The sequence below is a fragment of the Coleofasciculus sp. C1-SOL-03 genome (assembly GCF_040220555.1).
Taxonomy (GTDB): Bacteria; Cyanobacteriota; Cyanobacteriia; order Cyanobacteriales; family Coleofasciculaceae; genus Coleofasciculus.
In genome coordinates, this window is the sequence record NZ_JAVJUO010000059.1 from 1 (window position 1) to 40620 (window position 40620).

At 45.7% G+C, this 40620-nt stretch carries 31 protein-coding genes; 11 read left to right on the top strand and 20 right to left on the bottom strand.

What is annotated here, in order from left to right; all coding sequences use genetic code 11:
- Window positions 1–149 precede the first annotated feature (149 nt).
- Together RIE73_RS08730 and RIE73_RS08735 are read right to left on the bottom strand one after the other, a co-directional pair.
- Window positions 150–1397, bottom strand: coding sequence for an NACHT domain-containing protein (locus RIE73_RS08730; RefSeq protein ID WP_446400822.1), 1248 nt, complete (start codon window positions 1395–1397; stop codon window positions 150–152).
- 1109 nt (window positions 1398–2506) lie between these two features.
- Complete coding sequence (locus RIE73_RS08735; protein ID WP_446400823.1) at window positions 2507–4123, bottom strand: helix-turn-helix domain-containing protein; 1617 nt, start codon at window positions 4121–4123, stop codon at window positions 2507–2509.
- 355 nt (window positions 4124–4478) lie between these two features.
- Here RIE73_RS08735 and RIE73_RS08740 point away from each other — a divergent pair, with 355 nt between their 5' ends.
- From RIE73_RS08740 to RIE73_RS08750, 3 genes are all read left to right on the top strand, one after another.
- On the top strand, window positions 4479–4601 hold the full coding sequence (locus RIE73_RS08740; protein ID WP_446378589.1) for a hypothetical protein: 123 nt from the start codon (window positions 4479–4481) through the stop codon (window positions 4599–4601).
- Window positions 4602–5820: 1219 nt separating this feature from the next.
- The gene (locus tag RIE73_RS08745) at window positions 5821–8835 is read left to right on the top strand and encodes a PAS domain S-box protein (RefSeq protein ID WP_446400824.1); all 3015 of its coding nucleotides are present in this window, start codon (window positions 5821–5823) and stop codon (window positions 8833–8835) included.
- 375 nt (window positions 8836–9210) lie between these two features.
- Window positions 9211–11226 (top strand): hypothetical protein, encoded by a 2016-nt coding sequence (locus tag RIE73_RS08750; protein WP_446400825.1) that lies wholly within the window; start codon window positions 9211–9213, stop codon window positions 11224–11226.
- Between the two features lie 64 nt (window positions 11227–11290).
- Here RIE73_RS08750 and lpxD read toward each other — a convergent pair whose 3' ends face one another.
- The 4 genes from lpxD to rd all read right to left on the bottom strand — a co-directional run bounded on the left by lpxD (window position 11291) and on the right by rd (window position 14601).
- Entirely contained in the window at window positions 11291–12331 is a 1041-nt protein-coding gene (gene lpxD / locus RIE73_RS08755) for a UDP-3-O-(3-hydroxymyristoyl)glucosamine N-acyltransferase (RefSeq protein ID WP_446400826.1), read from the bottom strand.
- Between the two features lie 72 nt (window positions 12332–12403).
- On the bottom strand, window positions 12404–12790 hold the full coding sequence (locus RIE73_RS08760) for a hypothetical protein (protein ID WP_446400827.1): 387 nt from the start codon (window positions 12788–12790) through the stop codon (window positions 12404–12406).
- A gap of 399 nt (window positions 12791–13189) precedes the next feature.
- Complete coding sequence (locus RIE73_RS08765; RefSeq protein ID WP_446400828.1) at window positions 13190–14413, bottom strand: NAD(P)/FAD-dependent oxidoreductase; 1224 nt, start codon at window positions 14411–14413, stop codon at window positions 13190–13192.
- A 26-nt stretch (window positions 14414–14439) separates the two neighbouring features.
- Window positions 14440–14601, bottom strand: a complete 162-nt coding sequence (gene rd / locus RIE73_RS08770; RefSeq protein WP_446400829.1) for a rubredoxin — start codon at window positions 14599–14601, stop codon at window positions 14440–14442.
- A gap of 401 nt (window positions 14602–15002) precedes the next feature.
- On the opposite strand from rd, the gene RIE73_RS08775 reads away from it, so the two are divergent.
- On the top strand, window positions 15003–15434 hold the full coding sequence (locus tag RIE73_RS08775) for a KGK domain-containing protein (protein WP_446400830.1): 432 nt from the start codon (window positions 15003–15005) through the stop codon (window positions 15432–15434).
- Between the two features lie 318 nt (window positions 15435–15752).
- On the opposite strand, the gene RIE73_RS08780 is transcribed toward RIE73_RS08775, so the two are convergent.
- The 6 genes from RIE73_RS08780 to RIE73_RS08805 all read right to left on the bottom strand — a co-directional run bounded on the left by RIE73_RS08780 (window position 15753) and on the right by RIE73_RS08805 (window position 19844).
- Complete coding sequence (locus tag RIE73_RS08780) at window positions 15753–15929, bottom strand: hypothetical protein (protein WP_446400831.1); 177 nt, start codon at window positions 15927–15929, stop codon at window positions 15753–15755.
- Window positions 15926–16180 carry an AbrB/MazE/SpoVT family DNA-binding domain-containing protein gene (locus tag RIE73_RS08785; RefSeq protein ID WP_446400832.1) on the bottom strand — a complete coding sequence of 85 codons (255 nt, stop codon included), beginning with the start codon at window positions 16178–16180 and terminating at the stop codon, window positions 15926–15928. Before RIE73_RS08785 ends, RIE73_RS08780 begins: the two co-directional genes overlap by 4 nt.
- 628 nt (window positions 16181–16808) lie before the next feature.
- The gene (locus RIE73_RS08790; protein ID WP_446400833.1) at window positions 16809–16994 is read right to left on the bottom strand and encodes a hypothetical protein; all 186 of its coding nucleotides are present in this window, start codon (window positions 16992–16994) and stop codon (window positions 16809–16811) included.
- A 175-nt stretch (window positions 16995–17169) separates the two neighbouring features.
- Window positions 17170–19011 (bottom strand): ABC transporter ATP-binding protein, encoded by a 1842-nt coding sequence (locus RIE73_RS08795; protein WP_446400834.1) that lies wholly within the window; start codon window positions 19009–19011, stop codon window positions 17170–17172.
- A gap of 141 nt (window positions 19012–19152) precedes the next feature.
- Entirely contained in the window at window positions 19153–19533 is a 381-nt protein-coding gene (locus RIE73_RS08800) for a response regulator (RefSeq protein ID WP_446400835.1), read from the bottom strand.
- A 35-nt stretch (window positions 19534–19568) separates the two neighbouring features.
- Window positions 19569–19844, bottom strand: a complete 276-nt coding sequence (locus RIE73_RS08805; protein WP_446400836.1) for a DUF7219 family protein — start codon at window positions 19842–19844, stop codon at window positions 19569–19571.
- A gap of 325 nt (window positions 19845–20169) precedes the next feature.
- Here RIE73_RS08805 and RIE73_RS08810 point away from each other — a divergent pair, with 325 nt between their 5' ends.
- The gene (locus tag RIE73_RS08810) at window positions 20170–20955 is read left to right on the top strand and encodes an endonuclease/exonuclease/phosphatase family protein (protein ID WP_446400837.1); all 786 of its coding nucleotides are present in this window, start codon (window positions 20170–20172) and stop codon (window positions 20953–20955) included.
- Between the two features lie 80 nt (window positions 20956–21035).
- Here the strand turns inward: RIE73_RS08810 and msrP are convergent, their stop codons facing one another.
- The 3 genes from msrP to RIE73_RS08825 all read right to left on the bottom strand — a co-directional run bounded on the left by msrP (window position 21036) and on the right by RIE73_RS08825 (window position 24632).
- A complete protein-coding gene (msrP, locus tag RIE73_RS08815) occupies window positions 21036–22019 on the bottom strand; it encodes a protein-methionine-sulfoxide reductase catalytic subunit MsrP (RefSeq protein WP_446400838.1) in 984 nt (327 codons plus the stop codon).
- Window positions 22020–22867: 848 nt separating this feature from the next.
- Window positions 22868–23584, bottom strand: a complete 717-nt coding sequence (locus RIE73_RS08820; protein WP_446400839.1) for a DUF2259 domain-containing protein — start codon at window positions 23582–23584, stop codon at window positions 22868–22870.
- A gap of 118 nt (window positions 23585–23702) precedes the next feature.
- The gene (locus tag RIE73_RS08825; protein WP_446400840.1) at window positions 23703–24632 is read right to left on the bottom strand and encodes an alpha/beta hydrolase; all 930 of its coding nucleotides are present in this window, start codon (window positions 24630–24632) and stop codon (window positions 23703–23705) included.
- A gap of 266 nt (window positions 24633–24898) precedes the next feature.
- Between RIE73_RS08825 and RIE73_RS08830 the strand changes: the two genes are divergently transcribed.
- The gene (locus tag RIE73_RS08830) at window positions 24899–25276 is read left to right on the top strand and encodes an ADP-ribosylglycohydrolase family protein (RefSeq protein WP_446400841.1); all 378 of its coding nucleotides are present in this window, start codon (window positions 24899–24901) and stop codon (window positions 25274–25276) included.
- Window positions 25277–25311: 35 nt separating this feature from the next.
- Entirely contained in the window at window positions 25312–26430 is a 1119-nt protein-coding gene (gene wecB / locus RIE73_RS08835; protein ID WP_446400842.1) for a non-hydrolyzing UDP-N-acetylglucosamine 2-epimerase, read from the top strand.
- Between the two features lie 234 nt (window positions 26431–26664).
- Here wecB and RIE73_RS08840 read toward each other — a convergent pair whose 3' ends face one another.
- The 3 genes from RIE73_RS08840 to mfd all read right to left on the bottom strand — a co-directional run bounded on the left by RIE73_RS08840 (window position 26665) and on the right by mfd (window position 31633).
- On the bottom strand, window positions 26665–27306 hold the full coding sequence (locus RIE73_RS08840) for a hypothetical protein (protein WP_446400843.1): 642 nt from the start codon (window positions 27304–27306) through the stop codon (window positions 26665–26667).
- Complete coding sequence (locus RIE73_RS08845) at window positions 27306–27938, bottom strand: AAA family ATPase (RefSeq protein WP_446400844.1); 633 nt, start codon at window positions 27936–27938, stop codon at window positions 27306–27308. Before RIE73_RS08845 ends, RIE73_RS08840 begins: the two co-directional genes overlap by 1 nt.
- Window positions 27939–28054: 116 nt before the next feature.
- Complete coding sequence (mfd, locus tag RIE73_RS08850) at window positions 28055–31633, bottom strand: transcription-repair coupling factor (RefSeq protein WP_446400845.1); 3579 nt, start codon at window positions 31631–31633, stop codon at window positions 28055–28057.
- Window positions 31634–31828: 195 nt separating this feature from the next.
- On the opposite strand from mfd, the gene RIE73_RS08855 reads away from it, so the two are divergent.
- From RIE73_RS08855 to RIE73_RS08870, 4 genes are all read left to right on the top strand, one after another.
- Entirely contained in the window at window positions 31829–33160 is a 1332-nt protein-coding gene (locus RIE73_RS08855) for a hemolysin family protein (protein WP_446400846.1), read from the top strand.
- 143 nt (window positions 33161–33303) lie between these two features.
- The gene (locus RIE73_RS08860; protein WP_446400847.1) at window positions 33304–36504 is read left to right on the top strand and encodes a HEAT repeat domain-containing protein; all 3201 of its coding nucleotides are present in this window, start codon (window positions 33304–33306) and stop codon (window positions 36502–36504) included.
- Window positions 36505–36593: 89 nt separating this feature from the next.
- On the top strand, window positions 36594–37946 hold the full coding sequence (locus RIE73_RS08865) for an MFS transporter (protein WP_446400851.1): 1353 nt from the start codon (window positions 36594–36596) through the stop codon (window positions 37944–37946).
- A 332-nt stretch (window positions 37947–38278) separates the two neighbouring features.
- A complete protein-coding gene (locus RIE73_RS08870) occupies window positions 38279–38476 on the top strand; it encodes a hypothetical protein (protein ID WP_446400848.1) in 198 nt (65 codons plus the stop codon).
- 75 nt (window positions 38477–38551) lie between these two features.
- Here the strand turns inward: RIE73_RS08870 and RIE73_RS08875 are convergent, their stop codons facing one another.
- Both RIE73_RS08875 and RIE73_RS08880 read right to left on the bottom strand, forming a co-directional pair.
- Complete coding sequence (locus RIE73_RS08875; RefSeq protein ID WP_446400849.1) at window positions 38552–38707, bottom strand: hypothetical protein; 156 nt, start codon at window positions 38705–38707, stop codon at window positions 38552–38554.
- 452 nt (window positions 38708–39159) lie between these two features.
- Window positions 39160–40248, bottom strand: a complete 1089-nt coding sequence (locus RIE73_RS08880) for a hemolysin family protein (RefSeq protein WP_446400850.1) — start codon at window positions 40246–40248, stop codon at window positions 39160–39162.
- Window positions 40249–40620: the final 372 nt, after the last annotated feature.

The following is a 40620-nucleotide window of genomic DNA, read 5'->3' on the forward strand; positions in this document are numbered from 1 at the left end:
AACTTTAAAAAGGGAGTAACAAAAAACTCTATTGTTTATGCGTTGGCTCGCTAGAAAGAGCGCTCACTCCTTACCCTATCTCCTCTTATGGGCTTTTGTGTTTCTTACCGATTTTCCCCACACCCCACACCCGGTTCCCCAAACCCTGCCTACCTTTGACGTGAGCTTGTCACCCCTTCAGGGCAATAGGGAATAGGCTTTCTTGCAATGGTTTCAACGCTGATGTAACAATCACTGTTGAGGCAATTGACTAGCAGTTTATTGGCTTCGTAATACTGCTGAAATAATTGCTCCTGTTTCTTGCTAAACTGCCAATTATGACCAAAATTGCAATACTGCATCATTACATTCCTCAAGCCTTTAATCCAGATATATCTTTCAGAATTTAAAAATAAATTACATTTATTAAAAGCATCTTGATCACCAGAAAAAGGAAGTGCTTTACTGAGCTTCCCAAGTGCCTTCTGTAATTCTAGACTTAAGTTACATCTCGATGCATCTGAGAGACACCATACTGCCTCATCAAAGTAGGCTTCAGTATCATTCCACACAGCTACTATTACACACTCAAGAGCACTCGTCAACCAATAATCCAGAGACATCATATCATTACTTGAGTAGATGTCTTTCTCTACTAACTGACTTGATTCACCATTAAACATGGGAAAATCAATTATTGTTGGGTGAAAAACAGAATTGATTCTCTGATCAAGCTCTAGAGAATAGAAAAGGTTTAAATAGAATGTTCTAACAATGACTAATTTTTTTGGACTTTTAACCGATCGCGCCTTTTCATCCAACCATATCAGAAATTGCTGTAATTTTTCATATCCAGCTAGCAAGTCATCAATTTTTTGCTTCATCTGCTGCACCAGTTCATCAGCATTTCGCATCATGCCAGCCGTCAGCAAAAACACCTCACGCCAATGCTTTTCCGTCATCTTACTGACTAATAAATCAATATCGGATTTAGCTACAATTTCTCTAGCCGTAAAATACTCTTGAAACGTCAAATGAGAAAAGGAATAAATGCCTCTCGCCCGTTCTACTAGCAACCCATGTTGGGCTTCAATCGATTTTAGAACTTCATCACTGTCTAATAACAACGCATCCGGATCAGTTTTAGCATCGGGTAAATTGCGAATGTAATCAGCGATATACCGCTCAATCTCTCTTTGCTTAAATAAATACCTTCCCCGCTCAAAGGTAGTGAAACCAATTTTACTCAATAAATCCTCTTTACGCTGGACTGACAATTTCTTGTAAACCTGCTCTCGTACAATCCGCCGCTTCGCATCCCATTTCCGTAAAAGCGTATGAATAGCTCGACTGTACAATTCAGCCCGGTTAGCTGGAAATTCCCCAGAATCTTCAAATTCTATACACAGTAATGTCAACAGTAAGGGGTTGCTTGCCAGTTCTTTGATGGGTTTGTTATTTTCTAACTGTTCTATAAAATAATCAGCTAAATCTAATTGTTTAGCCTGAAACCATTTGGTAGCAAATGTGCGAATCTGCTTATCGTCAAAATCATCGACCTCAACATCTGTAAACTCTTCAAAGGTATACTCTCGTGCAGCAATTCGGCAAGTAATGACAAAGGTGTTAGTATCATAGTCTTCGGTAAAGGCTTGAATCTGAGTTAAGACGCGATCGGCATCTTCTTCCCTAACTTCATCTAAGCCATCCAGCAGAATTAACCCGCTTCCGTGTTGAAAAATTTTAGAGAGTTGGTTTTCTGTAACATTGCAGTTCTCGAAAATTTGATTAATAGCTGACTCCTGTGGTGCTGGGAACGGTTAGTTACTGGGTGATTAATTCTGAGTTTCAGGGGGTGATTCAATTGAAGTTAAATCGCGATGGGGGTGAAGTGCTGATTGATAGGCGTTCTGAGTAGAAGAACCTGGCGCGTGTGTAGGGGCGGGTTTCACTATTATCTTTTCGGTTGCATCCAGATGTGACTAAACCCGCCCTGACTTGACCTTTGATTTCGCTAGCTGGTCAGTTATAGTAATGGTGCGTTACGCTTCGCTAACGCACGATGGCGGCGTGACTCAGCTAAAATGGTGCAATAGATTGGGTACGTAGTGAGGGCTTGAGCCAACTACAGCTAGGCGGAGAGAGAACTAAAGTTCTCACTACAAACAAAGTCCTATTTTAGCTGGGTCAGTCCACTACGATTTGGTTAGCGCGTATGTAGGGGCGGGTTTCACGACTATCTTTTCGGTTGTACCCAGATGTGACTAAACCCGCCCAGAGTTGACCCTTCGTTTCGCGAGTTAGATAGGGTTTTGAGTCATAACGTTACCGTAAGGTGGGCAAGAAAAACGAATGATAATATCAGCGTTTTACGGTTGATAAAGCTTGCCCACCCTACATCAATTCTGTAGTGGTCGGTTGTGTCCTACTATCATAGTTATCCCAAAACCTTTACATAAACGAATGACGAATGACAAATGACAAATGACGATCCCCGTCGTTAACTTTAATTGTCACCCCCTACTTATTATCCAGAATTCAATTCAGCTAAACCCAGCACTTCCTGCAACAACCGTTGGTCTTCTAATTTTATCCGAAACCGTTCCTTCTCAATATCTCGAATCCAGCTTTGGCTTTTACCTGTCAATTGCGCTAAGTCGCGTTGACTCAGTTTGTTGCGTTGTCTCGCCGCGATAACATCTGCGCCAGACAGTACAGAGGATGACTGGGATTTAGTATTTCGCTTTGTTAATCGTACCTTGTTTGGCTCCACGCTAGTCAGCGCATGTTCCCATTCTGCCTTCAGTTCAAACCATAAAATCCGGGCTTTCATTAATAGATTCCACTTACCACGAGGCGCTGCATCGGTTAACCGCCTGTTGCTATTTCCGTCTTGAATCCAAAACTCTAGCGCCGCATCCGCATCGTCGGGAAGTTCCCCCAATTTCGCCCACATGGGTTGAATCTCTGGTAAATAGGTTACCGGATCAAACACGGGTTTGAGTCCATGATGACTGAGAACTTCTAAATCACTTTCAAATGTTCGCACCAGACGTTTCCGTTCATCTCGCTGGGAAGACGCCCGCAGGAGTTTGTCCTCTCCATACGCCACCCGCATTAATGTGGGTACGGTAATCCGTTGTCGTTTGCCGATTCGGGTTTTAAACAGCAGCCACAACATCATCCGTGTCGCCCCTTCATGATGTTGCCAGTTACTCATCACGGCGCTGAGTAAGGTTTGAGGCAGATTACCATACTGATAAAAGGCAGTTCGGTTTTGACAGCCTTGCCTATTTAAGAAGTATTTTGCCCAAATGCCTGCCCTAATCCGAAAGGTTAACCCAACCAAATGTTTGTATCCCTGTTCGTCTTCTTGAAAATGATGTTCAATTGGCTGAAGATGCCATAAGCGACTTTGGGGAATGCTAAATGCGGGGACTTTGCCTTGTTTTGACCAATGAACGCCGAGGGTAATTTGGCAGGGCTGCTGGGCAAGCTGTTTGATTAGACTTAATTTAGCGGCTTTACTCAAGTCTGTGCGTTTCTCTAATCCCAAATAGTTCTCAATTTGCACATCGTTGAGAGTAAACTCGTCCTGCCACGGTTTGTCTAACCCTGTGGCGTATGCAGCATATATTAAATGGAGACAGGTGGCTTTGATATCCATCGCCTCAAGTGTCGCTTGTGCTTCATCAGTCGATAACGTATCCGTTGAGTCGGCATTGACGGTAGGGGTTAGCCAAAAGTCCACTGTCCCTTTACCTTGACGCACCTGGCGCTGATAACAGAGTTTTCCAGATGCATCAGTGTGCCAAGGGAGAGAAAGGCGCTGTGCCAATAGGTTGGACGCTTCCCAGATAACGATGGAGGAGGCAAAGGGATTAGTTTTGTCATTGGCAAATAAGTCCGGACTGGTAGCAGGTCTTTGATTCAGCTTGTATCGTCCCTTTTTCCCATGGGCGGGAACGGGGGAACTGATGGGACAGTGAATCACACATTGAGGTTCAGGATAATACCCTTCACAGTTGTTACACAGATTCGGATCAATCCAGGTCTGGTTATCCTTGACTTTGATTGCACCCGTTGGACATTGGACACGACAGGTATCACACCCAGTACAACTTTGGGAAAGTTTATAAGCCATAACACACGGAAAACACTGCAAACTTTAATCGTTAATAAGTAAAATCCTGGACTCAAGCGGAAACCTTTAGATTGCCGATGAATTGCCTAGGGATTGAATGTCGGCAAATTCTAAAATAGACAACTGTCACCGATGAGTCGCTATAGATCGTTGCCTCAAATCGCTGATCGATTCATGGCATTTTCTTTATGCTTATCAAAAATCTTTATAATCAAATTCTTACTTTTCCCCTTCAGGATATTTGTTCAACCTGAGCAATTATCGATTTCTTAAGATTTCTTTTATTAGGTAACACTTTTTAATACTTTTTTATACTAAAGTATTAGTGTAGAGAATCTGAGGTGACTAGACGTAAATGAAACGCACCACGATTACAATCAAAGTGACTGTCGAGCAAAAGCAGCAGCTTAAACAGGAAGCCGAGAAAGACAAGCGAACGCTGTCAAACTATATCAAAGTGAAACTTGGCTTACTCTAAGCCAGGTGAGTCTCAATCTTGGCTCAAAATTGCTGATTTTGCTAAAAAATGGTTAATTTTCATGTCTAAGAGGAGGATTTGACCAACGTCTGTCTCGACTGATTGGTTTGGGCGATGGAGCGTCACATTAAGCGATTTAAAACTTGCATCAGTTTTATGCAAAGCTTACTTGTACGTGACTAAACAGTGACAAAATAGTGATCTCATTACATCGGCAGCTTGCCACTCCTGAACTGTATAAATACAGAGGATTCGGAGTTTGTAGAGTACTATTGGTTTTGTTAAATCGTTGGCTGATCCACTAATCAAACAGTTCGAGCGTGGCAAGTTGTCTATCTCTATAATAGAGGAATTTTTTTCGGTAAAAACAGGGCTGTTTTGTAGTCTAATTAACTGAAATATATAACCAAATAAGCTACGCCACTCAGGTTTGGTTTTTATTCAATAACATTTGGTATCAATTTTAACAAAATTTAGGCAAAATCCAGTCTATTAGTGAATTGAAATTAAGTAAGATTAGGTCGAAAAATCCTAGTAGACCTTCTAGTTTTCAGACGAACGCAAAAATAACGTAACAAAAGCTACCTGATCATCCTTGTTTGATCGTTAACTGTAAGGAGTCGGACACAATTAAAGTTGACGGTTGAGATTGGGGAACAGGGAACAGGGAACAAAAAACAGGGAACAAAAAACAGGGAACAGGGAACAGGGAACAGGGAACAGGGAACAGGGAACAGGGAACAGGGAACAGGGAACAGGACAGAGTTGACGGTTAAGATTTCTTCGTACAGCGGACAGAATTGAGGTCTAGGTACTTAGTTACACCAAGTAATACCCGTTCAATACGGTGGGCTTTCCGACAGTGAAATCGCTTTAATCAGAGAAAAAGAGGAAAATCAGCACATCTAGCTCGATTTGATAACTTGCCTTATCATGAGTGAGTTGGTTCAACTGCCAATGGTCAACCTCGCCTCGAATCAAAATCTCGCTTATTGACCATTACTACCATTGAGAGACTTGGGTGCAGCTAGGTGACAGGCGATTTGAGCTAAGGGCTTTACAATTAGTTACATGAATGTGGATAATGTAAATCAGTAATATCTATTAACATTCTTTATGTCAAAGGCGATAAAATTTAATAAAATCTTAAGCATTCAACTGTCTACTCCCGCAAAACCCTCGCAATAGTTGAGCCACGCCTCTGAGTGTGGAGAAAATCATGGCTATTTTACCCAATTCCCTTGAATCTACCCCCAACTCCACCAAAGACCAACAGGCACAGGAATCGCAGCAACATAGCGAAGCCCAATTTCAGGCATTAGTTGCCAATATTCCGGGCGCTGTCTATCGTTGTACCTGGGACTCGGCTGGGACGATGACGTTTCTGAGTTCAGCGATTCAGGATATTTCTGGCTATGAGGCGTCAGAGTTTATTGGCGATCGCATCCGTTCCTTTGACAGTATTATCCACCCTCACGATCGCCGTCGCGTGAAAGAAAGCGTGGGTCAAAGTATTGACAACCAACACCCCTACGTGTTGGAGTACCGGATTGTCCGCGCCGATGGCAAAATCGCTTGGGTCTATGATAAAGGTCAAGGGACGCGGGATGAGAATGGTGTCGTCCAATGGCTGGATGGCGTGATCCTGGATATTAGCGATCGCAAACAAACAGAACTTCAACTGCGGGAAACCCAAGCCTTCCTCAACTCCGTGATCGAGAATCTCCCGGTGGGTGTCTTTATTAAAGATGCCAACGAGTTGCAGGTGATGTACTGGAACAAAACCAGCGAAGAACTGTTGGGTTACTCGAAAGCCCAAGTTCTGGGTAAGAGTGACTATGATTTTTTACCTTACCAACAAGCCCGACTCTTACGGGCGAAAGACCGACAAATTCTCATGGGGGGTACATTAGTCGATATTCCCGAAGCCCCCTTAAACACGCCCCATCGCGGCGAACGCATCGTCAATACCAAGAAAGTCCCCTTGCTGGATGAAACGGGTACACCCCAGTATCTATTGGGGATTTTTGAAGATATCACAGAACGCAAGCAAGCCGAAGCCGCCCTGCGAGAATCGGAACGTCATTATCGCTGTATCGTGGAAACCGCATCCGAGGGGGTTTGGGTGTTTGATGAGAATAACCAAATCACCTTCGCCAATAGTCGCATGGCGCAAATGCTGGGGTATACGATCGCACAAATGCAGGGGCGATCGCTGTTTGATTTTATTGACAGCGAATCCCAACCACTGATCCAAACCTACTTAGACCGTCGCCGTCAAGGAATCCAGGAACGCTACGATTTCAAGTTTCGCCGCCAAGATGGATCAAATCTGTGGGCGATTATTTCGGCGACGCCACTGTTTAATGATCAAGGCGGTTTTGTCGGCGTACTCAGAATGATTACCGACATTAGCGATCGCAAACAAGCCGAGGAAGCCTTACAAGAGAGAGAACAATTTTTAAGCAGCATCCTCAATGGTGTGGAAAACTCCATTAGTGTTGTCGATGTCCACCAACGCCAGAGTGACCCTGATCCATCTTGGGAATTTTGTTATGTGGATGTGAATCCCGCTTACGAACAGTTAATCGGTATCCCCGCCGAACAGTTACGGAATCAACCCCTCGGTGCGATCTTACCGCCGGATCGGGCAATCACGATAACCGACCATTACACCACCTGTGTCCAGACGGGAACATCCCTATCCTATGAAGAATGTTTTAGTGTACAGGGACAAGAACGGTGGTGGATTACCACATTAACCCCCCTGCGTGATCAACACGGACAGATTTATCGGGTGGTGAGTACCAGTACCAACATCACCCAGCGCAAGCAAGCGGAACAAAAAACGGCGCGATTGACGGCAATTTTGGAAAGTACCACCGATTTTGTCAGTATGTGTGAACCGGATGGGACACTCCTCTATATTAATAAGGCGGGGCGGCAATTGGTGGGACTTGATCCAGATCAGGAGATCAGCCATCTGCGGATGTGGGATTTCCATCCCCAGTCGGTGAACCAACGGTTGTTCGCCGAAGCCTTACCCACCGTGATCCAGGACAAAGTATGGCAAGGTGAAACCTCACTCCTGCACCAAAATGGTTGGGAAATTCCCGTGTCTCAGGTGGTGATGGCGCATCCCGGCGCCACTGGAGAGGTAGAGGTGTTTTCCACAATTATCCGGGATATTAGCGATCGCAAACAGGCGGAGGAAGCCTTGCGGAAATCGGAACAGGAGTTGAGAGTCAAAAACCAGGATCTCCAGCACACCTTAGATCAACTCAAAAAGACGCAAACCCAACTGATTCAACAGGAAAAAATGGTTAGCTTGGGTCAGATGGTGGCGGGTATTGCCCACGAAATCAACAACCCGATTAGTTTCATTGCCGGGAATATTACCTATACTCGTCAATATGGGATGGAATTGTTGCAGTTGTTGCAACTCTATGCCAAACACTATCCCCAACCCGTTGCCGAAATTCAAGCCGAGATTGAGGCGATTGATTTAGACTTTGTTAGGGCAGATTTTCCCAAACTCTTGAACTCCATGGAAGAGGGTGCGAATCGCATCCGTCAAATTGTCTTATCCCTGCGGAATTTCTCCCGTTTAGATGAGGCGGAGATTAAGCCAGTGGATATCCATGAGGGGATTGAAAGCACCTTACTCGTCTTACAGCATCGACTCAAATCAACACTGAATCGTCCCGAAATTCAGGTTGATAAACACTATGGTCATTTGCCATCGGTGGAATGCTACGCCAGTCAGCTTAATCAGGTGTTTTTGAATATCCTGGGAAATGCCATTGATGCCTTAGACACCCACCCAGAACCCCGCAGAATTACGATATGTACGGCAGTGAGTTCTCAATTACCCGTTGTCCCATTGGAGAAATCACCAGACAACGAACCCCAGAACTCGCAACCGATTGAACGGGTAATTATTCGGATCAAGGATAATGGTCCGGGTATCCCCGAAGCGATTCAAACGCAAATCTTTGATCCGTTCTTTACCACCAAACCGATTGGCACAGGGACGGGTTTAGGGTTATCGATTTCCCACTCAATTGTGGTAGATAAACATGGGGGTCAATTGACCTGTATTTCTCAACCGGGTCAAGGGACAGAGTTTGTAATTGAGTTACCGGTGAAACAAAAATCGCTCTCGTCTGCGCTTAAGTTTTCCTTTGGGGAATCTTTTCCCTTATCACCCAAGTTTGTGCAGTCGTCAGTGTGAGTGTTCATCAACACCTAGAACACCTGTCTGGTAATCGAAACCGATACCAGAGTTCCCGAAAAACTGTAACACAAGCGAGAAGGTCATCTCTTGTTTGGCTTCTTAGCTGCTGCTAACGGTGGTTACTGGACTGACGCTTTAGAGTGTCGATTCAGTAACCACCGTTACATTAGATTCGATTCCTGATCTCAGGTTCGTCTAAACCACAAAATAGACAAATACATGACACAGACATGAATAAGTTTCTCCAGTTTCCTGTATAATATTTATTCATCATCTCTGTAGAGTCACGGTCGTTCATTCAGACTTTAATTAGGCTGACCTAATTAATAGTTAAATTACCAACATACACGATAAGGAAACTAACGAGAAGTGATGTCATACTATATCGCATTTTTCTGGGGAATTTTTATTCTATTGTCTCTCAGCGGTTGGGGAGGAACTGTTAATCGCATTTTGTTTCCCAAAGACCAAGTTGACTGGGGGCAAAAAGCGGCGTGGGGGATGGCTTTCAGTATGGTCATTGGCGGATTATTAAATCTGACATGGACAATTTCAAAAACGAGCATTCTGCTCTATCTAGGTTTAGGTTTTATTGGTTTTATACTTGACATTTATCAATCGAAATTTATCAGACTCAACTCCTTAACCAAAGCCAAAATAAAATCGAATAATAAAATTGGGGTAATCATCGTAGCTTGTCTAATTATCGGATTGCTGATCATCCAATATGCCGGATGGGTTGCTACGGATAAATTTCATTCAGTTGATGACTATTTTGCTTATTTGGTTTTTCCCAATAAAATGCTAGATATGGGTTCAATGGGTCTTGATCCTTTCAGTCGTAGGAGGCTAGAATCCTCCCTAGGCGCTCAGTCTTTTCTCCATACGTTTGTTCTAAGCATTTTACCTGAACGTAATATTCGGATCATTGATCCTGGAATTTCCTGGCTCATTTTATTTTTAGGTGTTTTAGGTCTTTTTCAAGATAACAATATTTCCCCTAAGAAAAGACTTTTAATTTTATGTCCATTGCTACTGGTGATTTCCCCTGCACGAAATACGACCAGTATTGTCGTCGGTTCTGTATTATTTTTGAGTCTTTTTCGTACTCTAGATTGGCAAAAATTAAAATCTTACCACTTTTTAAATAGGGCATCTATTATTGCCTTGATTACAGCCGCTATTTTTTCATCAAAATATACTTTGCTTATAGCCGCTGTTATTTTATTGGCAACAAGTTACTATTTTTATATTAAGACTTATCGCCCGATCAAAAAAGCATTCTATGAGTTGTGTGCCGCCGGAGTATTGACGTTACTATTTATTTTACCCTGGATGATTTCATTATACCAATCATCCGGAACATTTCTTTATCCTTTCTTAGGCAAAGGCTATCATGCCGCCATCTATTACGATCATTATACGCAGCGTACTAGCGATATGCTGACCTTAAAAGGGTTCTCTGAAATGATTAAAGCAGCACTGGAAGTGACTCACATTGGATTTCTATTGGTGGCTGGGGCTTATCTACGATTAAACCCTGGGACAACATGGCAGAAAGAAGAACGTGGAGCAACTTTATCACTACTAATCAGTTCTGCTGTGGGGATCGCCCTTTTGTTGGGTTTGGCTGGGGTAGTAGCTGAACGTTATACCTTTCCTTTTGTATACATAACGATTATTGTTTTGGTGGTGAAAATAATCAGCAAGATAGAAGTCAAAGACACAGATCAGAATGATCCAAAATTTACTCAATATACCTCCGCCCTCATTGCTATGCTGGTACTGGGTATGCTTATTGGTAAAGGGAGTGGTTGGAATGCCAGCCAAGAGTTTTATCAAAGTCATGTAGGAAATATCCGGCGCAGCTTATCGGGTAAGCCTTTAGTTTTAGCGCCAAAACAGGAAGCTGAGCAATATAAAAATGCACAGGAGTCAATTCCCGAAGGTGAACTTCTTTTAACCCGACTCGATAAACCATTTCTACTGGATTTTAGTCGTAATAAAATTTACATTGTAGATAGTCCAGGTCATGCGAGTTTACCACCGGGTATGCCCTTATTCAAAGGTGCTGAAGCCCTGAGTGACTATTTAACGTCCCAATCCATTCGATATGTCGCCTATTCTTATAATCCAGAACCCGCTCATCAAAGAGAGTATTGGTTGGGAAAACTGGGAGACGAGATTTATCCCTGGGTTGAGCCTGATCGGATTATAAACGTTCTTCGTCCTTCTCTCAGAAGCGAAGTCCAATACACGTTAGATTTCCAAGATAATCTGAAAAAGCTGGGTGATTTAAGAGAAAAAATATATGACGACGGCGAAATTTTTGTGATCGACTTGAGCCGTCGTAAAAAGGGACTTTTACAAAGGACGAATGACGAATGACGTAGCTTGTTTCTCAAGGGAAGCGAGCTATTCACCGTTCAGATTAATTGTGTCCACCTACTTATCACCCTTTGTTTTTCTTTAATTCCTTTAACGTTTGATACATTTGGGGTAACCGATTATAAATCGCAGATACTTTCAAAAATAATTTGTGGGGAACGGCGGGAATACCCGAGACAATCGCCCCGGCTTCTACATTATTATGAACCCCTGTTTTCGCCGTTGCGATCGCGCCGTCTCCAATCTTAGCTTGATTAGCAATCCCGACTTGTCCAGCGAGGATTACTCGATTCCCCACATTCACCCCCCCAGCCAAGCCAACTTGCGCCGCGATCGCACAAGCACTTCCCACTTGACACCCATGACCAATTTGGACTAAGTTATCGATTTTAGTATTACTACCAATCCGAGTTTCTCCCACCGCCGGACGATCAATCGTCGTATTACAGCCGATTTCCACCCCATCTTCTAAAACGGTGTATCCTGATTGTTCCATCTTGAACCACCCCTCTTTCGTGGGGACAAAACCAAACCCTTCCGCCCCAATTACCGCACCGCTATGAATCACACAATCCGCCCCAATTTGGCTACGTTCATGGATGGTACAGTTTGCATGTAAAATAGTGCGATCACCGATTTTGACATCGGGATAAATCACCACATTCGGATGAATACAAACCCGATCACCAATCCTCACCCCCGCCTGAATCACCACATGCGCCCCAATATAAACCCCATCCCCTACCTGCGCCTCTGGGTGAATTACAGCGCTAGAATGAATGGACGGTGCAGGTTTCCAGGGTTGATAGAAAAGCGCGATCGCCCGGGCAAATAATAGTCGGGGTTCCGATGCGCCAATCCAAGCAATACCGCGTTCTGTGGCTTGTCGTTGTAACCCTTCATCCGGGGGTAAAATTAACGCCCTCGCCTCGGTAGTTTTCAGCCTAGCGGCAAACTTAGCCCCCTCAATATAGCTGATCGTACTGGGGGTCGCTTGGTCAATTGGGGCGATCCCCTGAATCTCTGGATCACCATCCGGATTAACCGATAAACTCGTGCGATCGCTGTCTATATTAAGCTTTTCTACCAGTTCACTAAATTTCATCGTTGTCAGGGTTCATGGTTAATCGTTCATGGTTCATGGTTCAGCCATGAACGTTTTTAGCCAAGGATTCAATTAATTTCTAATCGGTCTATTATAGTTAACCATAACCCTGCCATTGGTTTGATTGACAGTGACGCTGGTTTCTACCGTGAACCTTGTCGCACCGGGAGGGCGTCCTTTAAAGGTAAATGTTATAGTACCATCCTCATTTTCTGTATAAGGTGCATCTTGTACCGGACCATGCATCGCCGCTTCCGCCCGATATTGCCTCAATCCACCATTAATCCGTTCAGCCGCTTGTCGGGCTAGATTTTTCGCCCGATTCAGGTCAATGTAATATCCGGGATCTATTTCTGGAGATGATGCAGGCGATCGCGGCGATGTCTGGGCTATGCTATTGACGGCATTTCCTGTAAACGTTATCAAAGTTAGGGCAGAAACTATTAGGATTTTATACATACTTCTATCCTCACCAGTTTGAAGACATAGATTATATAGTATAGCGTTTTTTCCAAGAATTATGGCTAGCAAACCTTGAGCTTCACAAGCCTTGCAATTATACGTGAAGCAGGGCAAGCTTTATTGTTCGTTTATTGCCCAAACAATAACTTAAATTTATCCCCAAAAGGACTAATGTCATTTTATTTTATTATCAATTCTATAAAATTGCCCCTCAAATCCTTTACCCCCTCTGCGTCCCTCTGCGTACCCCTCTGCGCTCCTCTGCGTTGAAAAAATACAATTCCGATGCTGATAGGTTAGATATACATGCTGAATCATTTTGCCCCTAGATTGAACCGGGCGGGTTTCGTTATTCAGTTATCAATAACCAACCAATTTTAGTCCCTAAACCCGCCCCTACATTGTCCCCATTGCTTGACCCGCTAACCAAGCCGTTGTCCAAGCATTCTGAAAATTAAATCCGCCCGTGATTCCATCAACATCCAGGATTTCACCCGCAAAGTGCAGCCCCGGACAGCAGCGACTTTCCATAGTTTTAAAATTCACCTCTTTTAAATTTATCCCACCGCAGGTGACAAATTCCTCCTTAAAAACACCTTTTCCTTGAATCAAATAATGTCCCTGACTCAGTTCTTTAACCAATTGATTCAGAGCTTTTTTCGAGAGTTCTGCCCAACGTTTGTTTGGGTCAATCCCAACATAGCTAATTAAACTCTGCCATAACCGTTTCGGAATCGGAATTGGGCAACTCGTGCTGATATGACGGTGCGGAAGTTGAGATTTAACCGATAGTAATAGCTGGCGTAGATAGTCTTGGTTGTATTGGGGAAGCCAATTAATCACTAAAGGAGTTTGGTAGTGACAATCGTGGAAAAATCGAGCCGCCCACGCCGACAGTTTCAGGACAGCCGGACCACTTAATCCCCAATGGGTAATCAGTAAGGGTCCGGTTTGTTCCTTGACAGTTTTCCCGGCTTCTGGTAGTTTTAGACAAACATCATTCACACTTATTCCGGCTAAATCCTGTAAGCGTGGGTCTGATATCGTAAACGTAAATAAAGAGGGAACTGGGGGTTGGATAGAATGACCCAAATTCTTGGCAAAGCGATAGCCAAGGGGATTACTTCCCGTCGCCAAAAGTACGCGATCGCACTCGATAATTTCTCCAGTTTTTAATTGGATTTGAAACCCAGAAGTAAAGCGAATGGATTTAACCGGAGTCGCGGTGCGAATCTGAACCCCTGCGCTTATAGCCGCATGGATGAGACAATCAACAATCGTTTGCGACGTATCCGTAACCGGGAATATCCGCCCATCCGCTTCGGTTTTCAACTGTACCCCCTGCGCCTCAAACCAGGCGATCGTATCTTTGGGTTGAAACCGCGTAAACGCCCCACGCAAGGCTTTACCCCCCCTAGGATAGGCTTGTACCAAAAGGGCGGGGTCAAAGCAAGCATGAGTAACATTACAGCGCCCCCCACCAGAAATCCGCACCTTAGTTAAAGGCGTTTTCGAGGCTTCCAGCAGGATGACTTGGGTGTGAGGATGGGCGGATGCAGATGCGATCGCGCCGAAAAAACCAGCCGCACCCCCACCGATAACGACAATTTTAAGAGACAAAGTGCTTGCATTACTCAGGGTTATGATTATTCTAAGGGTTCAAAATCCGATTTAGCCGCCCCACAGACGGGACATACCCAGTCATCCGGGATATCCTCAAAGGCGGTTCCGGGTTCGATACCACCATCGGGATCACCTTGTTCGGGATCGTATTCGTAGTTGCAAACGGTGCAAACATATTTTTTCATCGTTGTCTTCTCCTATTATCTGATTCAGTCGTACAGTGTATCGTACACCGTATTGCACAACTTATTCAGGCTAGCTATAGTGGGATGGAAGAGTTTGGCACAGCAATTATTTGCTATTTTACCGAAGAAAAATACTTTTTGGGATTGGCGAATCTAGGGGATGATTGACAACCGCTGGATAGTCGTCTAGAGTAACAGGATCTGAGCATTCAACGAAATTTAGAGTGTCAACTTCGCGACATTGAAGTGATGAAGCCGCATAATGGGTAACGACTGAATCAGGAAGTTCAGTCGGTAGCCAGGGAGTTTTGTCTACCCATATTATCCGAGCTAGTGGTATCGCATGTCTAGCCTTGCGATAGTTATAGTGAGAATTTTGCCAACGACAACTGGAGAGTAAGATGAACGGTAAATTTTATTTATTAGAGTGTGGGGATAATGATGTTCTGTCGTTTGGAGAGGATACATACAAAGTTCATAAATTGAAAAAGGCTTTAAATCAATCCTTGACTTCAGATATCGGAGCGAAATTCAACGATAGTTTAAGTGATAATGGAGTGACTATCGATGAAACTATTCTGAAACCCACAGGTGATGATGACTCAGGGAAATGGTTTAGCCAGGGAATCGATTGTGAAATTCTTAGGTTAGGTGCAGATCGCTGGAAAAAAGGAAAGGTTAAACTGAAAATTAATCTGGAATTTTATATTGAAGAACAGAGTGCTGTAGAAACCTATCGCCGAAATAATTTAAAACTTGAGCCATCTGACTCCCCACTTACGGATCTGCGTCAGATTGTTCATCAGGATGAGAGTCAGCCGGAAAACCAATAAATCAGATAGTTTATCTTCCTAGCCACCTAGCCTTTTGAGGAGGCGATTAAAATCGCTGCTACACAAACAAAGTCCGCCTGCGCGGACTGGTTTATAACAGGGGTAGCTAACCCGAATTTGGTATAAAAGCATCCCCACTATGCCAATTACAGGGAGTTGGACTTGGAGGGCGTTCATTTCTTTGATTCAGATAAATAGGGTTGAGCATACTAATACTCTAACAAGTGATTCAGGTACGCCAGTTATTTAAGGCAACGTTAGTGTTGAGTGTGTAGGGGCGGGTTTCACTACTATCTTTTCGGTTGCACCCAGATGTGACTAAACCCGCCCCGACTCAGGTTTCTGGACTTCCCATGAAAAGTTAGGTGAAAGTGTAAGTGTCACTTCTCCTCGTTCAGCCCGTTCTACTAATCTCAGTGATCGTTGAGCAAAGCCTGATGGCTCTCCGGTTAATAAACGGAGTAAGACATTAGCATCAACCCATAAGTCTGTCATGAGTTTTCAATCTGAGTTTTTTGGGCAAGTGTTTCCGCGACACTCTGACGAATTGCCTCTTTACCGGGATAAGGAACAGTTGCAGGTAAGACGCCGTAAAATTCCCTAAGTCGCTTAGGCTTAATGATTCGCAATTTTAGATCAGTTTCTTCTAGGAGCAGTAATATTTCCTCTCCTCCTTGAAGTCCTAGTTTTTGGCAAATGTGGGCAGGAATTCTAATTTGTCCTTCCGGTGTTAGTTTGACTTTCATGGCATATTTATTCAAAGTCTAAAAAGCTGAATCGGGGCGGGTTTAGTTACATCGGGTTACAACCGAAAAGATAGTTGTGAAACCCGCCCCTACACAATTTATACCAAATCCGGGTTAGCCACCCCCTTTATAAGCTAGTCCGCGCAGGCGGACGCAAGTCAAGTGTAGCTGCGACTTCTAGTCGCCAAAATCCTTTTCATTCCAACAGTTAACGGTTTAGCGCCGAGGATGGCTGGGTTATGGCGGATATCTAATTAATTAAGATGGCGGTGTGGTACACCTAAGCAAGATGAATTAGAATGGAAGCCCGGAAACCGTAGGGGCGCATGGCGTGCGCCCGATTCAATGGTGAAATCTATTCCATCATTTTAGCTGTGTCAGTCCACTACGAACTACGAACTGTGCGATCGCACTGAAAGCGGTCTCAGCGATAATTTGATAGGCTGAGGTTCCCTTACTACAAACTACGAACTGTATTAGCTAAGGATTGGTGGGTTACGGCGGATATCTAATTAAATGGTTATGTCTTACAATTGAGTCCCGCCTCACCCACCCTACGAACTACGAAACTTGTGCGATCGCACTGAAAGCGGTCTCGGCGATAATTTGATAGGCTGAGGTTCCCTTACTACAAACTATGCACATCTTGACGGATTTTAACCAACTGGTAGTTTGTTACGACCCGATTCCCATCCGGTAACTGTGTCCAATACCACTCCACATCTTCATCGTCCTTAATTTGAATGCTAAAGATGGAAGCGGGAATGGAAGAGTCTGTGGGAGGGGGTGCGTAGATGACTCGTACTGATGACATAAACTCCTCCTTAGTCGGGAACTTACTCTAATTTGAGCTATACGAGATAGTGCCTTACCATCATCTCTCTTTTGAGGGAAAACGACCGTAACAAATTGTTAAATAACACCAAGGACAAATGACAAATGACAAAGGACAAAGGACAAAGGACAAAGGACAAAGGACAAAGGACAAATTATTGATATCCCGCCGCCTGTAGCGCAAATAACCGCGCATAACGTCCGCCAAGCTGCACTAATTCCTCATGGGTTCCCTGTTCAATGATTTCTCCCCCCGCCATCACCACAATTTTGTCCGCCATGCGTACTGTGGAGAAACGATGGGAAATTAACACCACCATTTGATTCTGGGTAATCGTGCGGAAGTGGTCAAAGACTCGCACCTCCGCTTCTGCATCCATGGCGGCTGTGGGTTCATCTAAGACTAAAATATCTGCACCGGTTCGCATAAAAGCGCGAGATAGGGCTATTTTCTGCCATTGACCTCCAGATAGTTCCTGTCCTCCTTTAAACCATCGCCCTAACTGGGTGCTAAATCCGTCTGGCATTAATTCAATAAAGGGTTTCGCCATACCTTTCTCCGCTGCATTTTTCCAGCGATTTTCGTCTTGCAAATAGTCTACATCTCCAACGCCAACATTCTCGCCTACGGTAAATTGATAGCGGACAAAGTTCTGGAATATTACCCCAATCCGACGGCGTAGGGTATCAAGTTTCCATTCCTGTAAATCTACCCCATCTAAGAGAATGCGCCCGGAATCGGGTGTATAGAGACGAGTTAAGAGTTTAATTAATGTTGTCTTTCCTGACCCATTTTCGCCGACAATGGCTAACTTTTCTCCCGGTTTTAAGTGCAGGTTAATCCCTTTTAGTGCCGGGGTTTGACTGCCGGGATAGGTGAAAAATACAGTCTCAAACCGAATCCCATCCCCCGGTTTTATCCCCTGAGTGGCTGTTCCCTGAGATTGGGGAACCTCTTGTTCGAGGAATTCATAGAGGTTGGAAATATAGAGGTTATCTTCATACATCCCGCCAATTGAGGTAAGTATGGCAGAAAAGGTAGATTGTCCTTGGCGAAATACGGTTAAATACATGGTCATCTCGCCTAAGGAAATTCGACCCAAGATGGTTTCGATGACAATCCACGCATACGCCCCATAAAATGTCAGCGTACTTAGTAACCCTAACAAATACCCCCAAAATCCCCGCCGAATCGTCAAATCTCTATCTTCTCGGTAAAGGCGTCTGAAGGTGTCGTTGTAGCGTTGTAGCATGGTTGCGCCAAGCTGGTATAGCTGAATCTCCTTGGCGTAATCTTCTCTGGCAATTAAGGTTTCCAAGTAATGCTGCTGGCGGGTTTCTGGGGAACGCCACCGGAATAAGCGAAAGGCGACGCCAGCAAAGCGGGTTTCGGCGATAAAGGGAGGAATGGCGGCGATGATTAATATCGCCACCGCCCAAGTTGAGAATTGCAGCAGTAATCCGCCAAAGGTGAGTAGGGACAAACTATCCCGAACCAGTCCAAAGGTTCGCGTCACTAGCGCCAGAGGGCGACTGGAGGCTTCTCGCCGCGCCTGGGTCATTTTGTCGTAAAATTCGGAGTCCTCGAAGTGGGGTAAGTCTAAGGTTAAAGCTTTTTCTAGAATTAACACATTCACCCGTTGCGCTAATAATACCCGCAATAGCGACTGGCAAACCGTTTGACCGCGCTGACTTCCTGCCAGTATCATAACCGCGATCGCTTCTAATCCGACATAGCCTAACGCTAGCCAACGATGGGCGGCTAATCCTGACTGAGACGCCAATACCACGGTATCGACAATCAATTTGCCCAAGTATGCGATCGCAGCGGGTAATAATCCCGCGATAACGGTTAAAATTGCTAGCACCAGGGTTAGTCTGTGACTGGTTGTCCACACTAACTTCAAGGCTTGTCCGCTATAACGAAATACTGAAAGGGATTGACGAAGATTCCGGATCAGAAATCTCAGCGAGTAGCGTTTCTTGCGTCGGTTCATTGTTTCTGGTAGACATTTTGTCAGCACTACTACGCAGTGTAGATCCTGATCCCTTGTAGGGGCGGGTTTAGGAACAATTGTAGGGGCGGGTTTAGGAACTCAATTATCTTGTCACCGATAACGTATCAACAAAACCCGCCCTCACTTATAAAAATTGATATGATTGGCGATCACTGTTAAGAGTTCATCGGTTGTAAAAGGCTTAGCCAGATAACCATTCGCACCAAACTTTTGCCATTGATGCCTAACAGTTTGGCTTTTTTCTGCCGAAATAAAAATAAAGGGTATCGTTGTAGTCCTTGAATCTTGGCGTAAACCTTTGAGAACTTCATACCCATCTAACTTTGGCATCCGAATATCGCACAAAATCAAATCAGGGACAAACTCTTTGGCTAAGAGTAAGCCCCTGTGAGAATCGCCAGTGCCAATTGCCTTATACCCTTTTTCCTGTAAGACATTAAGGATAATGTCCCGCAAAATTTCTTCATCTTCAATGACTAGAATGGCAGCATCTTGTATCACAGTTTTTCTTAAACGACCATTTTATACACAATCTATTAGGTTTTGGGGGGGTTAGCTTGACCAATCCCCAAGGATTCCTTACTATGTTTCAATTGCTTCCAGAGTGACTGCACTTGCTGATAGGCTTGTTCAGAGGAAATCTTGCCGCCAGTTTCTAGGGCGGAAATATAGGACACCTTCTGGGCAAACTCTTGCAAGTTGTCATTAAAGGCTAGATCCTCTGGTGTAAACTTGCCGTAATAGCGGCATCTAGGGTAAAGAAACTTTTGCTTACTGACCTGTGCGGAATCGGATAATGCGGACTGTGCCATGTTTCACCTCTTGTCTTAATTCTCTACTTTCTATTATATTAGCAAAAGCTTAACCTTAATTTAACCATAAGTTAACTAAATGTTATATAGAGATTCGATTTGAGTTGTGAACATCAAGAATCAGCAAAAAGGAATAGGTAATAGGGAATAAGGAATAGGCGGGAACAGGGAAGATGGGGAAGATGGGGAAGATGGGGAAGATGGGGAAGATGGGGAAGATGGGGAAGATGGGGAAGATGGGGAAGATGGGGAAGATGATTACCAATCAACAATCAACCATGAACCATGAACAATCAACAAATGACATAAGACGAATGGCAAACCAATGAACATTAAAATCATCACCTTCAATATCCGTTATGATAAGCCTGATCCCGATAACCAGGATTGGAGGATTCGGCGTGATCCGATCGCGGCGCTAATCCAGGAGTATCGTCCGGATATTATTGGCACACAGGAAGGCAAAGCCCACCAGCTACTGGACTTACACCGCCGTTTACCGAATTATCAAAGTATTGGGGGCGATCGCACAGGGACAGGGACAGGAGAACATTGTGCGATTTTCTATAACCAAGACCGTCTTAAATGCCTGGATCATGGCGATTTTTTCTTAAGCGATACGCCTGATATTGCTGGGAGTATCAGTCCTGAGTGGGGAAATCCTGCCCCGCGAATGGCAAGCTGGGCAGTCTTTAGTGTAGCGCAGGTGTCGAAAACCATCACCTGTTTTAATACCCATCTGGATTATACCAGTGCCAAGGCACGGGAACTGGGGGCGAGGCTAATCCGCGATCGCATGATTCACCACAATCCTGACAAGACCTATCTCTTCCTTACGGGGGATTTTAATGCTGAACCCGGTAGCTTACCCCGGAAAATCTTATCTGAGTTATCAGCGAATTCTATTACTCTCAAGGATGCCTTAGCAGGTGTTGAATTAGAAAAACAGCGAAGTATTCATGGGTTTACAGGTGAGGCGTTTGCGGCTGTTGATACGATTTATTACGATAGTCGTGTGCAGCTAGAACAATTGAAGGTTGATGATCGGAAATGGCAAGGAATTTTTCCCTCTGATCATTTCCCGATTATCGCTAATTTTGTTAATAATTAGCGGCTGCTGAATAAGTCTTGTAGTGGGGAGAGGCAATAGGGAACAGGGAACAGGCAACAGTTTTAACCCCCTGTTGAACATCAAGTATACAACTGTGCCACATATTCCCCATAGCCGTTATAGGGCAACGTTTCCCGTCTTTCCCAAGAAAAATCGGGTCCCTTGCCAATAAACTTTTCCGTCGCTTGAGACCAACGTGGGTGCGGCACATCCGGATTGACATTTGCCTCAAACTTGTACTCATAAGGAATTAACGTATTCCAAAATGTCGCGGGTTGAGTCTCAACAAATTCAATCTTGACAATAGACTTAGCCCCCTTAAACCCATATTTCCATGGCACAACCTCTCGAATCGGTGCCCCATGCTGTTTCGGCAGAAAATGACCATAAATCCCTACGGCAAAAAATGCCAAGTCATTCGCCATTTCCTCTACCGTTAATCCTTCGGTGTAGGGCCACGGTAGTTTACCACTGAATGACCACGCTGGACCGATTCTAATTTGAGGATCATCGAAAGACGTAAACCGGACAAATTTGGCTTTAGATGTGGGTTCCACCTCTTCCATTAATAATCGCATCGGAAATCCTAGCCAGGGTAATACCATTGACCAGGCTTCGACACAACGGAAGCGATAGATGCGTTCTTCGAGGGGGAATTTTTTGCGTAAATCGTCTAAATCGTAGGTGCGGGGGTTTTTCACCAATCCGGTGACTTCAACCTTCCACTCATCTGTGGGTAAGGCTTGGGCGGCTTGCCATATCGATTTGCCACTGCCAAATTCATAGAAGTTATTATATTGTCCCGCCAGTAACTCATTGGTGATGGGACGGTCAACATTCGCAAATGCGGGATTGGTGTTAAGGGGTTTGACCGTCGGTTGATTGAGGGTAGCGGCTAGGGCTTTATTGGTTTGTGCATCGGAGGAGGCTTGACATCCCAGGATAGGGAGAATACTCGCACCGACTAGGGTTTTGAGAAAGCGACGCCGATTGAAGTAAACGGCTTCAGGCGTGATTTGGTTTTCGGGAATTTCCCAGGATTGGGGAACGCGGATAAGGGTCATTGGGAAACAAGGTTGACGGCTGATGTGGCGGCGTGATTTGAACCAACGCCTGTATACAAATCTTAACCTGTTTCCCGTCAAACGCTAAATAAGTGTTGGGGGAGATGGGGGAGATGGGGGAGATGGGGTGAGGGGGAGATGGGGTGAGAGGGTGATGAAGGAAACAGTAGTGCTTTTCGTCTCCCTATAAGTGCAAGCTTTTCACCCATCCAGGAGGTATGTATTGCACTTCTAGTCGGCTTTAAACCTCCTCTAACTCTTGATATATAAGGGTTTCCGGGTTGTGCAGCAAACCCTAATTAATCTTTTATACTTATACTTTTCTATACATAACAACAACACTCAACCTGCTCTCTGAGTGACTTCCTCTCCATGATTAATACTAAATAGAGTTGCTCTAAATTCGGGAATTCAGATGCATTGCTCCCTACATTTCTAGTTAGAGGATGTATCAGTCTTCGCGTTGAGTGTTGCTGTTAGAAGTTGTGTCTCGGATAAGACAGATATTAGATTTAACAGAGTTTTAGCCTTCCCTCCTTTCTCGATTTTCAAGTGACATTAATATCTGTCAGTGAAGCTTTCTCTTTCGCTTCAATTACTAATTTACTACTCTCTCAGAAAAGTACAACCCTTTGCAACACTTTTTAATGTTTCTTTTCGTTCTCTAACTTATAGACACATAAGTTTAAAGTAGTGAGAGTAGCCACTCTAGTCTCAATCCAGATTATCTCATCTGATACCAAGTTGCTTTCTAAAGCCTTTGGCTGCTATTCTCCACACCCGACACCCGACACCCGACACCCCATTCTGCACCCCTAACTGAGGTAGTCAACCCGGATTCACTATGACTAATTCTCAAATGGCTGCAAAGAAAAGCTTTGCACTAACGTGGTTTTGACGACATCCTCGTGAGTCGGTTGCAGCATATCTAGCAGAACCACGATATTACTACGGTTAGGAGATAGCCGCACCTCTCGTATCCGATAGCCTTTCACGGCATCCCGGTAGTTGTTCAAACTACCTAGAGTTAAGCGCTGATTCTGATAGTTTATGATTAAGCGCATGGACGCCCGTTCGACGGGAGAGGTGCCTCCCGATAACACGGAGGGGATACGCCTTTGTTCTAGGCGCAGTTGTAACGGCTGGTTGTTTAAGCGAAATGTAACAGTTTCGCTGTCATCTGGCTGACGGGTGCGATCGATGACAGGGAGTTTAATGCCAACTTTCAGCCGATTTAGTCCTAAATCTTGTCGGAGGGTTACTGTGTCTTGCAGCAAGTCGTTTTCAGCCGCTTGATTGCTAAGACTATAGGCGTCGCGATCATAGTTGGTTCGCAGACAACCATTTCTGACACAGGAATTATTGGGGATATTGATAATTTGCAGATGAGCCGTGGGAACTTCTGTGACTGAATCCCGGTAACTTTCTAGATGAATATAATGACGATTATCCGGGGAGAATCCGGCTAAGCGAACCGAGGTGTTGAGTATGGCTGCATATCCGGGGTTGAGGTACAGGATCACACTGGCTGCGATCGCGGAAGACCCAAGTGATACAATTTTCATAATCAGAAGTCAGTAAGTAGGTGGGGACAATTAAAGTTAACGGCGGGGATTGTCATTTGTCATTCGTCATTTGTTATACTCGTGAAGCGCCAAGCCAGCTAGGTTTATGTAAGGGTTTTTAATTGAACTGAGACTGGAGGGCGACGGCGGCTTCGGCTAGGGCTTCTCGACCTTGATCTAGCACCTGTGCCATGCCAATAAAGCCATGAATTGTACCCTCATAGCGAGTCATTCTTACAGGTACACCTGCTTTTTGCAAGCGCATTCCATAGGCTTCTCCTTCATCTCGCAGGGGATCATATTCAGCCGTGATAATTAGGGCTGGGGGTAAGTTACTCAAATCGTCCGCGAGTAACGGTGAAGCCTGGGGATTTTGTCCGTCGGTGGCTGATGAGAGATAGTGATGCCAAAACCAAAGTAATAATTCTATGGTTAACAGGTAATCTTTGCCATTTTGCCGATGGGAGTCGGTGTCAAAGCCATACTGAGTCGCGGGATAGAATAGCACTTGATAACTTAGGGAGGGGAAATTGCGATCGCGTGACAGTAAGGCGACAACGGCGGCTAAGTTTCCGCCAGCGCTATCTCCACCCACCGCAATCCGTTGCGGATCACCCTGAAATGATGCCGCATTTTTAGCTACCCATTCTGTCGCGGTATACGCATCCTCTACGGCGGCGGGAAATTTATGTTCGGGTGCGAGACGGTAATCAACGGAAACAACAATACACCCGGCTTGATTCGTCAACGTGCGACAGATACTATCCACCGCCTCTAAGTTTCCAATCACCCAACCGCCACCGTGGAAAAATACCAGAATCGGGAAGGGTGGGTTTCCGGCGGGTGTATAAATTCGGATCGGAATATCGACTTCAGAACCCGGAATGAGACGATTCTCCACCAAGGCGACAGGTTCAGGTTTATGGGAAAATTGATCCGTCTGCGCTACTTGTTCTCTCGCTTGGGTGGGGTCAAGTTCATTTAGGGGAGATAGTCCTAATTGTTGGATTTGGTTTAATACTAGCTGAGTTTGGTCATTCAATGGCATAATTAATTCGCTATTAAATTGGATGGACTGATGATTAAAAACAGGTTTTGTTGTTCAGTTATTGGCGATAATCAGGGCGGGTTTTGTGGTTTGGTTATTATCCGGACAAGTTCTTGATGATAATCAGGGCGGGTTTTGTGGTTTGGTTATTATCCGGACAAGTTCTTGACGATAATCAGGGCGGGTTTCGTTGTTAAGTTATCACTAGACGAGTTACCTTTGTCCCTAAACCCGCCCCTACAACCCGACAATAGGATGTATGATGAATGACACAGTATCCTCACAATTTCAACAACAATACTCAACTTTTGCATTGGCTGTTTAGAGCGAAGAAGATTGACTTAAATTGGGGACGTTTATTTGAGCAGGAACCGATTTCTTTACCGCCAGCAATGAACTGGAATCGGATTGAAGGTATGATCTTAGGACTTAATCCGGAAGCGGCAATTGTGCGAGCTGTTAATGATACCGAGGATAATGATACCATTGCCGCCATTGTCGGAGCGGCGGTGGGAGCGTTACATGGGAAAGACGCCCTACCTCAACGCTGGCGAGTGGGACTATTGGGTCGAACGGCTGAACGTGATGATGGTACACTCTGGAGAGTTCTAGAGACCGCTTATCAGATTTGGTGGCATCCTTAAACTTACCCTGTTCCCTGTTCCCTGTTCCCTGACCCATGAACAATGAACCAACAATCTGTATTACGTTAGGTACTCGCCCAGAGGCGATTAAACTTGCACCCGTGATCCAACAATTTCAAGCCTGTGATCTGTTCAAGACTCAGGTGATTTTGACGGGTCAACATCGGGAAATGGTGGATCAAGTGATGCAGCTATTTCAGCTTCAGCCTGACCGCGACTTGGAAATTATGCAAGCTAAGCAAACGCTGACCGATATTACCTGTCGCAGTTTGCGGGGATTGGAGGCTTTATTTGCTGAGATTAAGCCACAGTTGGTGATTGTACAAGGGGATACAACAACCGCATTCGCGGCGACGTTGGCGGCATTTTATCAAAAAATTCCTGTGGGTCATGTGGAAGCCGGGTTACGAACCGATGATTTGTTGAATCCTTATCCGGAAGAAGCGAATCGGCGGTTAATTTCTCAGTTAACCCAACTGAATTTTGCGCCGACAGCGAAGGCGGTGGAAAATCTGAAAACGTCGGGGATTGTGGGCGAGATTCATCAAACCGGAAATACGGTAATTGATGCGTTACTCACGGTAGCCAAGCAGGAACCTGAATGTCCGGTTCCGGGGTTAGAGTGGGACAAGTATCGGGTGTTGTTAGCCACGGTTCATCGGCGAGAAAATTGGGGTAAACCGTTAGCAGATATCGCCCAAGCGTTTATTCAACTGTTGGATCAGTTTCCGGATACGGCGTTATTGTTACCGTTACACCGAAATCCTACGGTTAGAGAACCCCTGAAACAAGTATTAGGCAAACATCCGCGAGTCTTTTTGACCGAACCTTTAGATTATGGCGAATTAGTGGGCGCGATCGCACGGTGTTATCTGTTGCTGACGGATTCGGGGGGATTGCAGGAGGAAGCGCCGAGTTTGGGTAAACCTGTGTTAGTGTTGCGGGAAACCACGGAACGCCCAGAGGCGATAGAAGCGGGAACCGCGAAGTTGGTGGGAACGAATCCGAGTCAAATTGTCGCCGTCGCCAGTGAATTACTCGGAGATTCTCAGGCGTATCAGGTGATGGCTACCGCCGTTAATCCCTTTGGGGATGGTTACGCCGCCGAACGGATTTTGCAAGTTGTTAAAGGTTCTTTGTTAGGGACAGGTTGAGGTACTGTAGGGGCGGGTTTAGGGAGTAACGCGACTTAAGCAGCCGACAACTGAGCAACAAAACCCGCCCTGACCCCGTTGAAACTGATAGTTTTCACCTTTGTCAATAAGTCTCAACACCCACCAAGAACTCAAGTTCTTGGCTTATAGCTTAAGTCCATTAAAATGGACTAAACTTAGAAATATAGTCGGTCTTTAAGAAGGACAGGCTAAAGTTCCCTTACTACCAAACCATCACAGTAACCACGTCTTATTGGCAAAATCAGCCGGCTTTTCGCTATCCTTTTGAATCGGTCGTCCGAGAGGGCGGGCGGGAGATCTAGCGGGAGGACGTTTGGTTTCAACGGGTGGCGTGGGTTCTATCGGTCGCTTTTGAGTGGCTTTAAGCGATTCATTCTCTTGTTTAAGACTCTCCGCTTCTTGCATCAATTTCTCATTGGCTTGGGCGAGTTGAACAGCCGCTTTTTTGGCGTCCTCAAATTCACTCTTTAAATGGTCGAGTTTCTTCAACTCACTTTGTAAGTTTTCAACGGTTTCTTGCTGCTGATGCAATTGGGTTTCTAAATCCGTAACTTGTTCCTTTAACCGCTGTTCTCGTTGCTCGGCTTGGGCTAAACTATCTTTTAAATTAACCACAGTGGTTTCTTGTTTTTGGGCTTCTTCAAGTGCCTGTCTCAATTCCGCAACCGTGGCTTCAAGGTCAGCTTTGGTGGGAGTTGAAGATTTACTGGTACTGGTTCTCCGGCGAGTTGCCATGGTTGATTCGTCCTCTGTTTCTGTATTCGGTTCGTTAGTATCTTCAATAGGTTGCTGATTGGAAGATGGGGATTTTTCCACCTCTTCCCGTAGTAAATCCGTTAACTTTTTTTTGGTCATTAGCACCCCCAATGATGGTGTAGTTCATCCGCCACCCGGCGATAATCGGCTTGGGCTTCACGGGCATTTTCTCCGCCCAATTGAGTAATCGGTATCCCCTGCAATGCAGCGCGTTCGTGGGCTTTGTACGTCCGAATAAAGGTTCGGAATGCGGGAACACCGAGTTCCCGGAGTGTGGTTTGCGCCTCTAACGCTTCCCGGCGACTGCGAGAGTCTACCCGAGTTAACAATACCCGATGGGCGGTTCCTACTGGTGCGATCGCCCGTCGTACTGTTTCCATTAAAACCGCTAAGTCCATCGGTGCGGGAGGTGTGGGTAAAATAATATAATCTGCGATCGCGACTACAGCAGTCAAGGCGTCTGAACGCAGGGCGGGGGGTGTATCCACAACGGCTATTGCGTAGTCTTTCAGGGTTTTTAGACGACTTAAGAGTTGAGGATTGGTTTCTTGGGCGACATCAAACCCGATTTCTCCCTCACTTCGTTCTACCCACCAACTGGCTGAACCTTGGGGATCACTATCCACTAATAAAACCTGTTTTTTTTCCGCAAGTACGGCGGCTAAGTTGACTGAGGTTGTGGTTTTGCCAACACCTCCCTTTCCATTAATAATAGCGATTATATTGGTCATTCGTCATTTGTCTTATGTCATTCGTCATTTGTCTTATGGTCAGGGCGGGTTTTGTACAAACGTTATCATCAATAGCGAAACGTGATTTCCTAAACCCGCCCCTACACATTCAACATTTATACCGCTTCGGGTAATGCTCCTTGCATCTTGCTTAACCAGTCGATTAAATTCTCTAACTGTTTATTGGCTTTGAGAACTCCTAATCCCCGTACTGTTACTTTACCAGGAGAATAGACAAAGCGCGATCGCAAATGTTCGGGGAGGTTTTCTTGTAATAGCTTCCAGGCGGGTTCCTCCATTGGCGTTTCTAGGGCGATGTGTTGTTTCCCTTCGGGTTTAATCCGACTAAATCCCAGGGATTTTGCTACCTGCTTGAGTTCCACAATCCGCAATAATTGTTCAACGGGTGTAGGTAAAGGACCGTAGCGGTCATGCCAATCGGCGGCAATTTGGACTAATTCGGACTGGGAATTTGCCGCTGCTATTGTCCGATAGGCACTCATCTTTTGATCTAAATCGGGAATATAATCCGCCGGGATAAAGGCGGTAAGATTTAAGTCAATTTGGGTATCATCCACTTGGGGAATTTCTTGTCCCTGAATCTCGCGAATGGCTTCTTGTAGCATTTCCATATATAAATCAAAGCCAATCACATCCATTTGTCCCGATTGTTCCGCCCCGAGGAGATTTCCCACGCCTCGGATTTCCATATCCCGCGTCGCCAGTTGATACCCAGAACCTAACTGAGTAAACTCCTGAATCGCCCGTAAGCGCTTGCGGGCGGCGTCGGATAGGGTTTCTTGTTTGGGATAGAATAACCAAGCGTGTGCCTGCACGCCAGAACGCCCGACTCGCCCCCGCAGTTGGTAGAGTTGGGCTAACCCAAAGCGCTGGGCGTCTTCGATGAGGATGGTATTCACACGGGGAATATCTAACCCAGATTCAATAATTGTGGTACAAACCAGGATATCCGCTTCCCCGTTACTAAAGGTAAGCATAGTGGCTTCTAATTCCCCTTCTGGCATTTGTCCATGGGCAATTGCCAGTCTCGCCCCCGGTATTGTTTCCCGCAATTTTGTGGCTACCGCTTCAATTCCCTCGATTCGGGGAACCACGTAAAATACCTGTCCACCCCGGTCTAATTCCGTGCGAATTGCCGTGCGAACCGCTTCGGGATTATAGGGGGCTAAATGGGTTTTAATCGGACGCCGAGAGGGAGGGGGAGTGGTAATTAAACTCATTTCCCGCACACCAGAGAGGGACATATATAAGGTACGGGGAATCGGTGTGGCGGTTAAGGTGAGGACATCAACTTGGGTTTTTAGGGTTTTAATTTTCTCCTTTTGGTTCACGCCAAAGCGCTGTTCTTCATCGACGACTAACATGCCTAATTCACGGAAGTTGACGCTTTTGCCTAGGAGTTGATGGGTGCCAACAACGACATCTAATTCCCCGGTGCTGAGGCGGCGCTGAATTTCTTTCCGTTCCTGGGCGGTACGAAACCGGTTGAGTAATCCCACATGAATCGGATAGGGGGCAAAGCGTTCTTTTAACGTGTGGTAATGTTGTTGGGTGAGAATTGTGGTTGGGGCGAGGAAGGCGACTTGTTTTCCGGAGGTAATCACTTTAAAAATTGCCCGCAAAGCTACCTCAGTTTTGCCAAAGCCCACATCCCCACAAACCAAGCGATCCATCGGGCGATCACTCTCTAAATCTCGCTTCACGTCTTGCACGGTTTTGAGTTGGTCTGGCGTGGGTTGGTAGGGGAAGGATTCCTCTAATTCCTCTTGCCAGGATGAATCTTCCGGAAAGGCATAACCGGATCGTTGACTACGTTGGGCATAGAGTTTGAGTAAATCAACCGCCAGTTTTTTAATCGTTTTGCGAACCCGATTTTTGGTCTTTTCCCAGGCTTTGCTGGACATTTTATTCAGTTGTGGCGCACGACTATCGGCGCTGCGATAGCGTGATAATACGCCAACCTGATCAGCGGCGACTCGTAATAAGCCATCGGCGTATTTTAAGACTAAATATTCACGAGTTTGATGATTCAGAGAGAGGCTTTCGAGTTTGACAAATTTACCAATGCCATGGTTTTTATGCACCACATAATCGCCGGGGGTTAACTTATTCGGGTCAACCTGTTTGGATGCCGCACGGCGTCGTTTGCGTACATAACTGGGAGTGGCAAGGGTATGCTGTCCAAAAAACTCGCGATCGCTAATCACAACCAAGCGAAACGTGGGCAGGATAAAGCCTTCGAGTTCCGCTAATCCGGAATATTTCACCGCCACAGGTGTTTTCTGACGTTGCAGTTTATCAATCGCTGGATAATCACGGGGATTGGGAACAAATTGAGCCGGACAATCATGTTCCTGTAACAGAGACACCGAACGACTCGGTTGAGCCGAAACCAGCCAAACCGAAAACTTGCGATCGCGTTCACTGCGGACAATTTCTGCAAGTTTGGCAAATTGGTGTGGCGTGGCGGGAATCGGGCGGCTGGCTAAATTCACCGCCGTCTCATTGGTGGCTTCTGCTAATTCTGATAAATAGAGTAAGGTTTGGGTGTGTAGGGGCGGGTTTAGGGATTTTTGTGTCGTTGTTGATGATAACGTTTCATCAAAACCCGCCCTGACTGCGGTTTGCGTGTTGAATAATTCAGCATATTGACGATGCAGAGGGGGAAGGGGATGGGCTAAGGTATCTAAATGATCTTGAGCATGGTCTACCCAGCGATCGCCATGAGCGCGACATTGTTCGGGTTCATCAATAGCAATAACTGTATTATCGGGCAAATAATCCAATAAAGACGCAGGGTGATCAAACGCCATCCCCAAGAAGCGACGACTCCCTTCCAGATGTCCCCCTGCTTGCCAAAGTGCTTGTTCCTCTTCCTCTAGATGGATTTGCACCTGTTGGACTTGGGTATCACTGAGGGCATCAGTAATAATGGGGCTGAAATCAGTTGGGGTGAGTACCAGTTGCCCAATTTTATCCAGGGAGCGTTGGCTACCGGGGTCAAATTCCCGCAGTTGTTCCAATTCATCCCCAAACCATTCCAAACGCACGGGTAATTCCGCCGCAACCGGAAAAACATCCACAATATCACCGCGCCGACTCCATTGACCCTCCATTTCCACCAGGGGGACTCGTTCATACCCCAAGCGGGCTAATTGGGTATCGATGTCTTTAATATCCGCTGTCATCCCTTGGTTAATCGTCAGACAATAGGGCGCAAAGGCTTTGACTGGCGGTAGATGGGGTTGAAGTGCGGCGTGGGTAGCAACAATGGCTAATCCGTTCACCGTTACCGAGTAATTCTCTCCAGACTCCCCTGAATCAGACGTTGACGAATGACCCACCAAATCCGCCAACACCTGCATTTGTCCCCACGTCATTTCCGATTCAGGGTCAAAGGGTTCGTAGGGTGACGCTTCCGAGGTGGGATAGAAATGAACCGTTTGCCAATCCATCGCCTCCAATTGCGCCGCCCAGCGACTGGCTTCTTCCAACGTGGCGCAAACAACCAAAAGATTACGCCCCGAGGCTTTGGCAATAGCCGATGAGACCAATCCCTTGGGGAGACGGGCAATCCCATTTAGGTGCAAAGACGACTGACGATTCAGTTTAGCAAGGAGTTCACCCGTCAGGGGCGATTGTTCCAGAGTCCGAATAATAGAAGAGAATGCCATGATTCACCGCACGTTATTGGAAATAGACAACCCAAGCCGTCATCCATCGACTTATCTTATTGTAGAAGCCTTGCTCACCCTGGGGGAGTTCAGGGCGGGTTGAGTCCATCTCTACAGTCAAAAGCCAGAACTCAAGTCATGCTTGATACTAGAACCTGAGAAATACATTCTCTCTCATTCCCAGCCATTACACCCATGTCCTCTGTCTCTCGCGAAATTGTCTTTATCCTCTTGCTCATCGGACTCAATGGTATCTTTGCTATGTCAGAGATGGCGATTGTCGCTGCTCGCAAGGTGCGCCTGCAACAGTTAGCCAATCAAGGCAATTCTAAAGCTCGCACGGCTTTGGAGTTAACCCATTCCCCGAATCAGTTCCTCTCTACGGTTCAGATTGGCATTACCCTAATTGGTATCCTCGCCGGTGCCTTTGGCGGGGCGACAATCGCTGAACAACTTGCCACTCAGTTAAAGGAGATTCCCCTCTTGGGTGCCCGCGCCGATGCGATCGCCTTATTTGTTGTCGTAGTAACCATTACCTATCTATCCTTGGTGATCGGGGAACTGGTACCTAAACGCTTGGCACTCAGCAACCCAGAATTAATTGCCACAGGGGTAGCGACACCGATGAAATGCTTATCAAAACTCACCGCCCCGGCGGTTCATTTACTCAGCTATTCCACGGAAACGGTACTGCACCTGTTGGACATCGCCCCCTCTCAAGAACCAACGGTGACAGAAGAAGAAATCAAGATTTTAATGCAGCAAGGCACCGAAGCCGGAACCTTTGAGCAAGTCGAACAAGACATGGTGCAGCGAGTATTCCGATTAGGCGATCGCCGGGTGAGTAGCTTGATGACGCCTCGTCCCGATATTGTCTGGCTCAATTTAGACGATTCCTCGGAAATGAATCGCCATAAGATGATGAATAGTTCCCATACTCGTTTTCCGGTTTGTCAAGGAGGGGTTGACAATGTACTGGGTGTTGTGCAAGTCAATACCTTACTTGCCCATTGTCTGGCGGGTCATCCCCTGGATCTGACCTGTTGCTTGCGACAGCCGTTATTTGTCCCTGGAAGCACTAGGGCGCTGAAGGTATTGGAGTTATTCAAGCAATCAGGACCCCATTTGGCATTGGTGGTGGATGAGTATGGGGTGATCCAAGGATTAGTCACCCTCAATGATATCTTAGAAGCCATTATTGGTGAAATTCCCTCCGTTGATGATGCCGATGAATTGCAGGCGGTACAGCGGGAGGATGGTTCCTGGTTAGTTGATGGCATGTTATCGATTGAAGAGTTCCGCAAACTATTTGGCATTGACGAGTTACCGGGAGAGCAACGGGGAAACTATCATACCTTAGGCGGTTTTGTGATTACTCATTTAGGTCGCATCCCCACAGCCGCTGAATATTTTGAATGGGGAGGATTACGGTTTGAAGTGATGGATATGGATGGCAATCGGGTGGATAAGGTATTAGTGATGCCGTTGCACAAAGAGTTTTATCAGCGCCCTAATGATGTGTATTGAAATCAATGACAAATGGGTTTGAGCCGTGGCGCGATCGCATTCTCACCCAACTATGTTACGTTGTGTAAATATACCTGCCACCCAAAGCAATTACCTCTAACCAGACTTAACCGGACGATAAAACATTTTTAACCCGAACGCCCATGCTAAGTCAACTGATTGAGCAACGTTGTGGTCTTTCGATCTGGAAAATACAACGATTAGCTCATTTATTATTTATCGGGGTGACGATTCTCACCTATAACATCTTGGCGATGACGATCGCCAATTCCCTGTTTCTGAGTAATGCGGGATCAGAGAATCTACCGCTCTTTTATGTGCTGATTGGGTTAGTCTCCATGCCCGCTTATGCGGTGTTTTCCCAAGTGGTTGACCGTTTTAGTCGTCCCCAGCTTTTCCGCTATATGTTGGTCTTTGCCATCGCTATGGCGCTGGGCATGCGACTGTTGATCACTTTGGATACATTATGGGTCTATTATCTTATCTTTATCGCGATTTTTTTCCAATGGGATCTGTATAACAATATCTTATTGCCCAACCTATTGATGGATTATTTCACGGCGTTGGAGTACAAGCGTTATGCGCCATTTATGGGGATGGCTCAGGCGGTGGGTATCCTGTTGGGCGGCGGTTTGACCAGTTTGCTGTCCCAGTTTTTCACGACGGAAGATATGCTGCTGAGTTTACCGTTTGTCTGTGCGGTGGCGATCGCGCAACTGATTTATCTGGAACGCTCTCAACGGCGCATCGAGACAAATCGCAGTCAAACCCCGGTGAACCTAGTTGAAGCGTTACGGACGTTTCCGGATTTAGTCAAGCGCTACCCAATTATCCTATTTTTGGCAAGTAGTAGCTTTCTGTTAGTGATCATCTATATTACGTCAGAGTTTGAATATTTAAGCATTTATGCCCAAACCTTCACCAATGACCGAGAATTAACCAGTTTTCTGGGATTGCTGAGAGTGGCGAATAGTATCCTACAGATGGTGATCCTCTACTGTTTCACTCGCCCTCTGTTGCAACGATTAGGCGTAGGGCGGATGAATTTGGTTTATCCGGTGACAACATTAGCCAGTTTACTGGGACTTGCGTTTAACTTTAATTTAAAAGCCGCGATCGCGACCAATGTCAATAGTGATGGATTGTATAAAGGGATTAACTTACCCGTCCATCAATTAAACTATAATGCCGTCCCTCCGGAATTCATGGGACGAGTGCGATCGCTCAGTGATGGCTTATTTTATGCCACGGGATTGACGTTGGCTGGGGGACTGTTATGGATTGTTCAATCCTTTCTCACCCTAGAGCAGATTATTTGGATTGGCATTAGTTTAACCGGGCTATTGCTGGTGGTGCGCTTCTTTTTAGGCAATAGCTATGTCCAATGTTTAGAAGTCATGTTACGCTCCGATGCGGTGAATCTGGATGAAATTGGTGAAGGATTGATGCAATTACCGCCCCAATCCAGTCCAATGATTCACGACTTGCTCCACAGTGATGAACAGTACACGCAAATTAAAGGACTAGAATTAGCAGCGGGTTTGGGACAACCGAGTCAATTTTTCGCCGATGTACAGCAACTTTTACCGGAAACCGATCCGGGTATCCGACGCGGGATTGTCAAACTGTTTAGTCATAAACCCGATTTAGAGACAATTCATCACTTTGAACGGCTGTTAGACGCCCCAAACCCCCAGGTGCGAGCCACGGCGTTAGAGGTGTTAATTGCCAATCAGCAGCCCTTGGAACAGGAACAACTCCGCTCTCGCTTGGGGGATATTAGTCAGGAAGTCAGCCTCTTAGCCTCAGTTGCGGCGACTCAAATGGGGGTGATTAGTAATCCCCAAATTAAAACCACCTGCGAACAGTTATGGCAATCGGATTTAGATAGTATCACGGGACAGGCAATTGTGCGGGTGGTGTCTTGTAGTGGTAATCCGGAATTAATTCCCCCCCTGAAGCAGATTCTCACCCATGCTACCCCAGAGGTGAAACGGGAGGGATTAGAAACCTTGGCAACCTTGGCACATCCGGGGGATTGGGAATTGGCGGAATTGGCTGTCTTGGAATTAGAACACCCTGATCCGTTGGTACGGGCGGCGGCGTTTAATTTATTGGGAATTACCCGCTGTAAAGGGATGTTGCGCTATGTAGCAATTGGTTTGGGCGATCCTCACCCGCAAGTGCGTCGTTGTGCAGCGGTGGCGCTGGCGACGTATGGGGAACAGGGGTTGGCGTTAGCCCAAGATAGTTTATCCTCGTCTAATCCGGATATTGTAGATGCGGCAATTGCAGCCATTGGTCAAGTGCGGACGAAACAGGCAAGTGATATCCTGTTCGAGTATCTCAGTCCAGATTTTCAGCAGGTAACACACAGCCGTCAATGGCAACAACAGATTCCCCCAAATAATCCCAGTTGGCAACCTCTAGCCATTGCGATCGCGGATTATCATCAACGGCTGATTCAACGGGTTCTCTATATTCTCTCCTGTCTGGGTCATTCCCGTACTGTTAATGTGGTGCAACGGCTGCTCTATTCCACGGATTCGCGGGATTTAGCCAATGCGATTGAAACCTTGGCGTCGTTGAGTCATCGCCGCTTTGTGCTTCCCCTGATGCCCGTTTTGGAACAATTGATTAGTGATGATCAACCTGGAACTCGGATTCGGGTTAATTCTCAATGGATGCGAACCAAGGGATATCAGCTACTGTTAGAAGCCCTAGAATCGCGCGATCGCTGGATTAAGATTGGCGCGTTGATTGCCTTAGCGGGAGTGCCTTCTGCTTTAATGAAAGATCCAGACCCTTTAGTTAAAGCCGTAGTCCAGCAAATTTTCCAGCCCCTTGATCAGCAGCCGTCACTCAAGGATTTCTTTATGAGTCGTCTACTCTTACTCAAAAATGTTGCTCTGTTCAAAAATTTATCCCTCGATGAACTGCTTCTGATCGACCAAGCCCTAGAACAAGAGCATGTTCTGGCGGGTGAAACCATTTATACTGAAGGGAGTTGGGGCAACCACTTCTATATTATTGGCGAAGGGAGTGTCCGTTTGGTCAAGGATATGGACGAAGTGCAATGTGATCTGAAATACTTATCAGCAGGTCAACACTTCGGGGAGGTGACACTATTTGATAATGCGCCGCACTGGGACGGTGCGATCGCAGTGAAGGATTGTACGTTGCTCAAGTTAGAGAAAAGCCGTTTTATCAGTTTGATTACTCAACGTCCTCATATTGTATTAGAGATTTGTCGATTTTTGAGTCAGCGCCTGCGGGAAACGGATAAGTATCGGCTAGTGAAGAAATTACCCTCATCATTGGAGGTTCCTGTAGAAAGTCGGTAATGATCAACGGCGATCGGGCTATACAGGAGGATTCACCTGAACAGATGATGATGAGCGATCGCCGATTGTCGTCAGACAACTGATTTGTGATGAAAAAACAACCGTTAAATTTTTGGCAGCTCTGGAATATGAGCGTTGGATTCTTCGGCATTCAATTTGGCTGGGGACTCCAGATGGCAAATATGAGCGCCATTTTCGAGTATCTGGGTGCTAATGCCCATCAAATTCCCATTCTCTGGTTAGCCGCTCCCCTGACAGGGTTAATCGTGCAGCCGATTATTGGCAATATGAGCGATAATACCTGGGGACCTCTGGGTAGGCGACGACCGTATTTTTTGATTGGGGCTATTTTAAGTACACTGGCGCTGATTCTCATGCCTCATTCATCGGCATTGTGGATGGCAGCCGGATTACTCTGGATTCTAGATACCTCAGTCAACATTAGCATGGAACCGTTTCGGGCGTTTGTCGGGGATTTAGTGCCGAGAACCCAACGAACGATGGGATTTGCCATGCAGAGTCTGTTTATTGGCTTAGGCGCGGTGAGTGCGTCAGCATTACCCTGGATTTTAAATAACGTCTTTCATATTCCCTCCCTGGGTGGACATGAAGGGGCAATTCCCTTAACCGTGGAACTCTCCTTTTATATTGGGGCTGCCTTTTTCTTTGGTACGGTATTGTGGACGGTTCTTTCCACCGAAGAATATCCCCCGAAAAATCTAGAAGCCTTTGAGAAACAGCAAGAGAAAAAAGGCGGTTTAATCAACAGTATTCGCGAAGCCTGGATCGCGCTGCAAGAGATACCGCCAGTGATGAAACAATTAGCGTGGGTGCAGTGTTTTACCTGGTTAGGAATGTTCTGTTTCTTCCTATACTTTCCCCCCGCCGTCGCCTGGAATATTTTTGGCGCGACGAACCAGCAATCATTACTTTATAACGATGGGATTGAATGGGCAGGAATTTGCATTGCCTTCTATAATGCAGTTTGTTTTGTCGTCTCGCTATTATTACCGAGAATGGCACAAATCACCAATCGTCAAATCACCCATAGTTTTTGTCTCCTCTGCGGGGGTGCAGGGTTCATGTCATTGATGGTGATTGACAATCAATATTTACTATTCCTATCGATGGTGGGAGTGGGGATTGCCTGGGCAAGTATTTTGACCCTGCCCTATTCAATGTTAATTGGTGGTTTACCCCCCAAGCGCACGGGCATTTTCATGGGCATTTTTAACTTCTTTATTGTCCTACCTCAGATTGCCGTATCCCTGGGATTTGGTTGGGTAATGGATAACTTTCTGGATAATAATCGCCTCTTAGCGGTAGTGATTGGCGGTGTGTTTATGGTGATTGCGGCATTTTTAACCCAACGGGTAGAAACAATTCCCGCACAAGATTTGCCGAAACCAGAGGTTCAGTTGTCAGAAGAAACAGCCGTTTAACCGTAGGGGCTTGGTGACAAAGCCCCTAATTTTGTCTGACGCGAAGCCTCTATCCGTAGGGTGCGTTAGCGCAGCGTAACGCACCATTTTAGCGTAGCGTAACACACCATTGCCACCAGATATAATGTACCTGTGTAAGTTCTGTTTAAATTGGGTATTAGTAGCGAGCAAGATGCTCGCACTACAAGAATGAGAGCCATTATTGGCATTACAGAGTTAAATGCCGAACAGCTTATTTAAAGCCGTGCGATGTAGGGGCGGGTTTAGGAATGCACAACAAAACCCGCCCTCATCCCTGCTATAGTTTAGTGTAAGAGTTGCTACCTGAATCAATGGCAGATATCCAATTTGAAATTCAAGGACAAGACGCGATCGCCGCAACGGAAGCCTTATTCGCCCATCCGGAATTAGAAGGGCATTGGGAGACGGCTGACGAACCGGATAAAGAAGGTACAATTGCCACCATTGGCGCGATTGTCGGGATTGTTGGCGGTACTATCACCGTCGCTGAACAAATAGGGGTACTTTGATGTCTTGCATCTGACAGGTCATGCTACCTTTGTTGATGGAGAATCCCGTTTTTCTATAAAAGTATTGGTAATGTTCTAGGTATGGGAATGGGCATGGGAATGGGCATGGGAAGAACAGTAAAATTGCTTGAGTCGTTGATAGTGGGCAGAAAAAAACAATCCATGGAAATATTGCAGCATTTCCAATTCCCCGAAGCGGAAGAAGTGAGGCAAATAATCGCTATCGTTCAAAAGATGTTAGATGAGATGGTAGACGAGAAGCAATAACCCAAATCCGAACCATTTCATCTAATGGAAAGGACTCTGTAGGGGCGGGTTTAGGGACAAAATTAACCGACAAACCAATAACCTTTCTACAAAACCCGCCCTTCCCCAGTATGTAAACCAACCGATAACCTCAATTCCAAATCAACCCCCGATGTAATCGGATTTTTTTGAGGTTAATCGACTGTATGCTAGGTTAGGATCAGGGCGGGTTTCGTTGTTCAGTTTAAGGTTTGTCTACTCATTGAATCCCTAAACCCGCCCCTACATTGTCTGGAATGAATTCTACAGCTTAGGATATTGATTACCATTTTAGTTTGTTTATAAAGACAGGATTTGTTTGAATAGTAGCATTGGCGATCGCGTCCATCCGTAAATAGTCCTCAAACCTTTACGAATGACCAAGGACAAAGGACAATTCAGCTTCTAGAACGATTCGGAACCAGGCGATCGCTCTCATCATAGATTTCACCCACCAGTTCCTCTAAAATGTCTTCTAACGTCACCAATCCCACCGTACCGCCGTATTCATCCACAATGATGGCAATATGAAAACGCTGTCGTAACATATCCTTAAGTAAATTCGCCACTCGATTCGTTTCTGGGACATAAATCGGTGGGTCCATCGCCGCCGTCACGGAAATATCCCCTTCTTCGGCTGGGGCGACTCTTAAATACTGCAGCGCTTTCTTCAAGTGAACAATGCCGACAATTTCATCTTTGGATTCTTCCTGAACCGGAATCCGAGAATATCCAGTTTCTAAACAAAGATTCACTAAATTTTGCAAGGTTTCCTCGTGGGAAATTGTCCGCATTTCAATCCGGGGTTTCACCACATCGCGAGCGCTTAAATTATCTAACATCAACGCTTTACTCAACAGTTGATGCTTATCCAAATCCAGAATACCTTTCCCCCCTAACACCTCAATCATTAACTTCAGATCCCGTACCGATTCCCCCTCTTGGACAATCCCCCCCTGAAAAAAGCGAATCGCTGCCTGGGCAATAGTTTCCAAAAAATAAATAATGCCAAAAAAGGATAAAAATCGCGAGAGCCAATAGATCGGGCGAACCACAGTCTGAAAAACAGGCAAGACATTATTAATTGCCAAGGATTTAGGCGTAATTTCGCCAAAAATCAAGACAACAAACGTGACAACCGCAGTCGCAATTCCTAACCCTGCATTTCCCAGCCACAAGGCAAACAGATTACTGGTGAGAATTGCCGAAAAATTATTGATTAAATTATTGCCCACCAGCAGCGTTGTAATAAAGCGCGATCGCTTCTCTAAAACCAGGCGAAATATACCACTCGGATCACCTTGGTCTTTAATCAGCGCCCTCAGTTTCAGATTATCTAATGCCGTGATTGCCGTCTCTGAACCCGAAAACATCCCCGACAGCACGAACATCACAATCAGTACGGCAACATCCAGCCAAACATTGCCCAACAGAGGACCGATGTCTGACGCCGCAAGTAGATAAATCGGGATTGGCAAGGCGATCATGTTGAAATGGCGAAACTTTGGCGAAAGCTATCTTACCAAACCGTTAGAGGAAATCGGAAAGGGAACATAGGACAAGGTAGAAGGCAAAAAGAAAACAGCACCGTACTAAGCTTTGTAAACAAGCCGCAAACCCTTACAAAGGACTAATGACGAATGACCAATGACCAATGACGATCAAGAGTAGGACTTGAGGTGATCCCTGTCCTACTCCTGCTGCCAAAGGATTAGACAAGTGACATCCTCCTACACCAAATCGAAGATTATGGAGTAGGCTTCCTACCTCACAATAGGACATTCCTAGTTACAACTCTGACGAGTTTTTCGCCACTTATCTAGAGCAGCCCCATGACTTACTCCCCGACAGACCGACTG

Excerpts from the sequence above, each read along its gene's own strand:
- RIE73_RS08735 (WP_446400823.1), bottom strand. The coding sequence starts at position 4,123 with ATGGCTTATAAACTTTCCCAAAGTTGTACTGGGTGTGATACCTGTCGT.
- RIE73_RS08740 (WP_446378589.1), top strand. The coding sequence starts at position 4,479 with ATGAAACGCACCACGATTACAATCAAAGTGACTGTCGAGCAAAAGCAG.
- RIE73_RS08745 (WP_446400824.1), top strand. The coding sequence starts at position 5,821 with ATGGCTATTTTACCCAATTCCCTTGAATCTACCCCCAACTCCACCAAA.
- RIE73_RS08750 (WP_446400825.1), top strand. The coding sequence starts at position 9,211 with ATGTCATACTATATCGCATTTTTCTGGGGAATTTTTATTCTATTGTCT.
- lpxD (WP_446400826.1), bottom strand. The coding sequence starts at position 12,331 with ATGAAATTTAGTGAACTGGTAGAAAAGCTTAATATAGACAGCGATCGC.
- RIE73_RS08760 (WP_446400827.1), bottom strand. The coding sequence starts at position 12,790 with ATGTATAAAATCCTAATAGTTTCTGCCCTAACTTTGATAACGTTTACA.
- rd (WP_446400829.1), bottom strand. The coding sequence starts at position 14,601 with ATGAAAAAATATGTTTGCACCGTTTGCAACTACGAATACGATCCCGAA.
- RIE73_RS08775 (WP_446400830.1), top strand. The coding sequence starts at position 15,003 with ATGAACGGTAAATTTTATTTATTAGAGTGTGGGGATAATGATGTTCTG.
- RIE73_RS08780 (WP_446400831.1), bottom strand. The coding sequence starts at position 15,929 with ATGACAGACTTATGGGTTGATGCTAATGTCTTACTCCGTTTATTAACC.
- RIE73_RS08785 (WP_446400832.1), bottom strand. The coding sequence starts at position 16,180 with ATGAAAGTCAAACTAACACCGGAAGGACAAATTAGAATTCCTGCCCAC.
- RIE73_RS08790 (WP_446400833.1), bottom strand. The coding sequence starts at position 16,994 with ATGTCATCAGTACGAGTCATCTACGCACCCCCTCCCACAGACTCTTCC.
- RIE73_RS08795 (WP_446400834.1), bottom strand. The coding sequence starts at position 19,011 with ATGAACCGACGCAAGAAACGCTACTCGCTGAGATTTCTGATCCGGAAT.
- RIE73_RS08805 (WP_446400836.1), bottom strand. The coding sequence starts at position 19,844 with ATGGCACAGTCCGCATTATCCGATTCCGCACAGGTCAGTAAGCAAAAG.
- RIE73_RS08810 (WP_446400837.1), top strand. The coding sequence starts at position 20,170 with ATGAACATTAAAATCATCACCTTCAATATCCGTTATGATAAGCCTGAT.
- msrP (WP_446400838.1), bottom strand. The coding sequence starts at position 22,019 with ATGACCCTTATCCGCGTTCCCCAATCCTGGGAAATTCCCGAAAACCAA.
- RIE73_RS08820 (WP_446400839.1), bottom strand. The coding sequence starts at position 23,584 with ATGAAAATTGTATCACTTGGGTCTTCCGCGATCGCAGCCAGTGTGATC.
- RIE73_RS08825 (WP_446400840.1), bottom strand. The coding sequence starts at position 24,632 with ATGCCATTGAATGACCAAACTCAGCTAGTATTAAACCAAATCCAACAA.
- RIE73_RS08830 (WP_446400841.1), top strand. The coding sequence starts at position 24,899 with ATGACACAGTATCCTCACAATTTCAACAACAATACTCAACTTTTGCAT.
- wecB (WP_446400842.1), top strand. The coding sequence starts at position 25,312 with ATGAACAATGAACCAACAATCTGTATTACGTTAGGTACTCGCCCAGAG.
- RIE73_RS08840 (WP_446400843.1), bottom strand. The coding sequence starts at position 27,306 with ATGACCAAAAAAAAGTTAACGGATTTACTACGGGAAGAGGTGGAAAAA.
- RIE73_RS08845 (WP_446400844.1), bottom strand. The coding sequence starts at position 27,938 with ATGACCAATATAATCGCTATTATTAATGGAAAGGGAGGTGTTGGCAAA.
- mfd (WP_446400845.1), bottom strand. The coding sequence starts at position 31,633 with ATGGCATTCTCTTCTATTATTCGGACTCTGGAACAATCGCCCCTGACG.
- RIE73_RS08855 (WP_446400846.1), top strand. The coding sequence starts at position 31,829 with ATGTCCTCTGTCTCTCGCGAAATTGTCTTTATCCTCTTGCTCATCGGA.
- RIE73_RS08860 (WP_446400847.1), top strand. The coding sequence starts at position 33,304 with ATGCTAAGTCAACTGATTGAGCAACGTTGTGGTCTTTCGATCTGGAAA.
- RIE73_RS08865 (WP_446400851.1), top strand. The coding sequence starts at position 36,594 with ATGAAAAAACAACCGTTAAATTTTTGGCAGCTCTGGAATATGAGCGTT.
- RIE73_RS08870 (WP_446400848.1), top strand. The coding sequence starts at position 38,279 with ATGGCAGATATCCAATTTGAAATTCAAGGACAAGACGCGATCGCCGCA.
- RIE73_RS08880 (WP_446400850.1), bottom strand. The coding sequence starts at position 40,248 with ATGATCGCCTTGCCAATCCCGATTTATCTACTTGCGGCGTCAGACATC.